Annotated in this window: 51 protein-coding genes (2 of these 51 cut by a window edge); 49 read left to right on the forward strand and 2 right to left on the reverse strand. The window is 38.5% G+C overall.

All coding sequences use genetic code 11. From position 1 onward, the window contains the following. Positions 1-294, forward strand: the 3' end of a protein-coding gene (gene argS / locus BUB45_RS11380; protein WP_073009170.1) for an arginine--tRNA ligase. The gene continues 1371 nt to the left of window position 1, outside the view; only the last 294 of its 1665 coding nucleotides appear in the window; its start codon lies off the left edge, out of view; it ends in the stop codon at positions 292-294. A 195-nt stretch (positions 295-489) separates the two neighbouring features. Here argS and pflA read toward each other — a convergent pair whose 3' ends face one another. Together pflA and pflB are read right to left on the reverse strand one after the other, a co-directional pair. Further along, entirely contained in the window at positions 490-1224 is a 735-nt protein-coding gene (pflA, locus tag BUB45_RS11385) for a pyruvate formate-lyase-activating protein (protein WP_073009175.1), read from the reverse strand. 74 nt (positions 1225-1298) lie between these two features. Then, positions 1299-3545: a formate C-acetyltransferase gene (pflB, locus tag BUB45_RS11390; RefSeq protein WP_073009177.1), complete on the reverse strand. Its 2247-nt coding sequence runs from the start codon at positions 3543-3545 to the stop codon at positions 1299-1301. A gap of 591 nt (positions 3546-4136) precedes the next feature. On the opposite strand from pflB, the gene BUB45_RS11395 reads away from it, so the two are divergent. From BUB45_RS11395 to BUB45_RS11630, 48 genes are all read left to right on the forward strand, one after another. Further along, the gene (locus BUB45_RS11395) at positions 4137-6239 is read left to right on the forward strand and encodes a (Fe-S)-binding protein (RefSeq protein WP_073009180.1); all 2103 of its coding nucleotides are present in this window, start codon (positions 4137-4139) and stop codon (positions 6237-6239) included. Between the two features lie 580 nt (positions 6240-6819). Further along, a complete protein-coding gene (locus BUB45_RS11400; protein WP_073009183.1) occupies positions 6820-8007 on the forward strand; it encodes an acetyl-CoA C-acetyltransferase in 1188 nt (395 codons plus the stop codon). A gap of 19 nt (positions 8008-8026) precedes the next feature. Next, entirely contained in the window at positions 8027-8878 is an 852-nt protein-coding gene (locus BUB45_RS11405) for a 3-hydroxybutyryl-CoA dehydrogenase (RefSeq protein ID WP_073009186.1), read from the forward strand. A gap of 30 nt (positions 8879-8908) precedes the next feature. Then, positions 8909-10036, forward strand: a complete 1128-nt coding sequence (locus BUB45_RS11410) for an acyl-CoA dehydrogenase (protein ID WP_073009188.1) — start codon at positions 8909-8911, stop codon at positions 10034-10036. A 14-nt stretch (positions 10037-10050) separates the two neighbouring features. Beyond that, positions 10051-11190 (forward strand): acyl-CoA dehydrogenase, encoded by a 1140-nt coding sequence (locus tag BUB45_RS11415; protein WP_073009191.1) that lies wholly within the window; start codon positions 10051-10053, stop codon positions 11188-11190. Positions 11191-11338: 148 nt separating this feature from the next. Then, on the forward strand, positions 11339-11965 hold the full coding sequence (locus BUB45_RS11420) for a TetR/AcrR family transcriptional regulator (RefSeq protein ID WP_073009194.1): 627 nt from the start codon (positions 11339-11341) through the stop codon (positions 11963-11965). 914 nt (positions 11966-12879) lie between these two features. Beyond that, the gene (gene rpoE, locus BUB45_RS11425) at positions 12880-13368 is read left to right on the forward strand and encodes a DNA-directed RNA polymerase subunit delta (RefSeq protein ID WP_073009197.1); all 489 of its coding nucleotides are present in this window, start codon (positions 12880-12882) and stop codon (positions 13366-13368) included. A gap of 342 nt (positions 13369-13710) precedes the next feature. Further along, positions 13711-15318 (forward strand): CTP synthase, encoded by a 1608-nt coding sequence (locus BUB45_RS11430; RefSeq protein WP_073009200.1) that lies wholly within the window; start codon positions 13711-13713, stop codon positions 15316-15318. Positions 15319-15833: 515 nt separating this feature from the next. Continuing rightward, positions 15834-16193 carry a response regulator gene (locus BUB45_RS11435; RefSeq protein WP_073009203.1) on the forward strand — a complete coding sequence of 120 codons (360 nt, stop codon included), beginning with the start codon at positions 15834-15836 and terminating at the stop codon, positions 16191-16193. 99 nt (positions 16194-16292) lie between these two features. Further along, the gene (locus tag BUB45_RS11440) at positions 16293-17150 is read left to right on the forward strand and encodes a class II fructose-bisphosphate aldolase (protein ID WP_073009206.1); all 858 of its coding nucleotides are present in this window, start codon (positions 16293-16295) and stop codon (positions 17148-17150) included. 105 nt (positions 17151-17255) lie between these two features. Beyond that, entirely contained in the window at positions 17256-17897 is a 642-nt protein-coding gene (gene fsa / locus BUB45_RS11445) for a fructose-6-phosphate aldolase (RefSeq protein ID WP_073009208.1), read from the forward strand. A 126-nt stretch (positions 17898-18023) separates the two neighbouring features. Further along, positions 18024-19310, forward strand: coding sequence for a UDP-N-acetylglucosamine 1-carboxyvinyltransferase (locus BUB45_RS11450; protein WP_073009211.1), 1287 nt, complete (start codon positions 18024-18026; stop codon positions 19308-19310). Positions 19311-19560: 250 nt separating this feature from the next. Continuing rightward, entirely contained in the window at positions 19561-20526 is a 966-nt protein-coding gene (glpX, locus tag BUB45_RS11455; protein ID WP_073009214.1) for a class II fructose-bisphosphatase, read from the forward strand. A 1354-nt stretch (positions 20527-21880) separates the two neighbouring features. After that, entirely contained in the window at positions 21881-23164 is a 1284-nt protein-coding gene (rho, locus tag BUB45_RS11460; protein WP_073009217.1) for a transcription termination factor Rho, read from the forward strand. Between the two features lie 319 nt (positions 23165-23483). Continuing rightward, the gene (locus BUB45_RS11465) at positions 23484-23729 is read left to right on the forward strand and encodes a type B 50S ribosomal protein L31 (RefSeq protein ID WP_073009220.1); all 246 of its coding nucleotides are present in this window, start codon (positions 23484-23486) and stop codon (positions 23727-23729) included. 358 nt (positions 23730-24087) lie between these two features. Further along, entirely contained in the window at positions 24088-24711 is a 624-nt protein-coding gene (locus tag BUB45_RS11470; RefSeq protein WP_073009223.1) for a thymidine kinase, read from the forward strand. A gap of 159 nt (positions 24712-24870) precedes the next feature. Further along, entirely contained in the window at positions 24871-25941 is a 1071-nt protein-coding gene (gene prfA / locus BUB45_RS11475) for a peptide chain release factor 1 (RefSeq protein ID WP_073009225.1), read from the forward strand. Between the two features lies 1 nt (position 25942). Further along, entirely contained in the window at positions 25943-26809 is an 867-nt protein-coding gene (prmC, locus tag BUB45_RS11480) for a peptide chain release factor N(5)-glutamine methyltransferase (protein WP_073009228.1), read from the forward strand. 63 nt (positions 26810-26872) lie between these two features. Next, on the forward strand, positions 26873-27514 hold the full coding sequence (gene spoIIR / locus BUB45_RS11485; protein WP_073009231.1) for a stage II sporulation protein R: 642 nt from the start codon (positions 26873-26875) through the stop codon (positions 27512-27514). A gap of 69 nt (positions 27515-27583) precedes the next feature. After that, the gene (locus BUB45_RS11490; protein ID WP_073009234.1) at positions 27584-27985 is read left to right on the forward strand and encodes a GNAT family N-acetyltransferase; all 402 of its coding nucleotides are present in this window, start codon (positions 27584-27586) and stop codon (positions 27983-27985) included. Between the two features lie 508 nt (positions 27986-28493). Further along, positions 28494-29528 carry an L-threonylcarbamoyladenylate synthase gene (locus BUB45_RS11495; protein WP_073009238.1) on the forward strand — a complete coding sequence of 345 codons (1035 nt, stop codon included), beginning with the start codon at positions 28494-28496 and terminating at the stop codon, positions 29526-29528. 473 nt (positions 29529-30001) lie between these two features. Further along, on the forward strand, positions 30002-30553 hold the full coding sequence (locus tag BUB45_RS11500) for a manganese efflux pump (RefSeq protein ID WP_073009242.1): 552 nt from the start codon (positions 30002-30004) through the stop codon (positions 30551-30553). 275 nt (positions 30554-30828) lie between these two features. Continuing rightward, positions 30829-31434 (forward strand): low molecular weight protein arginine phosphatase, encoded by a 606-nt coding sequence (locus tag BUB45_RS11505; RefSeq protein WP_073009245.1) that lies wholly within the window; start codon positions 30829-30831, stop codon positions 31432-31434. 15 nt (positions 31435-31449) lie between these two features. After that, entirely contained in the window at positions 31450-32745 is a 1296-nt protein-coding gene (locus BUB45_RS11510; protein WP_073009248.1) for a methyl-accepting chemotaxis protein, read from the forward strand. A 163-nt stretch (positions 32746-32908) separates the two neighbouring features. Beyond that, positions 32909-33355, forward strand: a complete 447-nt coding sequence (rpiB, locus tag BUB45_RS11515; protein WP_073009251.1) for a ribose 5-phosphate isomerase B — start codon at positions 32909-32911, stop codon at positions 33353-33355. Positions 33356-33420: 65 nt separating this feature from the next. Further along, positions 33421-34008, forward strand: a complete 588-nt coding sequence (locus BUB45_RS11520; protein WP_073009254.1) for a TIGR01440 family protein — start codon at positions 33421-33423, stop codon at positions 34006-34008. A gap of 175 nt (positions 34009-34183) precedes the next feature. Beyond that, positions 34184-35428 carry a serine hydroxymethyltransferase gene (locus BUB45_RS11525; protein ID WP_073009257.1) on the forward strand — a complete coding sequence of 415 codons (1245 nt, stop codon included), beginning with the start codon at positions 34184-34186 and terminating at the stop codon, positions 35426-35428. Positions 35429-36081: 653 nt separating this feature from the next. Beyond that, entirely contained in the window at positions 36082-36711 is a 630-nt protein-coding gene (upp, locus tag BUB45_RS11530; protein WP_073009260.1) for a uracil phosphoribosyltransferase, read from the forward strand. Positions 36712-36798: 87 nt separating this feature from the next. After that, complete coding sequence (wecB, locus tag BUB45_RS11535; RefSeq protein ID WP_073009263.1) at positions 36799-37917, forward strand: non-hydrolyzing UDP-N-acetylglucosamine 2-epimerase; 1119 nt, start codon at positions 36799-36801, stop codon at positions 37915-37917. Between the two features lie 230 nt (positions 37918-38147). Next, positions 38148-40349: a S8 family serine peptidase gene (locus BUB45_RS11540; protein WP_280157452.1), complete on the forward strand. Its 2202-nt coding sequence runs from the start codon at positions 38148-38150 to the stop codon at positions 40347-40349. Between the two features lie 506 nt (positions 40350-40855). Further along, positions 40856-41242 (forward strand): ATP synthase subunit I, encoded by a 387-nt coding sequence (locus BUB45_RS11545; RefSeq protein ID WP_073009266.1) that lies wholly within the window; start codon positions 40856-40858, stop codon positions 41240-41242. A gap of 5 nt (positions 41243-41247) precedes the next feature. Then, positions 41248-41973, forward strand: coding sequence for a F0F1 ATP synthase subunit A (gene atpB, locus BUB45_RS11550; protein ID WP_073009269.1), 726 nt, complete (start codon positions 41248-41250; stop codon positions 41971-41973). Between the two features lie 46 nt (positions 41974-42019). Beyond that, a complete protein-coding gene (atpE, locus tag BUB45_RS11555; RefSeq protein ID WP_073009272.1) occupies positions 42020-42232 on the forward strand; it encodes a F0F1 ATP synthase subunit C in 213 nt (70 codons plus the stop codon). 113 nt (positions 42233-42345) lie between these two features. Next, positions 42346-42873: a F0F1 ATP synthase subunit B gene (gene atpF, locus BUB45_RS11560; protein ID WP_073009275.1), complete on the forward strand. Its 528-nt coding sequence runs from the start codon at positions 42346-42348 to the stop codon at positions 42871-42873. Continuing rightward, entirely contained in the window at positions 42870-43415 is a 546-nt protein-coding gene (locus BUB45_RS11565) for a F0F1 ATP synthase subunit delta (protein ID WP_073009278.1), read from the forward strand. Before atpF ends, BUB45_RS11565 begins: the two co-directional genes overlap by 4 nt. Before the next feature lie 18 nt (positions 43416-43433). Further along, positions 43434-44945: a F0F1 ATP synthase subunit alpha gene (gene atpA, locus BUB45_RS11570; protein WP_073009281.1), complete on the forward strand. Its 1512-nt coding sequence runs from the start codon at positions 43434-43436 to the stop codon at positions 44943-44945. A 48-nt stretch (positions 44946-44993) separates the two neighbouring features. Then, the gene (atpG, locus tag BUB45_RS11575) at positions 44994-45863 is read left to right on the forward strand and encodes an ATP synthase F1 subunit gamma (protein ID WP_073009284.1); all 870 of its coding nucleotides are present in this window, start codon (positions 44994-44996) and stop codon (positions 45861-45863) included. 43 nt (positions 45864-45906) lie between these two features. Beyond that, positions 45907-47316 carry a F0F1 ATP synthase subunit beta gene (gene atpD / locus BUB45_RS11580; RefSeq protein WP_073009287.1) on the forward strand — a complete coding sequence of 470 codons (1410 nt, stop codon included), beginning with the start codon at positions 45907-45909 and terminating at the stop codon, positions 47314-47316. A gap of 97 nt (positions 47317-47413) precedes the next feature. Further along, positions 47414-47809 (forward strand): F0F1 ATP synthase subunit epsilon, encoded by a 396-nt coding sequence (locus tag BUB45_RS11585; RefSeq protein WP_073009289.1) that lies wholly within the window; start codon positions 47414-47416, stop codon positions 47807-47809. Between the two features lie 489 nt (positions 47810-48298). After that, complete coding sequence (locus tag BUB45_RS11590) at positions 48299-48529, forward strand: DUF1146 family protein (protein WP_073009292.1); 231 nt, start codon at positions 48299-48301, stop codon at positions 48527-48529. A 101-nt stretch (positions 48530-48630) separates the two neighbouring features. Further along, positions 48631-49350 carry a YwmB family TATA-box binding protein gene (locus BUB45_RS11595; RefSeq protein WP_170861751.1) on the forward strand — a complete coding sequence of 240 codons (720 nt, stop codon included), beginning with the start codon at positions 48631-48633 and terminating at the stop codon, positions 49348-49350. A gap of 34 nt (positions 49351-49384) precedes the next feature. Next, positions 49385-50713 (forward strand): UDP-N-acetylglucosamine 1-carboxyvinyltransferase, encoded by a 1329-nt coding sequence (gene murA / locus BUB45_RS11600; protein ID WP_073009298.1) that lies wholly within the window; start codon positions 49385-49387, stop codon positions 50711-50713. Between the two features lie 472 nt (positions 50714-51185). After that, positions 51186-52010: a M55 family metallopeptidase gene (locus BUB45_RS11605; protein WP_073009301.1), complete on the forward strand. Its 825-nt coding sequence runs from the start codon at positions 51186-51188 to the stop codon at positions 52008-52010. A 12-nt stretch (positions 52011-52022) separates the two neighbouring features. Beyond that, positions 52023-52958 (forward strand): ABC transporter permease, encoded by a 936-nt coding sequence (locus BUB45_RS11610; protein WP_073009304.1) that lies wholly within the window; start codon positions 52023-52025, stop codon positions 52956-52958. Beyond that, entirely contained in the window at positions 52955-53920 is a 966-nt protein-coding gene (locus tag BUB45_RS11615; protein ID WP_073009307.1) for an ABC transporter permease, read from the forward strand. Before BUB45_RS11610 ends, BUB45_RS11615 begins: the two co-directional genes overlap by 4 nt. Before the next feature lie 8 nt (positions 53921-53928). Beyond that, positions 53929-54933 carry an ABC transporter ATP-binding protein gene (locus BUB45_RS11620; RefSeq protein ID WP_073009310.1) on the forward strand — a complete coding sequence of 335 codons (1005 nt, stop codon included), beginning with the start codon at positions 53929-53931 and terminating at the stop codon, positions 54931-54933. A gap of 15 nt (positions 54934-54948) precedes the next feature. Then, on the forward strand, positions 54949-56574 hold the full coding sequence (locus tag BUB45_RS11625; RefSeq protein ID WP_073009314.1) for a peptide ABC transporter substrate-binding protein: 1626 nt from the start codon (positions 54949-54951) through the stop codon (positions 56572-56574). Positions 56575-56838: 264 nt separating this feature from the next. Then, positions 56839-57671, forward strand: the 5' portion of a protein-coding gene (locus tag BUB45_RS11630) for a C40 family peptidase (RefSeq protein ID WP_073009317.1). 166 nt of this gene lie beyond the right edge of the window; 833 of the gene's 999 nt are visible here — the first part of the coding sequence; the start codon lies at positions 56839-56841; its stop codon lies off the right edge, out of view.

Here is a 57671-nt window from a genome sequence, read left to right on the forward strand (position 1 = left end):
TGCGATGCCGATGTTTCACTTTTAACCGCTGAAAAAGAAACCGATTTGTTAAAAAAGCTAGCTGCATTTCCGCAAGTTATCGCTGATGCAGCTCGAATGCAAACACCGCATAAAGTAACTCAGTATGTATTTGATCTAGCGTCTTTGCTACACAGTTTTTATAATGCAGAAAAAGTATTAGATACAGATCATCTCGAAAGAACGAAAGCGCGTATCGCTTTGATGCAAGCTGTCAAAATTACATTGGCGAATGGTTTACGCGTGTTAGGAGTAACGGCGCCAGAGAAGATGTAGTTTTCCACGTTATTGGAAAAAATTGCAAAATACCACCGCTTTTTCAAAAGAAAAGAAAGCTCTGTCCGTATAGAAAAACGAAGACTTTATCGCCAGCCCTCTATGGCGAAAAGTCTTCGTTTTAAATATGTTTTTATATGCAATTTTCGTTTTGCTAGCCTAGTCTCGTCTTTGTGAGGATTTCGACTAACGATTCTACGATTCAGCGGGAATAGAAAGTATTTCTTTAGCGCGCTTCACTTCTTCTTCTGTAGGTGGTTCGACACCGGCAAGTGGGTATTCTAAATTTAAATGCTCCCATTTATAAATTCCCATCTTATGATACGGAAGTACTTCAACTTTTTGTACATTACCCATATTTTTAATGAAATCATTTAGCCTTGCTAATTCGTCTGGGTCATTTGTTCTTTCTGGAATAAGAACACGGCGAATCCAAACAGGTGTATTTTTCTCGGCTAATAGTTCCGCAAATTTCAAGATATGTGCATTGGGCATTCCTGTAAGCTGTTTGTGTAAATCATTATCTAAATGCTTAATATCTAAGAGTACAAGATCTGTAACACGTAATAACTCATCCACTTTCCTTAAAAAGGTAGGGCTTTCCCGAAAACATCCAGCTGATGTATCAATTGCCGTGTGGACGCCTAATTTTTTGCATTCCTTAAACAGCTCCAGCAGAAAATCGATTTGTAATAATGGTTCTCCGCCGCTAACCGTAATGCCTCCACTGCTCTTAATGTATGGGAGGTAGTCTTTTAGGTCTGTGATGATTTCGGCTACACTTTTCTCAACCCCGCCTTTTACGTCCCACGTGTCGGGGTTATGGCAAAATTGACATCGAAGCAGACAGCCTTGTAAAAAGATGACATAACGCAAACCCGGTCCGTCTACTGTACCGCATGTTTCTATCGAGTGAATTCTTCCGATCATTGGTAAAGCCCCCTTCTTTAAGGCGGAAGGGCAGGATAAATGCCCTTCCTAACAAAATTAAGTTACAAGTATGCTTACAATCCTTTATGGAATGTACGGTTAATAACATCGAGCTGTTGCTCTTTAGTAAGTTTAATGAAGTTTACTGCATATCCACTAACACGAATCGTTAATTGTGGATATAATTCTGGATGCTCCATGGCATCTTCTAACGTTTCACGGTCAAATACGTTAATGTTTAAGTGATGTCCTTCTTTACTTGCATAGCCATCAAGAATGGATACTAAGTTGCTTGTACGTTCATCTTCTGTTTTACCTAGTGCTTTTGGAACAAAACTTGTTGTATTAGAAATACCGTCTAATGAGTTTTCGTAAGGTATTTTAGCAACACTGTTTAAGGATGCAAGTGCTCCAGATTGATCACGACCATGAAGTGGGTTAGCACCTGGTGCAAATGGCTCACCAGCACGACGACCGTCCGGTGTGTTCCCTGTTTTCTTACCGTAAACAACGTTTGAAGTAATCGTTAAGATAGATAATGTTGGTACAGCATTACGGTATGTTTCGTGTTGACGGAACTTATTCATAAAACGATTCACAACGTCTACAGCTATGGAATCTACTTCATCATTGTTGTTACCATATTTAGGGAAGTCTCCTTCAATACGATAATCTACTGCTAAGCCGTCTTCATCACGAATAACATGAACTTTTGCGTGTTTAATAGCACTTAGGCTATCTGCAACAACGCTTAGTCCAGCAATACCGCCTGCCATTGTACGAAGAACGTCTTTGTCGTGTAGTGCCATTTCAATACGTTCATACGCATATTTATCATGCATGAAGTGAATGACGTTTAATGTATTCATGTAAAGCTTAGCTAACCAGTCTAAGATGACATCGTAACGTTCCATAACTTCTTCAAAGTCTAACACATCAGAAGTAATCGGGCGAAGTGGTGGTGCTACTTGCATTTTTAATTTTTCATCTACGCCACCATTAATCGCATAAAGTAAAGCCTTAGCTAGGTTAGCGCGTGCGCCAAAGAATTGCATTTGTTTACCGATTTCCATCGCACTTACACAACAAGCGATACCGTAGTCATCACCGTAATGTTTACGCATTAAATCGTCATTTTCATATTGGATGGAGCTTGATTCAATGGACATTTTAGCACAATATTTTTTAAACGCTTCTGGTAATTTTGTAGACCAAAGAATCGTTAAGTTAGGCTCCGGAGCAGGTCCCAAGTTCGTTAATGTGTGTAAGAAACGGAATGAGCTCTTTGTAACAAGTGGCTCACCTTGTAAGCTTACACCACCAATGGATTCTGTTACCCAAGTAGGGTCCCCGCTAAATAATTCATTATATTCTGGAGTACGAGCGAATTTCACTAAACGCAATTTCATAACAAAATGGTCAATAAGTTCTTGTGCTTGTTCTTCTGTTAGGTGACCTTCTTGTAGGTCGCGATTAATATAAATGTCTAGGAATGTAGATACACGCCCTAAACTCATTGCGGCACCATTTTGTTCTTTAATCGCAGCTAAATAAGCCAAGTATACCCATTGAATAGCTTCTTGCGCATTTGTAGCTGGTTTAGAAATATCAAATCCATAGCTTTCTGCTAACTGTTTTAATTCGTGCAATGCTCTTATTTGTTCATTATGCTCTTCACGTTGTTTAATGATATCTTCAGTCATAACACCGTCGTTTTCTAGCAATGTAAGTTCTTCTTGTTTTTTCTTAATTAAGAAGTCTACACCATATAGAGCAACGCGACGGTAGTCACCGATGATTCGACCACGCCCATAAGCGTCAGGCAAACCTGTAATGATACCAGCTTTACGTGCTTTTCTCATATCTGGAGTATAAGCGTCAAATACGCCTTGGTTATGTGTTTTGCGATATTCCGTAAAAATGTGCTCTGTTTCTTTATCTAACTCATAGCCATATGCTTCACATGAATTTTTCGCCATGCGAATACCACCAAATGGCATTAGACCACGTTTAAATGGTTTATCCGTTTGAACGCCGACAATGGTTTCTTTATCTTTATCAAGATATCCAGGACCATGTGACGTAATGGTAGAAGGGATTTTTGTATCCATATCTAATACGCCACCAGCTTCGCGTTCTTTTGCAGTAAGTTCTGTTACTTGTTTCCAAAGATCTAACGTGTTTTGTGTAGGTTTAGCTAGAAATTGTTCATCACCTTCGTAGCCAGTAAAATTGCGTATAATAAAGTCTCTAACATTAACGTCTTGTTCCCATTTCCCACTACGGAAAGTTCTCCAAGGGGATAAAGTAGTAGTAGTCATAGAACTACCTCCTTCATATATTTAAAGCTTCTATTAATAGTATAACAAAAATATCATATTGTGAAAGTATTCACATGTGATATTTTTATGACATTTACCTCTCTTTATAAGTATTCACAAAGAATACGTTTACATGTAAAAATATGGTTTTGAAAACCGTATAATGTGAACTAGGAGAACGTCACTTTTATCCTATTAGTAAGAAAGCAAAAAGTTTAAACGATTATAGTATAAGAAAAACTACAGCGTTTGTTACAATCCAAGTTTTTATAATATATGAATTTGTTTTATCCATAATACTTGGACTGTATTCATTCTGTTATAAGTTAGATAAGAATCCTTTCATTGTTACCCCAAAAAAATGTCGGGGCTTATAATAATTGTTCACAGAAAGATGTAAAAAATTTATTTCTTCTTTGATCAAAAGAGAAAATATAGTAGAAAAACAGTTGACTGAATGATCATTCATATTTATAGTAGTAAATATAAGATTTAAAAACAAACCATTTTTCTGAAAAATGAAATCGTTGTCAAGGGAGAGTTGTGCACCTATTCAAATTGTTCTACTGCATGATAAGGGGAGTGAGTGAAGTGAATACATTTTTGTTAGTAAATGCCATTGCATTTACCGTCATTACGATTTATGGGGTGTACTTATTTGCAAAAGTCGTAGCTACACGGGTGGCTTATATTCGTTTAGGGAAAAAGTCAGAGTTTGATGGGGAGTTTAAAGAGCGATTCAGAAGAATAGGGAAGATTGTTTTTGGTCAGTCGAAACTTTTAAAGGATAAAAAATCTGGCATTATTCATGTCATGATGTTTTATGGATTTATTCTCGTACAATTTGGTGCGATGGACATGTTTATTAAGGGATTATCACCTGGAAACCACTTACCTTTTGGACCGCTTTATCCAGGGTTTGTATTTTTTCAGGAGTTAGTAACATTAATGATTCTTGTAGCAGTGATATGGGCTTTTTATCGCCGTTATATTGAAAAACTTGTCCGTCTTAAACGCGGATTTAAGGCAGGTTTAGTTTTATTGTTTATTGGTACATTAATGATCTCTGTGTTATTTGGAAATGGAATGGCATTATTATGGCACGGTCATGATGTAACGTGGACGGAGCCCGTTGCAAGTGTCATTGCGATGGCGTTTTCTTGGTTGTCATCTACTGCTGCTATGGTACTATTTTATGTCGCTTGGTGGATTCATACGATCACAATCCTTGTGTTCCTCGTTTACGTCCCACAATCCAAGCATGCCCATTTAATTGCTGCACCAATTAATGTGTTTTTAAGTAAGCGTGTACCAGGTAAGTTAAAGAAAATTGATTTTGATATGGATGAAGATCAAGAGGAAGAAGAGATCGCATTCGGTGTTGGGAAAGTGGAAGATTTTGAACAGCATCAAATGATTGATTTTTATGCATGTGTAGAATGCGGTAGATGTACAGATGTTTGTCCTGCTGCAGGTACAGGGAAAATGCTATCGCCCATGGACATTATGATTAAAGTACGAGATCATTTAACAGAAAAAGGCGCAGCAATTACTGGAAAGTCGCCATGGGTCCCAGCCTATGCATTTGCCAACACGGCGGGCAATCAAGCCACTGCAAAACAAGAGGCTGCTGCCACTGTGCAAAGCGCGAGTTTAATTGGCGATGTCATTACAGAAGAAGAATTGGCTGGTTGTACAACGTGCCGCAACTGCGAAGATGCCTGCCCTGTTAACAACGAGCATGTAGGAACGATAATCGATATGCGCAGGTACTTGGTCATGACAGAAGGAAAGATGGACCAAGATGTTCAACGAGCAGTTATGAATATTGAACGACAAGGTAATCCATGGGGATTATCGAAAAAAGATCGGATTAAGTGGCGTGAGCAAGATGAGTCTGTGCACATACCAACGATAAAAGAATTAAGTAAAGAAGGCAAAGATTTCGAATACTTATTTTGGGTTAGTTCTATGGGAGCATATGATAATCGAAGCCAAAAAATTGCTATTGCGTTTGCCAAGTTATTAAACCAAGCAGGTGTGAGCTTTGCAATTTTAGGAAATAAAGAAGCGAATTCTGGAGACACAGCTCGTCGGATAGGGAATGAGTTCTTATTTCAGGAAATAGCGGAGAAAAATATTAAAGAATTTACGAAAAATGATGTGAAAAAAATTGTTACGATCGATCCACATGCATACAATATTTTTAAAAATGAGTATCCAGATTTTGGATTTGAAGCGGAAGTCTACCACCATACCCAATTATTATATGATTTATTGATAGAAGGGAAGTTGAAGCCTCAAAAAGCGATTAACCAAAGGCTGACATACCATGATTCTTGTTATCTAGGAAGGTATAATGGCGTATACGATCCGCCGCGGGAGATTCTCCAAGCTATTCCAGGGTTAGAATTGGTAGAAATGCAACGTACGAGAGAAAATGGGATGTGCTGTGGAGCAGGTGGTGGGTTAATGTGGGCTGAGGAAACGACAGGAAATCGTATTAATGTTGCGCGTACAGAGCAAGCGTTAGCGGTTAAGCCGAACATGATTTCTAGTGCATGCCCGTATTGTTTAACGATGATCAGTGATGGTACAAAAGCGAAAGAAGTGGAAGAGGATATTAGCACGATGGATGTAGCAGAGATTTTAGCTATTTCTGTATGTAATGAAGAACAAATAAAATCCGCTTAATAGAATGGTGTGACAGCGTGAAATTGTCTTTAACTGCTTACCATAGGAAAGTACAAAGTTCTGGGGTTTATCGTATAAAGAAAAACAAAGGCTTTCGCGATAAGACTTGGCGACAAGCCAAGTTTTTCTAACAAATTTGCAATAAAAACACTTCGAATATTTCTCGATACCTGTTATTCTATTAATCTATAGAGTATGCTTCACTATAGGAGAATTTAAGATAAGTGGTTTGTGTATAACAGCATAACCGAATAAGTCACGTCTGGCTCTGGCGCCCAGCAACGAGGTAATTTAACAAATTGCTCTGAGCTAAGTCATCATTAGTTCTTCCCTCACCATGGTTTCTAAAGCTTTAATGATTTGTTCCATTTTCTACGTTGCTAAACGGGCGCACCTTGAGCCTTTGCTGCACTTTAGAAAGTAAAAAATAATAGTATAAGAAAAGCTACAGCGTTCGTCATAACAATTGGCGACAAGTTAAGTTTTTCTAAAAAAAGTTAGGTAACTAAGCTTTTTGAACATATTCTGAATGAAACGATGAGCGAGCGTTCAATCAAAATAAAGGAGTGATTAATAAGTTATGAGAGAAGCAGTGATTGTATCTGGAGCTAGGACTCCGTTTGGAAAGTTTGGTGGTGCACTACAACCTTTTACCGCTTCACAGTTAGGGGGGAAGGCTATTGAAGAAGCATTAAAACGTGCCCATATAGCTGGTAGTGATGTAGATGAAGTAATAATAGGAAATGTTTTACAAGGCGGTCAAGGGCAAATTCCTTCTAGACAAGCAGCCAGAGAAGCAGGAATTCCTTGGGAAGTGAAGACAGAAACGGTGAACAAGGTATGTGCCTCGGGATTACGAAGTGTTACATTAGCAAACCAGCTTATTCGTTTAGGTGATGAAGATATCATTGTTGCTGGTGGGATGGAGAGTATGAGTAATGCTCCATACTTTTTGCCAGATGCTCGCTGGGGCAATCGAATGGGTGACAAGAAAGTTGTCGATATGATGGTACATGATGGATTGACTTGTTCTTTCCATGGTGTTCATATGGGAACGTATGGAAATACGACAGCAGCAGAGTATGATTTAACGCGAGAGGAACAAGATGAATGGGCGTATCGCAGCCATCAACGTGCCGTAGAAGCGATAGAGGATGGCAAGTTTGCTGAAGAGATTGTAGCTATGGAAGTGCCACAACGTAGGGGCGAGCCAATTATTGTCGATCAAGATGAAGCTCCAAGAAAAGATACGAGCATAGAAAAACTAGCGAAGCTTCGATCGGCATTTGACCGAGATGGTACGATCACCGCAGGGAATGCTCCGGGGATAAATGATGGTGCATGTGCATTTGTTGTTATGTCAGATGAGAAAGCTTCCGAACTTGGAAAAGAAGTATTAGCAGTTATAAAAGGGCATACGGAAATTGCTGTTCCTGCAGAAGATTTTCCGAAAACACCAGGTCTAGTTATTAATCAATTATTGGAAAAAACGGGGTATTCCAAAGAAGAAATTGATTTATTTGAAATTAATGAAGCGTTTGCTGCAGTAGCATTAGCGAGTGGCAAAATTGCCGGGATTGATCCGGAAAAGGTGAATGTAAATGGTGGGGCAGTTGCATTGGGTCATCCAATCGGCGCAAGTGGAGCGCGGATTATTCTAACGCTTATTTATGAGCTTAAACGACGTGGGGGTGGACTTGGCATTGCTGCAATTTGTAGCGGAGGAGGTCAAGGTGACGCTGTTTTAATCGAAGTACCTAAACAGTAATTAACAAGGGGGAGAGGAATTGGATATTAAACAAGTGATGGTCATAGGCGCTGGGCAAATGGGGGCAGGAATTGCCCAGGTCTGTGCTCAAGCTGGGTTTCATGTAGTCATATATGATAAACATGTCGCATCATTGGATAATGGTATGAAAAGAATTCACACGTTTGTACAACGAGCTTTTGAAAAAGAACGAATAACGGAAAAACAACGTGATGAAACGCTGCAAAGATTGCAACGTGCGGAGAAGGTAGAAGCTGTGGAAAAGGCGGATATCGTTATTGAGGCTGTCATCGAAAATATGGATGCCAAAGCCGCTATTTTTAAAGAGTTGGACCAATTAGCGCCAGCACGTACTATTTTAGCTTCTAATACGTCATCTTTGCCAATTACTAAACTAGCAGCTGCGACGAATCGCCCTGACCGGGTGATTGGCATGCATTTTATGAATCCGGTTCCAATTATGGAGTTGGTAGAAATTATTCGGGGATTACAAACAAGTGATGAAACCTATTTTAAAGTTGAGCAAATGGCAAGAGCATTACATAAAACGCCAGTTACTGTCGCGGATTTCCCAGGTTTTGTTTCCAACCGTATATTAATGCCAATGATTAACGAGGCTATTTATACATTACAAGAAGGAGTTGCTACGGCAGAAGATATAGATACATCAATGAAACTAGGTATGAATCATCCGATGGGTCCGTTAACACTCGCTGATTTTATTGGTTTGGATACATGTTTGTACATTATGGAGGTACTGCATGAAGGCTTTTCCGATAGTAAATACCGACCATGCCCGTTACTGAAGCAATATGTGCAAGCGGGATGGTTAGGTAAAAAAACAGGTCGAGGTTTTTATGTGTATACGTAAAAACTTGTAAAGATCGAGGGGGAAAACAATATGCTGCGTTGGACCGACGAGCAACAAATGCTAAATAAAATGGTGAGAGATTTTGCGCAAACCGAAATCTTGAAAGCGGTACCTCTTATGGAAGAGGAGGATCGCTTTCCAATAGAAGTCGTCAAGCAAATGGGAGAGCTTGGACTAATGGGAATTCCTATTCCAGAGAAATATGGCGGAGCAGGAATGGATTACACTGCGTATATTCAAACCATTCATGAGATATCAAAGGTGAGTGCAACGGTAGGTGTTATTTTATCCGTCCATACATCTGTCGGAACGAATCCGATTCTTTATTTTGGTACGGAACAGCAAAAGGATTTCTATCTTCCTAAACTGGCAAGTGGTGAATATTTAGGAGCTTTTGCTTTAACAGAACCGAATGCAGGATCGGATGCAGCAAGTCTAAAAACAAAAGCTGTGAAAGACGGAGAGGCATACATTTTAAATGGGTCGAAAGTGTTTATTACAAATGGTGGTGTGGCTAATACATATATCACCTTTGCGCGTACAGAAGAAAGAGAAATTAGTGCGTTTATCGTAGAGCGGGATACTCCTGGACTTATCATTGGTAAACCAGAGAAGAAAATGGGGCTACACGGATCCAATACAGTGACACTGACGTTTGACAATTGTCGCATTAGCAAAGAACAACTTTTGGGAGAAGAAGGAAAAGGGTTTAAAATTGCCATGCATAATTTAAATGTCGGTAGAATTGGTATAGCGGCTCAAGCGCTTGGAATAAGTGAAGCAGCGCTAGAGCAGGCAACAAAGTATGCCAAAGAACGAAAGCAATTTGGCAAGTCAATTGCAGAAAACCAAGGCATTTCCTTTAAATTAGCGGACATGGCAACTCGGACAGAGGCAGCTAAACTACTCGTCTACCAAGCTGCTCATTTCGTAGAGCGTGGTGTGACATCAGGGAAAGAAGTTTCCATGGCTAAATTATATGCTTCTAAAGTAGCTGTCGATAACGCTATTGAAGCGGTGCAAATATTTGGTGGTTACGGCTATACGGAAGATTATCCTGTTGAACGACTGTTCCGTGACGCAAAAGTTACGGAAATATACGAAGGCTCGAGTGAAATTCAACGCATGGTAGTAGCTAAAAATTTACTCAAACAATAAGGGAGGGTTTGTCCATGAATTTTGATCTTACGGATGAACAAAAGATGCTTAAAAAAATGGTACGCGAATTTGCGGAAAATGAAGTAGAACCTTCAGCGGCAGAACGAGATGAAGAAGAGCGATTTGATCGGGGAATTTTTGATCAGATGGCAGAACTTGGGCTAACGGGAATTCCTTGGCCAGAAGAATATGGCGGGATTGGCTCTGATTACATGAGTTACGTCATAGCTGTTGAAGAATTGTCACGAGTATGTGCTTCCACAGGTGTCACTTTATCTGCACATGTATCTTTAGCGAGTTGGCCGATTTATAATTACGGTTCAGAAGAACAAAAGCATAACTTTTTGCATCGCTTAGCAACGGGAAAGGCGTTAGGTGCCTATGCTTTATCCGAACCTGGTGCTGGAAGTGATGTTGTGTCTATGTCAACAACTGCAAAAGAAGATGGAGACAGTTACATTTTAAACGGTAATAAAGTGTGGATTACCAACGGCGAGGTAGCAGATATGTATATTGTTTTTGCTAAAACAGACGCTAATGCTAAGCATAAAGGTATGACAGCATTTATCGTTGAAAAAGGAACAGAAGGATTTTCATTTGGTAAAAAAGAAAAAAAGCTCGGAATTCGATCTTCACCGACAACGGAATTAATTTTTGAAAATTGCCGTATACCAAAAGCAAATCGACTTGGTAACGAAGGAGAAGGGTTTAAAATAGCGATGAGCACGTTAGATGGTGGGCGAAATGGTATTGCGGCACAGGCATTAGGAATTGCGCAAGGTGCTTTGGATGCTGCGACCACTTATGCCAAGGAAAGGGTGCAATTTGGTAAGCCAATTGCAGCAAATCAAGGTATTTCGTTTAAATTAGCAGACATGGCTACAGAGGTAGAAGCTGCTCGCTTACTGACGTATCAAGCAGCTTGGTTGGAATCACAGGGTATGGAATACGGCAAGGCTTCTGCTATGTCGAAGTTGTTCGCAGGTGATGCCGCGATGAGGATTACGGTGGAGGCTGTACAAATATTTGGTGGTTACGGATATACGAAAGATTATCCTGTCGAACGATACATGCGAGATGCAAAAATCACCCAAATATATGAAGGAACAAATGAAATTCAACGTCTCGTCATTGGTAGGATGCTTACAAAATGATATTTTAACTCTTTAACATGAAGCGGACTGTAAGGTGATATCTGTTTACAATGTGTGTGATGTCGCGTTCGTATAGTTTTTGTGTTTTACGCTATTAGCTACTACCGCATGTGGGAATCTAAGTGCTTAATGGGAAGGAGTGAAGGAAATGAACTCGATCCTTTCTTCCATCAAAGATCCGTCGTTAATTGAAAAGCGACGAAATCAAATTATTAGATCCGCGATCAGTTTGTTTGAAAAAAAGGGGTTTCATAGGACAACAACTAGAGAAATTGCCAAAGAAGCCGGGTTTAGCATTGGAACTTTGTATGAATACATTCGTACAAAAGAAGACATTCTATTTCTTGTTTGCGACTCCATTTATTTACAGGTGCGTGAACGTTTAGAAGCACAAATTGACCCAGATAATTCTTCCTTGGCACATTTTATAAATGTGATTCGTTCCTATTTTTATTTAATGGATGACATGCAAGAAGAAGTTATCATTATGTACCAAGAAGTGAAGTCGTTAAAAAAAGAGAGTAAAGATTATGTACTACAGAAAGAAAAAGATATGGTGTCTATGTTAGAGCGAGTTATTGCTAAATGCTTTCCTCATTCCTTAAACTCAAATGAACGGCAACTCCTTGCCAATAATATTTTTATTCAAGGGCAGATGTGGGGATTTCGGAGATGGATGTTACAAAAGCAATTTACACTGGAGACATACATGGATAGCCAAATTCAATTTCTAATACAATCTATTCAGGCTAAATCCTCGAGCGATAAATGTTAAAGAAAGCTGGAATGACAACTCGCCCCGAAACCAAGAAGCTTTGTATGAGTATAACATTTCTCATGCGAAGTTTTTCTTTTCGCGCTTAGCTTATAGAAGGTATAGTTTTTTAAGATTCATCGTTTCATTCAAGCGACGATGTTCTATCGTCATAAAGGATTGTGATAGCTAAGTTTCTTTTAACATAAATAATCCTATGATTTAGTCTGTTTGGAAGAGTGTCTTCAACGTGTGACGTATAAAGTGTTCGTGCAGGTGTTCAAGGTTATCAAAGAAAAAGCAACAAGAATAAGGATGGACAATCCAGCTAGAAGACCAAAAAATGGTTCAAATTAATGCTTGCTTTCAACATACCTTGTGCTGATGAAAAAGGAAAAATACACTATCCGTTTATTGAGTAATTGGATTGGGAAATAGCCGGCGGATATAGTATAAAAAAGCGATAGTTGATTCTGTTAAGTTAGCGGAGGAAAAACGAGGAGACTTCTCGAAATTGAACAATCAGCTTCTTCTTGCGATGTTTCGCTGACGCAGCTCTCTTTGTCCGGTAGGAAATCGCAATGGGAATACCCGAAAAAAAGCGAACGGCTTTTTTTCGAGGAGGCTCAGCTCCAACCCATGGAAATCGTAGTGTTTTTCCGCAACGGTCACTATCTACATTTTACTTGCATTTTTTCTTCTTTATCTCTAGCATAAACTATATAATTTTGTTTATAATGTATGGTATGGTTAAAGTGGTTTCAATTATGTTGTTTCTATCCATTACAGAGAAATACAGGGATAGAACAAAAGTAGGTTTCATAATATATTATTCGTGTGTGTTCAAACAGATAACCATTTCTATTATGCGACCTCATTATCATGAAATAAACGGTATAGAAGCCATCAATATAAATTAAAGGGAGTGCATGACCGTGAGCTTAAATCAATATAGCCACGAAGAAATTCAAAAAATGCCAATGATTGAGTTGGCTAGCTTGTTACTGGCAGAAGAAAGAAAATCATTTCACTTTAAAGACTTATTTAATCGTTTAGCAGATTTGAAAGGCTATACAGAAAAGCAAAAGAAAAATGCGATTGCACAATTTTATACAGATTTAAATGTTGAAGGTAGATTTCTTACTGTTGGCGAAAATATGTGGGGATTAAAGCGTTGGTACCCTGTAGAAAAAATGGATGAAGAAGTAAATGTTGCTCCGAAAAGAAAGAAGAAAGCAAAGAAGAAAAAAGACGAAGATGAGTTGGATATTGTTGATGAGGATATTGAGATTTTAGATGATGATTTAGATATAGATTTAGATTATGATGCAGAAGAATTAGACGAAGGTTTTGACGATGAAGTATATGACGAAGATTTGGATGAAGCGTATGACGATGAAGATGAAACTGAGGATAGAAAATAGATAATGAATACAATGCATTTGGAAATTTAAAACATCCTTTAAAGCCTTGACTTTTTTTAATGAGGTCAGTACAATTTATCTTGGGCTCTTTTATTTTAATTGACAAAGCGTTTCCTCGGTTGATTGGGGAGACGCTTTTATTGTTTTTGCTAGAGTTTTATGCTGTTTGTTACGCATGCGAAACAAGTTAAGTGAGAGAAAATAGCTCCTAAGCGATAGATTCATGTAAGAATCTTTACGTTATATACCCATGTGGTACTTAGGCATCCAGTAAGCAATTAGCTTACTGAATAAAGTTTTCATTATCGCATTTCACAATATAGAGAAAGAGGGAAAGAAAAGATGACCAAGTATATTTTTGTAACTGGAGGAGTTGTATCCTCTTTAGGAAAAGGAATTACAGCTGCTTCATTAGGAAGGTTATTAAAAAATCGTGGTTTACAAGTAACGATCCAAAAATTTGACCCTTATATTAATGTTGATCCTGGAACGATGAGTCCTTATCAACATGGAGAAGTTTATGTGACAGAAGATGGTGCGGAGACAGACTTAGATTTAGGTCACTACGAACGCTTTATCGATATTAATCTAAATAAATATAGCAATATTACAACGGGTAAAGTGTATTCAAGTGTCATTCGCAAAGAACGACGTGGAGACTATTTAGGTGGAACAGTTCAAGTTATTCCACATATTACGAACGAAATAAAAGAACAAGTATTCCGTGCGGGTGAAGCGACAGGAGCAGACATTGTTATAACGGAGATTGGCGGCACCGTTGGTGATATTGAATCATTACCTTTTTTAGAAGCTATTCGCCAAATTAAAAAAGATGTAGGCAGGGACAGCGTTATGTATTTGCATTGTACCCTTGTTCCTTATATTCAAGCTGCTGGTGAAATGAAAACAAAACCCACACAACACAGTGTTAAAGAATTACGTTCATTAGGAATTCAGCCAGACGTTATCGTGTTACGAACCGAACAAGCGATTAGTAAAGAAATGAAAGAAAAGATAGCTTTGTTTTGTGATATAAATGAAAAAGCTGTTATAGAAATGTTAGATGCAGATACATTGTATCAAGTACCGATTGCTTTACAAGAGCAGCGATTAGATGAGCTCACTTGTAATCATTTTGGGCTAGACTGCAAGGAAGCAGATATGGAAGAGTGGCTGGAGCTTCTAAACAAAGTGCGTCATCTATCCAAAACAGTAGATATAGCTTTAGTGGGGAAATATGTGGAGCTTCCTGATGCCTATTTATCTGTAGTAGAAGCATTGAAGCATGCTGGATTTATGTATGATGCTGATATTCGTGTACATTGGGTGAATTCGGAGTTGCTCGATGAGAAAACGATTCATGAACAATTAGAGCATGTAGATGGGATTTTAGTACCTGGAGGATTTGGTGATCGGGGTATTGAAGGGAAAATCACAGCTGTTCAATACGCACGTGAAAATAAAATTCCGTTCCTAGGCATTTGTTTAGGTATGCAATTAGCTACTGTAGAGTTTGCTCGCAATGTTGTAGGTCTTTATGGTGCGCACTCTTCAGAAATTGATCCTGACACAGCATACCCGATTATTGATTTGCTTCCAGAGCAAAAAGACATCTCGGACCTTGGGGGCACATTGAGACTTGGTATTTACCCTTGCAAACTAAAAGACGGTACAAAAGTGAAAGCCGCTTATAATGGTGCTGATTATATTGAAGAACGCCACCGTCATCGTTATGAATTTAATAATGTTTACCGTGAGCAAATGGAAGAATACGGTTTTGTATTTTCTGGCACAAGCCCTGATGGTCGTTTAGTAGAAACGATTGAAATTGCAGATCATCCTTGGTTTGTAGCGAGTCAATTTCATCCAGAATTTACATCGCGACCGACTCGAGCGCAAGCTTTATTTAAAGGCTTTGTTGGAGCGGCAGTTGATTTTCAGAAAGCATAAGGAATTTATGAATAAGGGATATGTTAGAAACGGGAGTCGGGATGAAGGTAGGCGGCTCCCTTTTTTATGGTCTAGGAAATTGGAAATTATAAAATTTAGCAGCTGTGGATAAACTTGCTAAGTTATTTAGCCACGTCCGACGCAAGCGCCTAGCAACTAGGCGACTTCATTCCATTGCTCTAAGATAAGTCATCGTCGGTTCGTTCTAAATAGGAAGGCCGACTAAAGACGGGTTTGCCGGAGGGCGCCGGCATACTCCTGTTGCAGGAGCATGATTCCTAAAACTTCAGTTGCTTCGTTCCACTCGCTACGTTGCTAACCGGGCGCCCCGAGCCTTTGTTCTTATTTTATTTATACGATAGAAAAGTATAAAATTGAAAAACTGCAGATTTCGCCATAGGACATGGCGACAAGCCAAGTTTCTCTAAGATAAACAGCCAATGCAGCAGGATATCTGTTATGTAATAGAGAATAGTATTGTTGGGGGCAAATGATTTGGAAAGGGGAAGTTAATAGTGAAAAAAACAATCCTTGTTGTTGATGATCAGCCAGGTATCTGTATGCTATTAACGGATATACTAACGGAAGAAGGATATCATGTGGAAACTGCTAGCACCGGAAAAGAAGGGCTAGAAAAGATGAATACTTCCGTTTATCATTTAGTGTTGATGGATTATCAATTACCGATATTCAATGCATTTGAAGTAGTGAAGCAGTTGGAAAAGCCAAACAATCAAATCCCTGTAATTGTCATGACTGGCATGACAGAAGGTATTGTTCGAGAAAAAGAAGATTGTAATAATATTGTAACCATTCTTAGTAAACCATTTAATATTAAGGAAGTTTGCGAATTGGTTCACTCCATTTTGAAATAATTTCACAAGCGTATTGTTGCGACTTTGTGCAGTTGTTGGTATTCTATTAATGTAATTTATTTTGACATAGGTGTAATGTTCATCTAGAGGAGGATATACATGCCATTAGTATCAATGAAAGAAATGTTAGAAAAAGGAAAAGAAAATGGTTATGCAGTTGGTCAATTTAACTTAAATAACCTAGAGTACGGTCAAGCCATTTTGCAAGCTGCAGAAGAGGAAAAATCTCCTGTTATTATCGGGGTTTCTGAAGGTGCTGCAAGATATATGGGTGGTTTTAATGTTGTTGTTGCAATGGTGAAATCACTAATGGAAGCATATGGCACAACTGTACCTGTTGCGATACATTTAGATCACGGTTCAAGCTTTGCGAAGTGTGCGGAAGCAATTCATGCTGGTTTCACTTCTGTTATGATTGATGCGTCTCATGATCCATTAGAAGAAAATATAGCTGTTACGAAAAAAGTCGTGGAATTAGCTCACATTCATGGTGTGTCTGTAGAAGCTGAACTAGGTACTGTCGGTGGACAAGAAGACGATGTAGTTGCCGATGGAGTTATTTATGCAGATCCAAAAGAGTGTAAAAAATTGGTTGATGCAACAGGTATTGACTGTTTAGCTCCTGCACTTGGTTCTGTTCATGGTCCTTATAAAGGGGAACCAAACCTTGGCTTCAAAGAAATGGAAGAAATTTTAAATACAGTAGAACTTCCTTTAGTACTTCACGGAGGTACAGGTATTCCTACAAAAGATATTCAACGCGCTGTTTCACTTGGAACTGCTAAAATTAATGTAAATACAGAAAATCAAATCGCTCAAGCGAATAAGGTACGTGAAGTTTTGAACGAAAACCCTGATCTATATGATCCACGTAAATACTTAGGACCTGGTAAAGATGCGATTAAAGAAACAGTTATTGGTAAAATGCGTGAATTTGGTTCATCACAAAAAGCATAAACGTATTTTCTTATCTTATACAAGCTCATGCTTTATAATATGAAGATAGATTGCTTTAAAAACAAGCTAAGTTTTTTATACAATATGTGAAGGGGGCAGGAATTTATGAAATTCTTTATTGATACAGCTAATATTGATGAAATTCGTGAAGCAAATGCACTTGGTGTTCTAGATGGGGTAACCACAAACCCTAGTCTTGTAGCAAAAGAAGGTGTATCTTTTCATGATCGTCTGCAAGAGATAACGAATGAAGTGTCTGGCTCGGTTAGTGCCGAAGTAATTGCAGAAGATGCAGAGGGCATGATCCGAGAGGGAAAAGAGCTTGCGGCTATAGCCCCTAATATTACAGTGAAGGTTCCCATGACACTAGAAGGCTTAAAGGCAGTGAAAGCATTCAGTGATTTAAACATTAAGACGAACGTTACACTTATTTTTAATGCAAATCAAGCTTTGCTTGCTGCTCGTGCTGGTGCAACTTATGTGTCTCCTTTTCTTGGTCGCCTCGATGATATTGGGCATAACGGAATGGATCTAATTGAAACGATCGCTGATATTTTTAGGAAGCATAGCATTCACACTGAAATTATTGCTGCATCAATTCGCCATCCTTTACATGTTATAGATGCTGCACAGAACGGTGCACATATAGCTACTATTCCATTTAAAGTACTTCAGCAACTCGTGTCACATCCATTAACAGATCAAGGAATTGAAAAGTTTTTGGCGGATTGGAATAAACAAAAATAGTTGCATATAATTGGAAATATTGTACAACCTAAGAGACAAGGCAGTGTTTACTGCAATAAAGATTGCAAGTAAATGTGGGCGCATGGATATGCGCTCGCATGTTCCTTGCTTAAGTGAGGTTTTTACATGCAAAAAATGTTCGTTGAAGGTGGTCATTTTTTAAATGGCAAAGTTCGTATAAGTGGAGCGAAAAACAGTGCTGTCGCATTATTACCTGCTGCTATATTGGCTGACTCTGACGTGACGATAGAAGGACTTCCGCAAATATCTGATGTGTACACATTAGGGGATTTACTAGAGGAAATTGGAGGTTCGGTTTCCTGGGATGGACAAACCGTGCACATTGATCCTGCTAAGATGATAGCGATGCCGCTGCCAAATGGAAAAGTGAAAAAACTAAGAGCATCGTATTATTTTATGGGTGCAATGCTTGGGAAATTTAAAAAAGCGGTTATTGGGTTACCTGGTGGCTGTTTTTTAGGGCCTCGACCTATTGACCAGCATATTAAAGGTTTTGAAGCACTTGGAGCAGAAGTTACGAATGAACAGGGAGCAATATATTTGCGTGCGAAGGAATTGACCGGTGCACGTATATACCTAGATGTTGTTAGCGTTGGGGCAACGATCAATATTATGCTTGCTGCTGTAAAAGCAAAAGGAAAGACCATTATAGAAAATGCAGCTAAAGAGCCTGAGATTATTGATGTAGCCACTTTGCTTACAAATATGGGTGCAAAGATTAAAGGCGTTGGTACGGATGTGATTCGCATAGAAGGCGTTCCTCATTTAAACGGCTGCCGTCATACGATTATTCCGGACCGCATTGAAGCAGGAACATTTGCTATAGCAGCTGCTGCTATGGGAAAAGAAGTAACAATTGATAATGTCATTCCTCCACATTTGGAGTCACTATTAGCAAAGATGCGGGAAATGGGCGTTCCTATCGAGGAAAATAATGAGCAACTATTTATTGCGCCAAAGCAACCTTTTAAAAGTGTAGATATAAAAACACTCGTATATCCTGGCTTTCCTACAGATCTACAGCAACCGTTTACAACGCTGCTAACAAAAGCAGAAAGTACTGGAGTTGTTACAGATACGATTTATACGGCAAGATTGAAGCATATTGACGAGTTACGCAGAATGAATGCTTCCATTAAAGTGGAAGGTGGATCTGCCATTGTGTCAGGCCCTGTGCAATTACAAGGTGCTAAAGTGAATGCTACGGACCTGCGTGCTGGAGCAGCATTAATTATTGCCGGCTTAATGGCTGAGGGAATTACTGAAATAACGGGATTGGATCATATCGATCGCGGGTACGAAAAGATTACAGAAAAACTGACGAACTTAGGTGCAAAAATTTGGCGCGATACGATGACGCAGGAAGAAGTTGAAGAACTACAAAATTCGTAACGTCATACGATAGAAAAGCATATAATTTTAGGTTTATGAAGCAAAACGACGGCGTATATATGGATAATTAAGCTTTTCTAATTGGATAGTTAAGTTATATAATGCAGTTGGATAGTTTCATCTATAAATCATATGTCGTATACTAGTTGTGTAAAGATGATTTAAGAAGAAATCAGCTTGTTAAAGAGAGAATGCTTTTGTCAAACTTCTTCTTGGGATGAGGACAGTTTACAAAAGGGAGAGGTTAACTTTGGAAAGAAGCTTATCAATGGAATTAGTAAGAGTTACGGAAGCCGCAGCTTTAAAATCAGCACGTTGGATGGGAAGAGGTAAGAAAGAAGAAGCAGATGATGCAGCGACAACCGCTATGCGTGCTGTTTTTGATACAATTCCAATGCAAGGTACGGTCGTCATTGGCGAAGGAGAGATGGACGAAGCACCTATGCTATATATTGGAGAAAAGCTCGGTACAGGCAATGGACCAGGGGTTGATGTGGCTGTTGATCCTCTAGAAGGAACGAGTATCGTGGCAAACGGCTCTTGGAATGCACTTTCTGTAATTGCAATAGCAGATAAAGGAACATTATTACATGCACCAGATATGTATATGGATAAAATCGCAGTAGGCCCTGAAGCAGTTGGTACAATTGATATTAATGCTTCTACATTTGATAATCTACAAGCCGTTGCTAAAGCAAAAAATAAAGCGGTAGAAGATGTAGTAGTAACTGTTTTGGATCGCCCACGTCACCATAAATTAATTGAGGAAATCCGCGAGGCTGGCGCTCGCATTAAACTAATTTCAAATGGTGATGTTGCAGGAGCTATTAATACAGCTTTTGATGAAACTGGAGTGGATATTTTATTAGGAATTGGCGGAGCTCCAGAAGGTGTTATTGCAGCAGCTGCTCTTAAATGCTTGGGGGGAGAAATACAAGGTAAGTTGGTTCCTGCAAATAAAGAAGAATCCGATCGTTGCTCGAAAATGGGTATTAGGGATATTAATAAAGTATTGTATATGAATGATTTTTGTAGCGGGGATGACGCCATTTTTGCTGCTACTGGAGTTACAGATGGAGAATTATTAAAAGGCGTTCAATTTAAAGGAACGAATGCTACTACTGAAACAGTAGTTATGCGAGCAAAAAGTGGAACCGTTCGCTTTATTGATGGTACACATAGCTTGCAGAAAAAACCAGATTTCGTTATAAAATAACAGGTATACTTCACTTCATAATGGGGAATGAATAGAACATATATTTTATTACAAAGCTTGCATGGAGCGAGCTGATTTCTACTTCGAGATCGAAACTAAGGAAAACTCTAAACGGGGTAGCTCGCTCCTTATCTTTTCACTGTTATGTAACAAGGAAGCTACGCACACCAGCTTCCTTTTCTTTACACTATGGGCGAATTTACCATAAAGAGTGGGCGATAATCGTATAAGAAAAGCGCAAGTTTCCGTAGAAGATTAGATTTAGCCTAAGTATTATAAAAGATTTTATAAGATGATTGTGGATAACAGCTGAGGAGAAAGATAATTTCTTCATAGATTTCGTTGTAGTTCATGTTTTAATGTCAACCATTACGAGGAATACCCCGCTTTGAATTGTCTTGCATTTTATCAATTCTGTTTTATTTCAAGATTCCTTCACATATGCTAAAATGAACCTAATATAATTTGTGTAATTAAATAGCGTTATACGGTTGAATTTTGCATGTTAAAAGAGTAAGATGGTATATGTTTATAATTTATGTGTTATGTTGAACTTCGAATCTAGCTTCCCTACAAAATATCTTCATTTCTTCGAAGACAGGCTTTCCAATAAAGAAGTGAAAAATTCTATTTGATTTCTTGTGCTATTAGGAAAGTATCAAAATTTCTAGCAGTTTAAAGTATAAGAAAAACGGTAACTATTGACATCAAGGCTTGGTGTCAGTCATGTTTATCTCATGCTACATTTCTCAAGTATCAGGAACACACTAGGTAGTTGGTACAGGCTGCATTCTACATGAAGCATAAAGTATGAATAAGGTTACTTAAGGGAAAAGGTCATCTCAGTTAAAATACATGTCTGGCGTACTTGCCCATAAACTGAATTTTTCAATTAATGCAGTTGCCTTTTACACTTTCTAAGGAAAAGACGATGTAAAAACGATTGCTTTACAACTAAGTAGGAATAACTATTACAGCAATCAAACTAAAAACTTTTGATACGAAATATACTAGAAATGAAGAAAAATTGGACTGGGATTTTACTATATATGTAATTCCAGATGAACAGCTTTTAAAGAAGAAAATACGATCTTACATCGTCTTTTTGTGCGTGATCCTCGTATCATTTAGTAGATTGACTAGTAAAACCAAATATATCTTTTTTATTATAGGAAAGTTTAAGATTTTTTGGTTTATAGTAAAAATAGCAGCTTTTTCTGCTTGGAAGACGTGTCAACAAGTCAAATTTTTTAGGCTTTATACGACAAAGAAATTGGCCACATTTTTGTCATCAAGAAGCAAATAGCCAAGTTTTTCAATAAAGAAAGTAAAATTTTATAGGTAAGGTGATTTTATGGCAGGACTAACTATCTCCCGTTTGGAGACGTTAACATTAAAGGAGATTTACCAATTAGCAAGAGAGTATAAAATCTCTTATTATGCAAAGTTAACGAAAAAAGAACTAATTTTTGCAATTTTAAAAGCGCAAGCGGAAAAAGATGGCTACCTCTTTATGGATGGGATATTAGAAATTATTCCTTCCGAAGGCTTTGGCTTTCTAAGACCGATTAACTATTCACCAAGTGCTGAAGATATTTATATTTCGGCTTCGCAAATTAGGCGCTTTGATTTACGTAATGGTGATAAAGTATCTGGGAAGGTTCGACCTCCTAAAGAAAACGAAAGATATTATGGTCTATTACATGTAGATGCTGTCAATGGAGATGACCCAGAAACAGCGAAAGAACGTGTGCATTTCCCAGCGCTAACGGCATTATACCCAGATCGCTTCATGAAGCTAGAAACGAAATCAAATGAAATATCAACACGCATTATTGATTTAATGACACCTGTAGGTTACGGACAGCGTGGACTAATTGTTGCTCCACCTAAAGCTGGGAAGACAACTTTATTAAAAGAGATTGCCAACAGCATTTCGGAAAATCATCCAGATGCGAAATTAATTATTCTTTTAGTAGATGAGCGCCCTGAAGAAGTAACAGACATTGAGCGCTCTGTACATCCTGATGTGGATGTTGTCAGTTCGACATTTGATGAAGTGCCGGAGAGTCATATTAAAGTATCGGAGCTTGTATTAGAACGGGCAATGCGTTTAGTGGAGCATAAGCGAGATGTTATCGTCTTAATGGACAGTATTACTCGTTTGGCGCGCGCTTATAACCTCGTTATTCCGCCTAGTGGACGTACGTTATCAGGTGGTATTGATCCTGCTGCGTTTCATCGTCCAAAACGATTTTTTGGAGCTGCCCGTAATATTGAAGAGGGTGGAAGCTTCACAGTATTAGCGACAGCATTGATCGATACAGGCTCACGCATGGATGATGTGATTTATGAGGAATTTAAAGGAACCGGTAATATGGAATTACACTTAGATCGTCATTTGGCTCAGCGTCGTATATTTCCTGCGATTGACATTTTACGGTCTGGAACTAGAAAAGAAGAATTACTTGTTAACAAATCGCACTTGGATAAAATGTGGGCCATTCGCAAAACAATGCAAGATTCTAATGATTTTCTGGAACGCTTCTTACGTAGATTAAGAGCTTCAAAAAATAATGAGGAATTTTTCCAAATGATGGATGAAGAGATGAAACGACGTCGCATGAAACGTTCTTAAAGAATAATCTAAGCTTGCCACACTTTTTACACTTTAGCCAAGTATAAAATTAGATTTATCCTATATAAGAATACAGTCATTGCTTGCATTGGGATTTGCTAATACGTCTTTCCATGTCAACAAAACTACAGCTTTTCCTATAGACACGTGACGCTAAGCCAAGATTTTTCTAACCCCGATTAGGTAGAGCCTACTATTGCATTATAGAAATCATCCTGTTATAATCTTTTTATGTGAGTTTAGATCAGGTATTTTACCTATGAGGGCTCTTACAATAACTCTGTCTCCAAAGGATTCAGGGCAAAAAGGAGTGGAAAACATGAAAAAGGATATTCATCCAGAGTACCAAAAAGTAGTTTTTCTTGATACGAGTTCCGACTTTAAATTTTTAAGTGGATCTACAAAATCATCCAATGAAACAATTGAGTGGGAAGATGGGAATACGTACCCATTAATTCGTGTGGAGATCAGCTCAGAATCACATCCATTTTACACTGGTAAGCAAAAAGCTGATAAAGTCGGTGGCCGAGTGGATCGCTTCAAGAAAAAATATAATATGAAGTAATTGTTGGAACGCAAGAAGTTCCGAACACGAATCATCTATTTACAATAGTGTATAAAACAGGCAAAATGTCCAACTTTGCCTGTTTTTTTACTTTATACTATAGAGACAGATAACATTTCTAAGGATTATAGTATAAGAAAAAACTACGGCTCTCGCCATAAGATTGGGAAACAAGCCAAGTCTTTCTAATACTTATAGAAACATATAACATTCTAAGCAAAACTACAGTTTTCACCATGGAAATTTGTAAATGAACTGCAAGTCGTTGTATGTTCATAAAAAGTGAAGCATGTATAGAAAAACGAACGGATAAGCAAAATGGAAATAAACGAAAATGGAAAAGTGGGGGACAAGACGTATGTATGTAATGAAACAAAGTGGCTGGGTAGAATTGATTTGTGGGAGCATGTTTTCAGGTAAATCAGAGGAATTGATTCGCCGGGTCCGACGTGCTACATACGCTAATTTAACTGTAAGAGTATTTAAGCCATCTCTAGATGACCGTTATGAAAAAGAAGCAGTCGTATCTCACAATGGAACGTCGATAATCGCTCGACCAATTAAAGATGTAGCAGATTTGCTTGAACATGTAAATGAACATGTGGATATTGTTGGTATAGATGAAGCGCAATTTTTTGATGCGTCCATTGTTACTATTGTAGAACAATTAGCGCATGCTGGTATACGGGTTGTAGTCGCTGGTTTAGACACAGATTTTCGTGGGGAGCCATTTGGTTCTATGCCGCAATTAATGGCGTTAAGCGAGTCCGTCACGAAGTTGAATGCTATTTGTCCCATTTGTGGTTCTCCTGCAAGTAGAACACAACGTTTAATCAACGGGCAACCAGCTTCTTATGATGATCCAATTATATTAGTTGGCGCTTCTGAATCTTATGAGCCAAGATGCCGCCATCACCATGAAGTACCAAATAAACCGAATAAAGCAACAACCAACATATGTTTAACAAAAATGTCCAAATAAGCCGATTTTCTTATCTCGTATAAAATAATAAGACTAGCACAACCTGAACACGAACTTAGAGGTGTTTTAAAGAAGTTCTTGTCTTTAATCCACACCGATTTTGACCTAATAACAGGAGTATACTATAATTATACTGTTAATTAGAAAGAGGTGGCCGTGATGTTAGATCGTTTACAATCTTTAGAAGATCGTTACAATAAATTAAATGAATGGCTAAGTGATCCGGAAGTAATTAGCGATGCGACAAAGCTTCGAGAATATTCCAAAGAACAATCAAGCTTAGAAGATGTTGTTCAAGTTTATCGAGAATATAAAGATGTCGTACAGCAGTTAAAAGACGCAAAAGAAATGCAAGAAGACGAGCTAGATGAAGAAATGGAAGAAATGGTAAAACTTGAAATTAACGAACTTACAGAAAATAAACAACAATTGGAAGAGAAGTTAAAAGTTTTACTATTACCAAAAGATCCAAATGACGATAAAAACGTATTTATGGAAATACGCGGAGCTGCCGGTGGAGACGAAGCGGCATTATTTGCAGGAGACTTATACCGGATGTATTCCCGTTACGCCGAGACTTATGGGTGGAAACTAGAAGTCATGGAAGCTCATACAACTGGTGTAGGTGGATACAAAGAAATTATCTTTATGATTAACGGTAAAGGTGCTTACTCTCGTTTGAAATATGAAAACGGCGCCCATCGTGTTCAGCGTGTTCCTGAGACGGAATCAGGCGGAAGAATTCATACATCAACGGCGACAGTGGCTGTACTGCCTGAGGCTGAAGAAGTAGAAGTGGATATTCATGAAAAGGATATACGTGTGGATACCTTTGCCTCTAGTGGACCAGGTGGTCAAAGTGTTAACACAACGATGTCAGCTGTTCGTTTAACGCATGTGCCAACAGGCATCGTAGTTTCCATTCAAGATGAGAAATCGCAAATTAAAAATAAAGAAAAAGCAATGAAGGTGCTGCGAGCTAGAATATATGATATGTATCAACAAGAAGCTCAAGCTGAATACGATGAAAATCGTAAATCAGCAGTAGGAACTGGAGATCGATCAGAACGTATTCGTACCTATAATTTTCCGCAAAATCGTGTAACCGATCATCGGATTGGTTTAACTATTCAGAAACTAGATCAAATTCTAGAAGGTAAATTAGATGAAATTATTGAAGCATTAATTATAGAAGAGCAAACGAAAAAACTGGAACAAATTGGTGAATAATATGGAAATGAAGAAACAATACGAAGTCCTCCAATGGGCTTCCCTTTTTTTAGAGGAACACGGTCGAGAAAAAAATGTTGCCGTTATTTTGCTACAACATTTTCTACAGGTAACCGCTACTAAATTTTACATGAATATGCAACAGCTTGTTCCAGACGAAGTGCTTACACCGTATATGGCAGCTATTAAACAACATGCTTCAACGGGGATACCAGTACAGCGTTTGGTAGGGTACGCTTCGTTTTACGGACGGGAATTTAAGGTAAACGAAGATGTACTTATTCCGAGACCTGAAACCGAGGAGCTCGTGCAGCAGGTTATTCAACATGTTAACGATCACTTTGTGAATAAGTGTCCGACTATTGTTGATGTAGGTACAGGAAGTGGCATAATTGCCATAACACTCGCTTTAGAGATGCCTAAGACGATGGTTTACGCTACAGATATCTCGGACCAAGCTTTAAAAATAGCGAAGGAAAATGCGAGCCGACATCAAGCTACTGTTGTATTTACTGCTGGCGATTTTTTAGTACCAATACTAGAGCAAAATATTTCTATGGATGTATTGGTTTGTAATCCTCCGTATATTGCGAGGGGTGATATTTCTTTTATGGCAGATACAGTAAAAAACTTTGATCCTCATTTAGCTTTGTTTGCAGAACAAAATGGATTAGCTGCTTATAAAAAAATCGCTGACCAAATGATAAAATTGCCAGAGAAACCTAGTTTGGTTGCTTTTGAAATAGGCTATCAACAAGGGGAAGCTGTAGCTGCATTAATGAAGCATGTGTACCCTGGCAGCTATCCGCAGGTGTTACAAGACATCAATGGAAAAGATCGGATGGTCATTGTAAATAATAATATTTAAGAATACTAGTTTAAAATCATCGACCTTTGTACATAATGAAGAATACAAAGGGGGAAGACGGTGATGAGAAAGCTAGTATTTTTTGTTGTTATATTATTTATTGGATTATTAATTATTCCTGGGCAAGTGATAAGCCAAAAATCAGGCGAAACAGCGCTTAACAATCAAGATGAATATCAAGTCATTCCGGATGAAGCGATCCGTTTACGTATATTAGCTAATAGTGATAGTGAAGCAGATCAAGAATTAAAAAGAAGTATACGCGATCAAGTGAATAAAGAGATTACGAAATGGGTAGAGGATATTACAGATATTGAGCAGGCTAGAAGTTTAATAGAAAAACGTATACCAGAATTAAATCAGATTGTAGGGTCTGTGCTCAAAGAAGCGGATGTAAAACAAAGTTATGAAGTGTCTTACGATAAAAATGTTTCCTTTCCAACGAAAATATATGGTGAATTTTTATATCCTGCAGGTGAATATGAAGCAGTTTTAATTACAATTGGAGAAGGGAAAGGTGACAATTGGTGGTGTGTTTTATTTCCTCCTCTCTGTTTTCTAGATTTTTCTAACGGAACGAGCGCCGTATCAGCTGAAACGGCAGAAGACACAGAAGAAGAGAAAGAATTGGAGCGAGAAGAAGACGAAGATGATGCGGATACGGAAGTGAGCTTTTTCTTGTTTGAATGGTTAGGCTGGTCATAATTTCGTTGTCTGTGCATATACTATATTTATATAAGCAAAACTATTAAAACGTAATAGGGGTGAGTAGAAATGAATTTAATTCAGGCTAACAAAGTATCGCAGGAAAAGTTAGACTACTTTTTACAAAGTAATCCACATATGAATAAGTGTAGTTTATTACAAAAAGGGTATGTTGTTGAGATAAAAGGAAAGATAGAAGGCTGTTTTATGCTTGAGGAAATGGAAGAAGGAACGTATTGGTTAAAACAGCTATATATTACACAAACTGAAGCAGCTGTCCTTCCAGTATTATTGGAATCCATTTTAACAATGGCTAAACAACAGCATGCAAAAAGAGTTTATGTGCATAGTCATCAACCAGTTGTGGATATTTTACTTGAAGCCTTGCAGTTTCATCCACAGAAAGAAAGAGCTTTTGTTAATAAAATTGATCAAAAAGACGGTAATTGGTGGTTGTATCATGTTTCGTGATGTTTATTTAAAATAAATTGCCAAAAAATTAAGTTACTAACAATGTTATCCACTGTTTTTGTGGATAACATTTAAGTTTGTTGTGGAAAATGTGTATAAATGTAAAAAAATCCTTATAATAAAGGTTTATAAATGTAAGGCTTGTGGATATGTTGTTTATTAGTTATCCACAGGATTTTAATGTAGAAAAAGTGATGATAATTTCCATCTTATTCTTGAAAAAACTTGACATGTCATCAAGTCATATGGCAGAAGCCTGTTTTTGTTATAAACCAAAAGCATCTCATACTTTCCTGTATTGGAATGAAAAACCTTCTCTCTTCCTAGCCTCTTTGTACTGAATCGCGGCAAATGCTCTTCGATTTGAATTACTCCCATTGTTGTCGAAGCGATTATGAAATGTGTCCTTAGTAATCAAGTATCAAAATAATAGTAACTCTGTTTGCTTTCATTGCGCAACCCGTCTTGATCTACTAAAATAATGTTAGTAGAAAAGAGGTAACTGAAAATGAAAACGAAGTATTGGAATATATCTAAAATGACTAAAAGAGAACAACAAGTGTCGATAATCGAAGCGAGTCAGTTACTGCAACAAGGCGAAATTGTAGCTTTTCCAACAGAGACTGTGTATGGTTTAGGAGCTAATGCTACAAATGAGCAAGCAGTACAGAAAATATTTCACGCAAAAGGGCGTCCGCAGGATAATCCGCTAATTGTTCATGTGGCCGATGCTTTGCAAATGGAAAGTTTAGTGCGTTATTGGCCTGCTTATGTAGATAAACTATTAGCTGCTTATACGCCAGGGCCAATTACGTTCGTCTTACCGAGTAATGATGTGTGTTCTGCTGCTGTAACTGCAGGTTTAGATACTGTCGGTGTCCGGATCCCGAGTCATCCAGTTGCTCATCAATTGCTATCCGCATGTCAGTTGCCAATTGCTGCACCAAGTGCCAATATATCGGGAAGACCTAGCCCAACTAGTGCTCAACATGTATGGCATGATTTAAGTGATAAGATTGCTGGAATTTTGGACGGTGGGGCTACGGGTGTTGGATTAGAATCAACTGTCATTGATTGCACGCAGGATATTCCGGTTATTTTACGACCGGGTGGTATCACGAAAGAGCAAATTGAAAAAGTAGCTGGGGCTGTGATGGTTGATCCTGGATTAGCAGTAAAAAATGAAAATGAACAACCAAAATCTCCGGGCATGAAGTATCGGCATTATTCCCCTGAAGTTCCGCTATGGATTGTTCCTGGGGCTAGCGAACACTTGCAGAGTATGATTTATCGTTTACAAATGGAAGGAAAAAGAGTTGGTGTTATGGGGAAAGACGGTACCGTTGAAAAGCTGCAGGTAGAAGAAATTATAAAGCTAGGAAATACAATGGAGCAAGTAGCTGCCAATTTATATGACGCATTACGTACCTTTAAATTAGGGGAAGTTGATATTATTCTTTGTGAGTCTTTTCCCGAACAAGGTATTGGACAAGCAGTAATGAATCGCTTAACGAAAGCAGCTAGTCGTATTATTGCATTGTAGTTGTTACAATAATAAGTTCCAGCGGATTTTGAAATAAACGAGGGAAAGGGTAACTTGCCCTTTTCATCATAAGGTGTAGATGTTCCTATGTCGGATAGACGGATGGATTCGATTATAATATCAACTAACAAATGAGAGAATGGTATAAACAGCATCAACAGAATATGTATGTAAGGTTTTTGAACCATTATTGAGTCTGTCATCTAAGATAGGGATGGTTTTTTTCTACTGGTTCCTGCAATGAGAAAACATGCGAAATTCCATAAAAAGTAGAGGTTTTTACAACACTTTGAGAAGCTACTTCTCAAAGTGTTGTATTTGTATTTTTTATATTTGTTTAACTACAGCTAAATATATGGGGGAAACAAAATGAATCACATCTAATATGGCTACTAAGCAACGCTAGTTGAAATTAAACATATTTCCCCTTGGATCATCATATAGTTTAAAAGCATGTCCAAGGGGGAGTTTACGTGTCAGGATACATTGGTGAGGTGACAGCCTTATTATTTTTAGCTTTTGCGCTTGGACTTGACGCCTTTTCTGTCAGTTTAGGATTAGGGTTACAACGTCTTCGTTTAAAGCGAATAGCACTCATTGGGGTTGTATTAGGGCTATTTCATATACTTATGCCATTTTTAGGTATTCTATTTGGTACTATGATATCAGAACAAATTGGTAGTTTAACTAATTTAGCTGGCGGATTGTTACTTGTAGGGATTGGTGCCCAAATGTTTTTTTCTGCTTTTAATCAGAATGTGAAAAAAATGATTCAACCAGTTGGTGTTGGATTGCTTTTGTTAGCTCTCGGCTTAAGTATCGATAGCTTTTCTGTTGGGCTAAGTTTAGGTATCTCTGGAGTCAAAACGGTTATAGCACTTCTGTTATTTGGAATGGTAAGTGCTTGTCTATCTTGGATTGGCATGCTGCTTGGAAGGAGAGTAGAAGGTTACTTAGGTGCTTATAGTGAGCTATTAGGAGGGAGTATTTTAATTGCTTTTGGCTTACATGTATTATTCGGCTAAATAGGAAAAATCTAAAAATAGTTCGCGTGTTTTTCTGCTATATGGAAGGTTCAATATTTTAAAGTTTACACGAACAAAAGTAGCAACGTTATTTGCAGTAAATATTTAGCGTTAAGCATGTTTTTTATATTTTCGCAAAGGCTTGGTTAGTATACCAAGTTTTTTCTAGTTACTAAAGGAATTTGTTCATTCGTCTTTATACAGGGGGAAGAACTGGTGAAAGGAAAGATGGATATGATATATTGATATCAGAGTTTAGTATCGGAGGTAACATTATGAGATTGTTATTTGTGTGCACTGGTAATACATGTCGTAGCCCAATGGCTGAAGCCTTAGTGAAGCATAAAATTCCGGAAGTAGAAGTACAATCAGCTGGTATATTTGCAGCCAATGATCAACAAGCAAATCCTAAAACGATTGAAGTCTTAAAGCAAAAGCAAATAAAAATGAACCATCTTTCCCAACCGGTTACGAAAGATTTACTTCATTGGGCTGACGTTGTCTTAACAATGACAACCCAGCACAAGCAGTCGTTAATTATGAGTTTCCCCCAATTTCAAGATAAATACTTTACATTAAAAGAATATGTCTTAGAAGCCGATAAAGAAGTATGGGAAAAGTTAAAAAAAGCATATGCAGATTATGAGGAAAAAAGATCAATATTTATCCAGAAACATCAGCATAAACTGGATAATTCTCTTCTCAATCAACGCATTCAAGAACATTTAGCCGAAGACATGGTGAATATTCGAAGGCTAGAAGCGAATCTAATCAATTATGATATTTCTGATCCTTTTGGTGGAGATTTGCGGACCTATCAGGATACGCTTGATGAGTTGGATAAGTATATTGATCTGCTTCGTAAAAAACTTACAAAGTAGACGGGGGAATGATCTATGGAGAAGAAGAAATATCGGTTCAGTTTGCGCTTGAAACTCGTGCTATTTACGACGAGCTTAGCTTTGGTAACGTATTCAGTAAGTGCTATATTTATATACTTTATTTATGACTATGTAAAGGATTACTGGGACGTTTCTGAACACTTTTTTACAATAACGACGTTTATCCTTGGTATTATATGGTCTGGTATACTCGCTTTTTTTGCTGCAAGAGTGATTGTTAAACCGTTAGAAAAGTTAGAAGCAGCCGCTTCAGAAGCTGCTAAAGGGAACTTAAATCAAGTTATTGAAATCTCTAAATCAGATGATGAAGTAAAAGCTTTAGGACTCGCTTTTGATAGCATGTTAAAAAATTTACGCAATATTGTACATAATATCGATCAACATTTTGAAAATACGAATCAATCTGTTGTACAAATTCGGCAGGCTTCCGAACAAGCAAGCCATCATTCTATGTCAATACGCTCCTCCGCTGATGAAATTTCTAAAGGAGCAGAAAGCGCATCAGAATCCATTCAAAATACCGCTGAAGCAGTAGAAATGTCAACAGAGCTTGCCGAGGAAGTGCAACGAAAAGCAAATGATTCAAAACATAAATCGAACGCTATGATGGAAATTTTAGAGCGCAGTAAAGTCGCAGTTAATCAACTTGTGGAAGGAATTCAAAAACTTGCCAATGAACAGGAAGCTTCCCTTAAAGATGTGGATCATTTAAAACAGAATGCGCTACAAGTGGAAACCATTATTACACTTGTAGGTGAAATAGCTGAGCAGACGAATTTATTAGCTCTCAACGCTTCGATTGAGGCTGCTCGCGCCGGAGAACATGGGAAAGGGTTTGCTGTAGTGGCTGATGAAATTCGGAAGCTTGCAGATCAAAGTGCACAAGCTGTGCAGCAAATTTCTGGATTAATTACTGCTATACAAGAGGATGTTGCAACCGTAGTTGGGAAAATTAATGATAATGTATCCTATGCAAAACAGGAAGCAAGTAATGGCAAATTAACAGATTCCTCTATTGCAGAGATGTCTAGTTCTGTAAGTGAGGTGGCAACAGAGATTGGCAGAATTACAGATTTAGTCGATCGCCAATTGGAATCCATTCAAAATACAGTAAAGCAATCCCAAGAGGTAGCGGCTGTAGCTGAGGAGACATCTGCTGGTGCTGAGGAAGTGAATGCCTCTATACATGAACAAGCTTCCACCATAGAACAGATTGATGAATTAGCGCATGCGTTGGAAGAACAGGCTAAAAATTTGAATAAACAAATTAATCAGTTTACAGTAAAATGATTTTTGTTTTTGGTAATTTTTAGCAAGTTTTGGCGATGAAGCCCATCTTTATCTAGGTTAATATCAACATTAGAACTGTCCTTGTCGCACAAAGAGGTGACTAATGGCTAGGATGTAATGGAATGAACATGATAAAATAAGAGACAAAAAGGAGTTTATACAAATGAAAGTAATTATAACAGCTGATCATGCAGGTATGACAATTAGAAACGAAATCAAAGATTTGTTAACTGAAATGGGAATGGAGTTTGAAGATACAGGTTGTAGTTGCGAAGGTTCTGTTGACTATCCTGACTACGCACTACCTGCAGCGGAACGTGTAGCAAAAGGGGAATTTGATCGTGGCATTTTCATCTGTGGAACTGGAATTGGCATGTCTATCGCTGCAAATAAAGTAAAAGGCATTCGTTGTGCGCTTACACATGATGTATATAGTGCGAAGTTAACAAGACAACATAATGACACGAATGTACTTGCTATGGGGGAAAGGGTAGTTGGTCCGGGATTAGCACGTGAAGTGGCAAAAGTATGGTTAGAAACAGAGTTTGATGGCGGTCGACATGAAAATCGAATTGGTAAAATTGCAACATATGAAGATGGAGTGCAATAAGTGTGTGATAAAAAACCACACTTATTAGAGATTCTTTTATAACGAAAGAAAGGTGTTTCAAGTTGATGCAAGAGCCGTTTTATCAAGAATTAACAGTGCAAATGAAAGGAATTCAGAAAGAGTGGCAAGCGTCAGGGCGTCTTCAGCGCGGAAATTTATTTGTGGTTGGATGTTCAACTAGTGAAGTAGCAGGAAAGTCTATTGGAACGGCAGGAACGAAAGAGGTTGCGGTTATTATTTATCAAGCATTAAAGGAGCTGGCAGATGAAACTGGAATTCGCCTCTGTTTTCAATGCTGTGAGCACTTAAATCGAGCATTGGTAATGGAAAGAAGCACGATGATTGATTTTCAATTTGAGGAAGTATCCGTTATACCAGTTAGAAAAGCTGGTGGGGCAATGGCTGCTTATGCATTTGAACAACTGGAAGATTCTGTAGTAGTGGAGAGTGTAACAGCACATGCAGGGATAGATATTGGTGAGACGATGATTGGAATGCATTTGAAACCAGTTGCTATACCTTTTCGGTTTCAACAACGATTTTTAGGAGAAGCACGTGTTAATGCAGCTTATACGCGTGCGAAAAGAATTGGCGGCGCTCGTGCTGTCTATTCTGATGATAATTATGACTCCATGAACAGAGACTGTCAATGAAATAAGCGAAAACCGTATTAAGATTTTTAGCACATTTCTAAATCAGACGCTTGCTGTTCCAATACTTATATAGAAAGAGTTCCTTTCTTTTACAATGAATACGAAGTAAAAATTGGGTTTGTTCTTCTAACCGTTTAAGGCTACAATAGAATTATACATAAAAGGGGGTTATTAAATGGACTATGTTAAACAAGCTGACATCGAAATCTTTCAAGCAATAGAAGCGGAAAAGAAACGTCAACAAGATAATATTGAACTAATTGCTTCTGAAAATTTTGTGTCAGAAGCAGTAATGGAAGCGATGGGATCTGTACTTACGAATAAGTACGCAGAAGGTTATCCCGGAAGACGGTATTATGGAGGATGCGAACATGTAGATGTCGCTGAAAACCTTGCTCGAGATCGTGCAAAGCAGTTGTTTGGTGCGGATCATGCAAACGTGCAGCCTCATTCTGGTGCTCAGGCAAATATGGCTGTTTACTTTACAGTTTTAGAACCTGGCGATACAGTGCTAGGTATGAATTTGAATCATGGCGGACATTTAACACATGGTAGTCCAGTTAATTTTAGTGGTACGTTATATCGCTTTGTTGATTATGGTGTTGATCAAGAGTCAGAAAAACTAGATTATGAAGCTGTTTTAAAAATAGCAGAACAGGAAAAGCCAAAGCTTATCGTAGCTGGGGCTAGTGCCTATTCAAGAATTATTGATTTTGCAAAATTTCGTGAGATTGCTGACAAAGTAGGCGCATATTTAATGGTGGATATGGCGCATATTGCTGGCTTAGTAGCTTCTGGTTTACATCCTAACCCAGTTCCATATGCTGATTTTGTTACGACGACAACACATAAAACATTACGAGGACCTAGAGGCGGTATGATTTTGTGTAAGGAAGCATTTGCTAAGAAAATCGATAAAGCCGTTTTTCCTGGAATGCAAGGTGGCCCGTTAATGCATATTATTGCAGCTAAAGCCGTGTCTTTTAAAGAGGCATTAACTGATTCTTTTAAAACGTATAGTAAACATGTTATTGAAAACGCCAAGATGCTAGCAGAAGCGTTACAATCTGAAGGAATACGTATCGTATCTGGAGGTACGGATAACCATCTTTTATTATTAGATGTTACTCCACTAGATTTAACAGGGAAAGTAGCTGAACACGTATTGGATTCAATTGGAATAACTGCTAATAAAAATACGATACCTTTTGATACAGAAAGTCCGTTTGTTACTAGTGGTTTACGTATTGGAACAGCAGCAGTTACTACGCGTGGTTTTGGCAAGTCAGAAATGAAAGAAATAGCGTCTATTATGGCAATGACGTTAAAAAATCATGAAGATCAAAAGGTGCTAGAGACAGCTGCACAACGTGTGAAAACATTAACTGAAAAATTTCCACTTTATGCTGTTTATGCATAACAAAGAGGTGCCGATTTGGCATCTCTTTTTTTATAGTCTAGGAAATTAGAAATGCAGTTGTGGATAAACTAACTAAGTTATTTAGCCACGTCCGGCTCCAGCGACCAGCAACTAGGCGACTTCACTCCATTACCTTACGCTAAGTCATCATCGGTTCATTCTAAATAGGAAGGCCGACTAAAGGCGGGCTTGCCGGCGCCCTGAGCCTTTTTTCATACTATAGGAAAGTAGAAGTTTTAAGGTTTACAGTATAAGAAAAATCACAGCATCCTGGCGGTAAACTAAATTTTTCTTATATAAAGTATGAAATAGTACAGTTTTTCTCATAAATAATACTGTGAATAATAAATGTTTGTTAAAGAAAGTCTACAAGGAGGCAACCTTACTTTAACATATAAAAAATGATTTAAATTTCGTGAATAGCTACGTTTTCCGAAACCATGGAATGTTGACTCGCCTGTATAAAGAGTATCTATGTTTAAATGTGTCTAGATCATGACACTTATATGATGCAGGAAGTATGTGAAGGGTGTTTCTATCTTATCGATCAAGGGATCCAACAAATGGAGCCAATGTAAAGCATAACTTGCATGTGAAAGTAATTTTGAGTACAATTTGAAAGATGCAACTAAACAAAAGGAGTGAACGGCGACATGGGAAAAGTATTTGTACTTGATCACCCATTAATTCAACATAAACTAACGTACATAAGAGATAAAAACACGGGTACTAAAGAGTTTCGTGAGTTAGTCGATGAAGTTTCCATGCTTATGGCATTTGAAATTACACGAGACCTTCCATTACAAGAAAAAACGATCGAAACCCCAGTAATGGAAACAAAATCAAACGTTCTAGCAGGCAAAAAAATTGGTTTAGTACCTATTCTGCGTGCAGGATTAGGGATGGTAGACGGAATGCTTGATTTAATACCTGCTGCTAAGGTAGGTCATGTTGGGCTTTATCGTGATCCTAATACATTACAGCCAGTTGAATACTATATAAAATTACCTTCTGATATTCATGAGCGTGAATTGATCGTTATTGACCCTATGTTAGCAACAGGTGGTTCGGCAAATGATGCAATCCATTCATTGAAAAATAGGGGAGCGAAGCATGTAAAGTTGATGTGTTTAATAGCTGCTCCAGAAGGCGTAGAAGTAATTAAGCAAGAGCACCCTGATGTTGACATTTACTTAGGTGCGATGGATGAAAAGTTGGATGAAAAAGGTTACATTATTCCTGGATTAGGAGACGCTGGCGATCGACTTTTTGGAACAAAGTAGTCCACAAAATTTAGGTGCAGGATAGCAAGATAAGCTTTTTTTCGGTACAATAGATGGAAATGACAATACATTCTGGAGTGAACATATATGACACGTAATCGGATAAAAGTAATGACGATTTTTGGAACGAGGCCAGAAGCTATTAAAATGGCTCCGCTCGTTCTCGAGTTGAACAAGCGGAGTGAGGAATTTGAATCCATTGTCACTGTGACTGCACAACATCGTGAAATGCTAGATCAAGTGTTGGGGATTTTTGACATTACCCCAGATTATGATTTGAACATTATGAAGAAGCAACAAACACTAGCGCAAATTACGACAAGAGCGTTAGAGGGGCTAGACGAAGTAATGAAAAAGACACAGCCTGATATTGTGCTTGTTCATGGAGACACAACTACTACGTTTGCTGCTTCTCTTGCTGCATATTACAACCAAATTGCAGTAGGTCACGTAGAAGCTGGTCTAAGGACGTGGAATAAGTACTCTCCTTATCCAGAAGAAATGAATCGCCAATTAACCGGGGTTATGGCAGACTTACACTTTGCTCCAACGGAAAAATCAAAAGCGAATTTATTACAGGAAAATAAGCCTAGCGAACGAATTGCTGTTACAGGAAATACAGCTATTGATGCACTGAAAACTACGGTAGACCCTTCGTACACGAGTCCAATTTTAGAACGTATAGCAGGAAAACGACTTATTCTCATGACTGCACATCGGAGAGAGAACCTAGGGAAAAATATGCAGCAAATGTTTAGAGCAATTAAACGTTTAGTGGAAACGCATGATGATGTTCACGTTGTTTATCCGGTACACTTGAATCCTGTTGTGAAACAAGCAGCAGATGAGATTTTAGGTAATGATGCGCGTATTGACTTAATTGACCCTTTGGGTGTCGTTGACTTTCATAATTTCGCGTCACGTGCACACTTAATATTGACAGATTCTGGAGGTGTACAGGAAGAGGCACCATCGCTTGGAGTTCCTGTCCTTGTGTTAAGAGATACAACAGAGCGACCAGAAGGCATTGAAGCTGGAACGTTGAAATTGGCTGGAACAGAAGAAGAACCTATTTATCAAATGGCAAATGAATTGTTAACGAATAAACAAGCTTATGAGAAGATGGCAAAAGCGTCAAACCCTTACGGTGATGGACAAGCCTCCCGCAGAATTGCTGATACTATAGTGGATTATTTTGATAAATAATATATAAAAAAAGAGATGCTACGTATGCCTAGCATCTCTTTTTTGGCATTATCGAAAAGTATAAAGCTTTTTCGGTTTTATAGTATAAGGCAAGCGACATCGTTTTATCACCATATGCATAGTGTTTTTCGTAGCGGTTGCACTTGAACAGCGTAAATGGGTATTAGCTCTTATATACACGTATATTTCCCTTTCTTTCATCAAATCCTACTTATTAAGGAGAGGATGCTATGCGTGTACGAATAATGATTATTAGTATGATAGTCGTGATAATGACACTTATTTCTATAGGTGTTACTAGCTCAGGAGAACAGTTGAAAGAGAAGCAAAAAATGAATGAGAAATCCATTATTATTGAAGTGAAAGGTAATCCAAAAGATCATCAATTGTTTTTGGAGAATCATTATCCCTCTATTCAAGTAGTGGCAGTGTATACAGAATTGTTTAACGGTCTTGCTTTAAAAGGAGATAAAAGACAACTGGAGCGAATGGGGTCGCTAGAGTTTGTGAAAAACGTTCACCCCGTCCATAAATATGAAACAACAACGAGCCAATTTAATCAACCGAACGATAAAAACGCCATTTATCCTTTTGATTTGAATAATACAACATATACAGGTAAAGGTGTTAAAGTGGGCGTGATAGATACTGGAATAGATTATAACCATCCAGATTTACAGACGAATTATAAATCAGGGTATGATGTGGTTGATTTAGATAATGATCCGATGGAAACAAAGCCGCAACAAGGAGAACCGACATTACACGGTACGCATGTTGCTGGCATTATTGCTGCCAACGGAAATTTAAAAGGCGTAGCCCCTGATGCGGAGTTATACGGTTATCGCGCGTTAGGTCCAGGAGGAAGTGGTACTTCGGTACAGGTAATTGCTGCTATGGAGCAGGCGATAAAAGATGATGTGGATATCATTAATTTGTCTTTAGGTAACCAAGTGAATGGACCAGATTATCCGACAAGTGTAGCTGTAAATAAAGCTGCTGAATTAGGTGTTGCTGTTGTTATAGCGAATGGGAATGCGGGTCCTGGAGGGTGGACTGTTGGCTCACCTGCGACAGCAAATCACGCATTATCCGTTGGTGCTGCCAGTCATCCACAACAAGTCCCATATTTATATGCTCGATGGGAGAATAAGCGTATTTCTATCCAAGAAATGGCGGGTGCACCGTCGTGGCTGCTCGATACATTTTATCCCATTATGCGTGCAAACAAAGGCGCAAATGTAAAAGGGAAAATAGCTCTCTTTCAACGAGATGAAACTCCTTTTGTTGAAAAAGTGGAACAAGCCCAAGCTGCCGGTGCTAAAGCTGTAATCATTGCAAACAATGAAGAAGGAACTCTACAAGGAGATGTATCTACTGCGAAAGATGCTGTTCAGATTCCGGTTGCTTCGATATCGAAGCAGGATGGTGCGTGGCTGGAGGAATACTTACAGTCAGATCATCTTCATTTAGATACGAAATACGAAAACAAAGCTTCTTCTATTGCCCCATTTAGTTCAAGAGGGCCAGTCACTGTTAATTGGAATATTAAGCCAGATGTTGTCGCGCCTGGGACGAATATTGTAAGTACAGTTCCTGGTGGTTATCAAGCTTTACAAGGAACAAGCATGGCTGCTCCTCATGTAAGTGGTGTCATTGCATTAATAAAAGAAGCTAGACCTGAGTGGACGAATCAACAAATATATGGAGCGATTAAAACGACAGCGTTACGAATGGAAGTAAATCAAAAACCGTTACATCCTACCATTCAAGGAATGGGCCTCATTCAGCCTAAAGAAGCTATAGAAACGAGGACGATTATAGATGATCCACAAATAACGTTTGGTAAAGTTCAGGGGAACAGTGAAGTGAAAAACGAACAAATTACCATAGAAAATAGGACAAATGAAGAACAAACGTATTATTTCGACATGCCATATAAGCAACGCGGGATAAGTTGGAACTTACCACAAGCTGTAACAATACCACCGAATGAAACAAAACAACTTTCTATTGGAGCAAGAATAACATCTCAACAGTTAGAAGAAGGCGTTCATCAAGGTTGGCTCACGTTAAAGCAAAGCAATACAGTACATCATATACCGTATTTATTTGTTAATCAGAATGCGGATAACCCAAAGGCGATGGGGTTTGAATTTGCATTAGAGCCTTTATCGAATGATACATTTTCGTATCACTATTATATGACAGAGCCAGCCACAAAAGTACAAGTGAATTTGTATGATCCAGACACGCTTGTATTCGATAGACAGCTTATAGAGGATACGGATGTAGCGGTAGGGATGAATGAAGGTGAATTAAATGCGCGAAAAGTAGGGAAGGCAGGTTTCTACTATGCAGTCGTTACTGCAGAACTTAACACAGGGGAAAATGCAAGTTATGAAACAATGATATATGTTCCTCCGAAGTAGAGATAAGCGTTGGTTTGCATTATAGGAAAAGGCTTTATCGTATAAGTAAAAGGAAGGGTTTTCGTCATAATGGCTTGACCGTAAGCCTAGTTGTTCTAAGTGTTCCTTTGTTCACTAAATTGTCACGTTTTAGACACGGAATATACACTATACTAGGAAGAGGGATTTTTAATTCTTTGGAGGTTAAAAATCTTATCTTTCCCTTTGCAAATTATGCTTGAAACCAATTGACATTAAGGGGGTCCTCATGTAAACTTGCTTAGTGTGGAAAGGTAGTGGCTTCATAAATATTAACGCTTTCATTTCGGGTTTGCTACTTACCTGTTCATTTGTTCACATAAACTTCATAGTAAAGTGAAAAAAGCTGTAGTATACTGTGTAGATGGATCTTTTTTTTACATACGAATTTCTTAAGCTTTAGTAGTTTAAAGCGTAAAGCTATAGCTGAATAGGCAGAACATTTTGCGTATGTACATGCTGTATTATGGGCAAGGGAAGAGGGAATTATGTCGGAATATAAAATAATGGTTGCACGACAGCGGAAATGGATGCTCTATCTGCTTGCAATTTTTGTTATAGGAGCTGGCTTTACACCGTATGTACGGATCTTTCTTGGTTTGTTACTAGGCACATCTATCAGCTTTTATAACTTGTACTTACTCCAGAAGAAAGTAGATCTGTTTGGCGAGGCTGTGACGAGTAATCAAAAAGTAAAAACGTTAGGTACACTATCGCGTATGACTGCCGCAATTCTTGCCATCTTAATTGCCATTCGGTTTGATGCCTACTTTCATATGATCGCTGTAATTATTGGATTAATGACATCTTATCCTGTCATTATGATAGATTTTGCTCTAAGTAACTTTAAACAATCGCACAAGAAGGAGGGGTGAACAACGTGAATCATACTGCGCCAATAGCACATGACCTATTTGGTATTTCCTGGTTGGACGTCAATTTGGCGAATCTTTTCATGGTAGCTGTTTCTTCAGCTGTCGTGTTTATACTTAGTGTCATTGCAAGTCGAAAGTTGCAAATGAGGCCAACTGGTTTGCAGAATTTCATGGAATGGATCGTTGAATTCGTAAAAGGGATTATTAGCGATACCATGGATTGGAAAACCGGTAAAATATTCCTCCCGCTTGGTTTAACATTAATAACCTATATCTTAGTTAGTAATTTGCTAGGAGTAGCCACAGTAGGGGTAATTGGTCATGATTTATGGTGGAAATCGCCGACGGCTGATGCAACATTAACATTAACATTATCAGGTATGGTTATTTTATTAACCCATTTTTATGGAATCAAGATTCAAGGTATGAAGCATTATTTGAAAGGCTATGTTAGTCCTTCACCAATTATGCTCCCTTTCAAAATCATTGAAGAGTTTACCAATACGTTAACGTTAGGTTTACGTCTATTCGGTAATATTTATGCAGGGGAAGTGTTGTTAGGCTTACTTGTGATGCTCGCAACAGCGAATATACCATTCGGTTTTATTTTCGCAGCAGTACCAATGCTTGCATGGCAAGGATTCAGTGTCTTTATTGGTGGAATTCAAGCCTTTGTCTTTACAATGTTAACAATGGTGTATTTGTCTCATAAGGTGAGCAGTGACCATTAAATAAAAACATAAAAAAATAGGTTTATAATAAAAGGAGGAAATAAGAATGGAAGCTTTAGCAGCAGCAATAGCAATTGGATTGGCAGCGTTAGGCGCTGGTCTTGGTAACGGGATGATCGTTAGTAAAACAGTAGAAGGGATTGCTCGTCAACCAGAATTAAAAGGTTCATTACAAGGTACAATGTTTGTTGGTGTAGCACTAGTTGAGGCGATTCCTATTATCGCAGCGGTAATCGCATTTATGGCTATTTTTATGTAAACTATCATAATTTAACATGGCGAGGATTAGCTAAACAGTCTTCGCCATTCCTTTATGGGGTTTAATCGCAAAATAGTTTGAAGTTGTTACCGATCACGAAAGGAGTGAGATTAGTGTATTCATACATCGATGTTTTATCCGTAGGTGCCAGCGTTGGAGGCTTAAGAGTAGGTGATATGCTTGTTCAATTATTCTTCTTCCTTCTTCTACTATACTTAGTAAAGAAATTCGCTTGGGGTCCAATTATTAATATGATGCAAAAGCGTGAAGAATATGTAGCTAATGAAATAGATGCAGCTGAAAAAAGCCGTGCTGATGCTGAAAAAGCTTCTCAAGAAGCACAGGAACGCTTAAAGCAAATGAAACAGGAAGCACAAAAGATCGTGGATGATGCAAAAGAGGCTGGTCAAAAGCAAGAGCAAGAAATTATTCGAGCAGCTCGCGAAGAGGCTAACCGCCTTAAAGAGTCTGCCCAAGCAGACATCCAAAATGAAAAAGAAAAAGCATTACAAGCTTTACAAGATAAAGTTGCATCATTATCCGTTTTAATTGCAACGAAAGTCATTGAAAAAGAAATCGATGAGAAAGATCAAGAGAAGCTAATTAATGAGTACATTAAAGAGGTAGGAGAAGAGCTATGAGTAATGAAACAATAGCGAAGCGTTACGCGGATGCTCTTTTCCAACTTGGTCAAGAAAAGTCTCTACTTGAAGCGTTGACTCAAGAGTTGAAAGTAGTTAAAAAAGCTTTTCAAGACAATAAAGATCTTTATACATTCCTTATGCATCCACGTATTAGCAATGCGAAGAAACAACAATTTTTGCGAGATGTATTTCAACAGGCGCATAAAGAAGTGGTGAATATATTAAATCTGCTTGTGCAGCGTCATCGAATTGAATTACTTCCGGCAATTATTGATCATTTTATCCGGCTAGTAAATGATGCAAAAGGGATTGCAGCTGCAACCGTCTATTCTGTAAGAGCATTATCGGAGGAAGAATGTCGGCAATTGGAGTCAAGCTTTGCCAAGCGTTTTAATAAACAGGCAATCGAGCTAACAAATATTGTTGAACCTTCCTTAATCGGTGGTATGAAAATACGTGTTGGCAATACGATTTATGATGGCTCCGTTAGCGGTAAGCTGAAAAGAATTGAGCGAAATATTGTAACTGCAAACAAATGAAGATAGGGGTGAAATGGTATGAGCATCAAAGCTGAAGAGATTAGCAGTCTGATTAAACAGCAAATTGAAACTTTTGATACAGATATTGAAGTTAGCGATGTCGGCACAGTAATCGAAATCGGTGACGGTATTGCTCGTGCTCATGGTCTAGATAACGCGATGGCCGGGGAATTACTGGAATTCTCTAATGGCGTGATGGGCTTAGCGCAGAACTTAGAAGAAAGTAATGTGGGGATTGTTATTTTAGGTCCTTACAGTGAAATAAAAGAAGGCGATGAAGTACGTCGTACAGGACGTATTATGCAAGTACCTGTTGGAGATGAATTAATTGGTCGTGTGGTTAACCCACTAGGACAACCATTGGACGGTAAAGGTGCAATCGAAGCAACAAAAACACGTCCGATTGAATCTCCTGCACCAGGGGTAATGGATCGTAAATCTGTTGACGAACCATTACAAACAGGTATAAAAGCGATTGATGCGCTCGTACCAATTGGTAGAGGGCAACGTGAATTAATTATCGGTGACCGACAAACAGGTAAAACAACGGTTGCGGTAGACACCATTTTGAACCAAGCAGATCAAGACATGATTTGTATTTATGTGGCGATTGGTCAGAAAGACTCTACTGTACGAGGCACCGTGGAAACATTCCGCCGTTATGGTGCTTTAGATTATACGATCGTTGTATCAGCTGGTGCTTCTGATCCTGCTCCATTATTATACTTAGCTCCTTATGCAGGTGTTGCTATGGGAGAAGAATTTATGTATAACGGCAAGCACGTGCTTGTAGTTTATGATGATTTGTCCAAACAGGCTGTAGCTTATCGTGAGCTTTCATTACTTTTACGTCGCCCGCCTGGACGTGAAGCATTTCCTGGTGACGTATTCTACATTCACTCCCGTTTATTAGAGCGTGCGGCGAAGTTAAGTGATGCAAAAGGTGGCGGTTCTTTAACAGCATTACCATTTGTTGAAACACAAGCTGGTGATATTGCTGCCTATATACCAACAAACGTTATTTCTATTACAGACGGACAAATTTTCTTACAATCGGATCTATTTTTCTCTGGCGTTCGCCCAGCAATTAATGCTGGTTTATCCGTATCACGTGTTGGGGGCTCCGCACAAATCAAGGCGATGAAAAAAGTTGCAGGTACTTTGCGCTTGGACTTAGCTTCTTATCGTGAATTACAAGCATTTGCGCAATTTGGTTCCGATCTGGATAAAGCGACACAGGCAAAACTAAACCGTGGGGAACGAACCGTAGAGATATTAAAACAAGGGTTGCATAAACCAATGGCTGTAGAAAAACAAGTTATGAGTATTTATGCACTCACCAAAGGGTTCCTTGATGATATTAAAGTAGAAGACATTCTTCGTTTCGAAGAGGAAATGAATAATTGGTTAGAGAATAATCGCAAAGAGCTTCTAACTTCCATTCGTGAGACTGGAAAATTACCTGATGAATCAGAAATGAACGAAGCTATCGAAGCTTTCAAGAAAACATTTTTGCCATCTGAAGGTTAATGTATATAATAGCGCGTAACCTTTTATGAGAAAGGGCGGTGAACGAGCTTGGCATCACTTAGAGAGATTAAAGGTAGAATAACTTCTACCCAAAAAACGAAAAAAATCACCTCTGCCATGCAGATGGTTTCAGCTTCTAAAATGGCAAAAGCAGAGCAAAATACAAAAGCTTTTGAACCTTACAGTAAAAAAATTCAAGAAGTGATGGCACATATTGCAAACTCTGCTACAGAGACCACACATCCTATGTTGGAAAAACGAGCAGTAAAACGAACGGGATATATGGTCATCACAGCAGATAAAGGACTTGTCGGAGCGTACAACAGTCATATTTTAAAAGCGTTGTATCAACGAATACAACAGAATCATCAATCCAAAGATGAGTATACTGTGATAACCATTGGTCGAATGGGCTATGAGTTCTGTAAAAAAATGGATCTTCCAATTACCCAAAGCATCATTGGTATTGGCGATCAGCCTGACTTTGCAGATATTAAAGAAATTGCTTCGGAAACAGTGCAATTATATGTGGATGAAGAAATTGATGAGCTACACATCATTTATAATCATTATGTAAGTGCAATCTCGCAAAAGGTAACGACAACGCAACTGTTGCCGATTACAGATTTAGGGGTGCAGACTACTGATTCTGCCTTTCATGATGAGTATGAGTATGAGCCAAATGAGCAACAAATTCTCGAAGTACTTTTACCACAATATGCAGAGAGTCTCATTTATGGAGCATTATTGGATGGAAAAGCAAGTGAACATGCGGCAAGTATGACTGCAATGAAAAGTGCAACAGATAATGCTAATGAGCTTATTGATGATTTAACATTGACCTACAACCGCGTGCGTCAAGCTGCAATTACACAAGAAATAACAGAAATTAGCGGAGGGGTCGCAGCGCTTGAATAGGCTTCTTCGAGGAATTTAGGAAAGTATGTTAGGAGGGAAATCGATGAGCAAAGGACGTATTACACAAGTAATGGGACCTGTCGTTGACGTTAAATTCGCTGATGGACAGCTTCCCGACATTAACAATGCGATTATTGTTAAAATACCTGATGAATCATCTAATGAAACGAAAGAGCTCACCTTGGAGGTTGCGCTTCATTTAGGTGATAACAGTGTCCGTACCATTGCGATGTCATCAACAGATGGCTTAAGACGTGGTTTGGAGGTTGTTGACCAAGGAAGCCCGATTTCGGTTCCTGTTGGCGATGTAACATTAGGTAGAGTATTTAACGTACTCGGAGACAATATTGACTTGGATGAACCGTTGGACTCAGGTGTGCGTCGTGATCCAATTCATCGTCAATCACCACAATTTGAAGATTTAACAACGGAAACAGAAATCTTGGAAACAGGAATAAAAGTAGTCGACCTACTTGCACCTTATGTAAAAGGTGGAAAAATCGGTTTGTTTGGTGGAGCCGGTGTTGGTAAGACAGTACTTATTCAAGAGCTTATTAATAACATAGCACAAGAGCATGGTGGTATTTCTGTGTTTGCCGGTGTTGGTGAACGTACTCGTGAAGGTAATGATCTGTACTATGAAATGAAGGATTCTGGTGTTATTTCTAAAACAGCGATGGTGTTTGGTCAAATGAACGAACCACCTGGTGCGCGTATGCGTGTAGCCCTAACTGGACTAACAATGGCAGAATATTTCCGTGATGAGCAAGGGCAGGATGTATTGTTATTTATCGACAACATCTTCCGTTTTACACAGGCAGGAACAGAAGTATCTGCACTATTAGGACGGATGCCTTCTGCGGTTGGTTACCAACCAACGTTAGCAACAGAAATGGGACAATTACAGGAACGTATTACATCTACGAAAAAAGGTTCTGTTACATCCATCCAGGCTATTTATGTACCTGCTGATGACTATACGGACCCTGCACCAGCAACAACGTTTGCGCACTTAGACGCAACAACAAACCTTGATCGTGGTTTATCAGAACAAGGTATCTATCCTGCGGTGGATCCGTTAGCTTCCACTTCGCGTGCGTTAGACCCAGAAGTTGTTGGACAAGAGCATTATGACGTAGCTGTGGAAGTACAGCAAACATTACAACGTTATCGAGAACTACAAGATATTATTGCGATCTTAGGTATGGATGAGTTAAGTGATGAGGATAAACTCGTTGTGTCTCGTGCACGTCGTATTCAATTCTTCCTTTCACAAAACTTCCACGTTGCAGAACAATTTACAGGTCAACCAGGTTCCTATGTTCCTGTAGAAGAAACAGTAAAAGGGTTTAAAGAAATATTAGCTGGAAAATACGATGATCTACCAGAAGATGCCTTCCGTTTAGTAGGGCGTATTGAAGAAGTAGTTGAAAAAGCAAAAAGCATGGAATAAAGAGGCTTGATAGGAATGAATCCTATTCATACTTGCAGGTTGATGAATACGTATTTATGCATTGACCGCCTTCATGTTAAGCTAAGGAGGGGTTGTTTTGAAAACACTAACGGTGAGTGTTGTTACTCCTGACGGTCCAGTACTAGAAGATAGCTACGAAATGGTGAGTTGTAAAGCAGAAAGTGGAGAATTGGGTATTTTACCTGGTCACATTCCTTTAGTTGCACCATTGTCCATTAATGCAGTTCGTTTGAAACGTGAAAATCATGTAGATAAATTAGCGGTTAATGGCGGTTTTATGGAAGTGCGTCCAGACAAAGTGACGATTTTAGCGCAGTCTGCAGAAAAACCATCTGACATTGATATCGATCGCGCCGAGCGTGCAAAAGAGCGTGCGGAACGCCGTCTCCAATCAAAACAAGATGATATTGATACGTTAAGAGCAGAACTAGCTCTCAAAAGAGCTATCAATCGCTTAAGGGTAATAAGATAATTTGAAAAATCTCTTATAACAATATGTTATAGGAGATTTTTTGCATTATAGGAAAGTAAAAAATTTTGGAATATATAACATAGCAAAACGATGGTTATTTTTTCCAACAAAATATGTATCAATACAATTTTTTCCAAACCATTAAAAATTAGTAGAAAATTACAATTCCATTGGCTTTTTTTAAAAGATAAGAAAGTCTATCCATGAAAGGAAATGTCAGTATTGTCTATAGCAATGTCGATATTTCCCGGGAAATGTAGTTATTTCAAACTACTTTCAGACGGGATATAAATCTCTAGCTATCATTTACATTGACTTTTTTCCATATCCATGGCAAAGTAACTAGTAGCGCTTCAAATAGGAGAGTTTTATGGGAAAGTGTTTTCATTTAAGAGCCTAAAGTCTTTTGGATTTTAGTATTTCAAAAAGGGGCCTTTCTCCTTTAAAACTTGGTGATAATCTAATCAGTAATGTATAAAGGTGGTTCTTATGTTTTCACTAGGACAACAGGCATTAGTTAGTTTAATTTCACATATTCTCTTTATATATGTAACATGGAGATTGATGATGGCAATTAATTTTGAGCCAATGATTAAAAAAGGAAGAGCCAAAGAGGCGCAAATATTAATTCTGTTTTTAACCATCGTGATTGGATCAGGTGTCAGCCGTTTCTTTCTAGAAGTACTCCAATGGTCAAGAGATTTAAACCATTTATTTTAAGGCTTACGTATAATAAAAGATTACGTGTAGGACCATGTATGCTTTTGCTTCTCCCAGTTCATACTATTTATAGTAAATAGGTGGATATGGGGGATTTTATTGTGAAAAAGTCTATTATTCTAGCAATTTTATGTTTGTTCGTCGCAAATACAGTAGCAGCGCAAACGCATGATAGAAGTGACAACGAATTATTGGATTTAGTTTATTTTATGATTGCTGAAGATGCTTCTATTCTGGAATGGGAAACAACTTGGAAAGAATCCATTTCCCAAGCAAGAACAGAAGATTTAGTAGAAACGCTAAGTCGTAAATATCATCAGCATGTAAAAAAAGATGAGCAGAAAATAAAATATTCCTTTGAAGACAGCCATATATATAAAGGGTTCAACGTGTTGTTTCATGTGATCGTTCCGCGTCAAAAACATGCTGATGCAGAATTGATCGTAGTTATAAAAGGACATGGATGGTATTCGAATATGGAAAAAAACTATTTTAATACCGTTTTACACCTTCAAAAAGAATATTTCACAAGTTCTGTAAAGAAATTTGCTTGTCTGACGACTAAAGGAAATGGTATAATAAGTAGTGATTATTTTTTAAACAAATTAACAAATTATTTTCAAATACAACAAAAACAGACGCAATTCGATACAGTAGAACAATCGACACATAAAAAAATTATTTACGGGTATACACCAGTGTGGGAACGAAAAATTTCCGTAAATGATACACCTATGAACATACAAATCGCAGTTGAAGAAAATGGATCGGACAATCCTACATACGTAATAGGAACACCTATCCTAATAAATGAATATTAATATAGTGAAAATGGATCTGAAGGAGATTTGAAATATGGAAAAAATCATCGTAAGAGGTGGACACCAATTGCAAGGCACTGTAAAAGTGGAAGGTGCTAAAAATGCTGTTCTCCCTGTCATTGCTGCTAGTCTTATTGCAAGTGAAGGAAAAAGTGTCATTAAGGATGTTCCTGAACTAGCTGATGTATATACAATTAATCAAGTGTTGGAAAATATGAATGCAAGTGTACATTTTGACAATAACACAGTTACGGTTGATGCTTCAAATCGTTTAACAACAGAAGCTCCGTTTGAATATGTAAGAAAAATGCGTGCTTCTGTTCTTGTAATCGGACCATTATTAGCACGTTACGGTCATGCAAAAGTAGCTATGCCTGGTGGGTGTGCAATTGGCTCTAGACCCATTGATTTGCATTTGAAGGGCTTTGAGGCGATGGGTGCAAAAACGCATGTTGGAAATGGGTTTGTCGAGCTTTATGTCGACAAGCGTCTTAAAGGTGCAAAAATTTATTTAGATATGCCAAGTGTTGGTGCAACCGAAAATATTATGATGGCTGCTGCGCTAGCAGAAGGAAAGACAGTTTTAGAAAACTGCGCCAAAGAGCCAGAAATTGTAGATTTAGCGAATTATTTAAATAAGATGGGGGCCAAAATTGTTGGTGCAGGAACAGAAACCATTCGTATTGAAGGCGTAGATAAATTGTATGGTACAGAGCATTCGATTATACCTGATCGTATTGAAGCAGGTACGTTTATGGTGGCTGCGGCCATAACAGAAGGAAATGTGTTCATTGAAAATGCTGTTCCTGAGCATTTACGTTCCGTTATTTCCAAATTAGAAGAAATGAATGTTATCGTACAAGAAGAAAAAAATGGCCTAAGGGTAATTGGTCCTAAGCAATTGAAGGCAACGGATATAAAAACGTTACCTCATCCTGGATTCCCTACAGATATGCAATCTCAAATGATGGCCTTAATGCTAGTTGCTCAAGGCACTAGTGTTATTACGGAGACGGTGTTTGAAAATCGATTTATGCATGTGGAAGAATTTCGTCGTATGAATGCAAAAATGAAAATAGAAGGACATAGTGTTATCATCGAGGGGCCTTGTAATCCACAAGGAGCTGAAGTAGCGGCTACGGATTTACGAGCAGCTGCAGCACTTATTTTAGCTGGTTTAATCGCTGATGGTGTGACTAGAGTTACGGAATTAAAGCATCTTGATCGTGGTTACGTGGATTTTGCTGGGAAATTAGCAGGATTAGGAGCAGATGTGGAAAGAGTGGATGAGCATGGTAATTCAGTTTTGCCTTATGTGCATGTAGAACCGATCAATCGTTCTATAGCTGCAAAACTGTCATAATTTGGATATTATTATTGTTATTAAAACGATTTTGTTTCATAAATATACAATATGAGTAAAAACAGATGAAAAGGTTTGGGTCATCTGTTTTTTTGTAGTCTAGAAAATTATTCGAAATTATAAAATTTAGTAGCTGTGGGTAAACTTACTAAGTTATTTAACCCCTTCCGGCCCCAGTGCCCAGCAACTAGGCGACTTCACTCCATTGCCTTACGCTAAGTCATCATCGGTTCGTTCTAAATAGAAAGGCCGTCTTAAGACGGGATTGCCGGAGGGCGCCGGCATACTCCTGTTACAGGAGCATGATTCCTAAAACTTTCGTTGATTCGTTCCAGTCGCTACGTTGCTAACCGAGCGCCCTGATCCTTTGTTCTATATACTAAATTGATATTTAAATAAAAATTCAAACTTTTCTTTTTAGTTATTTTGTGTTAAAATTTAAGAAAATTTTAACATTAGGGAGAATGTTCAGATGAAACTGTATGTTTCTGTGGATATGGAAGGAATTACGGGATTGCCAGATGAAACTTTCGTCGCCTCATCGATGCATAATTATGAACGCTCCAGAAAGATGATGACGGAAGAAGCCAACGTGGTCATCCGCGCGGCTCTTGCCCAAGGTTGTTTGGAAATTATTGTCAATGATAGCCATTCTAAGATGAATAACTTATTGATTGAGGATTTACATGAAGATGCGCAGCTTATTACTGGTGACGTAAAGCCATTTTCCATGATGCATGGGCTAGATGCCTCGTATGATGCCGCTATATTTGTCGGTTATCATGCACGAGCAGGAATGTTTGGAGTTATGTCTCATACGATGATTCATGCTGTAAGGACGATGTATATCAATGACCACGAAATTGGTGAAATGGGTTTAAATGCTTATCTGGCAGGCTTTTATGGCGTACCCATTATAGCTGTTGCGGGCGATGATCAAGCAGCAAAGGAAGCAAGCGAACTTATTCCAAATGTTACAGCTATAGCTGTGAAAGAGACAATTTCTCGGTCATCTGTTAAAAGCTTAACACCTAAAAAGTCGGCGCAGTTATTAACGCAAAAGATAACAGAAGCTGTACGAAATCGCCATCTTGTTTTACCGCTTGTACCTCCCGATGAACCTGTTTTACGAATAGAATTTGCTAATTTCGGACAGGCGGAATGGGCGAATTTAATGCCTGGTACAAAGATAGAACCAGGAACAACAGTCGTTCGCTTTCACGCAAAAGACATACTGGAAGCATATCAGGCAATGCTTGTTATGACAGAGCTTGCGATGATGACAAAATTCTCATAAGGGGGAGGTAGTATGCTGCGTTATATAGGAAAGCGCTTACTTATGATGGTGATTACTTTATGGGTAATTGTTACATTAACGTTTATACTAATGGTGACGATACCAGGTTCTCCATTTAATAGTGAACGGGGGACAAATGAAGCCGTTCAAGCAAACTTAGAAGCACATTATAATTTGGATAAGCCATACATAGTTCAATATGTCCTTTATTTAAAATCAATTGTTACGTTTGATTTTGGTCCATCGATTAAACAGCCATCACAAACGGTCAATGAAATGCTTGGCCGCGGCTTCCCCATATCTTTCGAGCTAGGAATAATTACCATTATTGTTGCCGTATTATCTGGCGTTACATTAGGTGTGTTTGCAGCGTTAAAGCATAATCAAATCATTGATTACGTAGCAATGGGTTTTGCTGTGTTAGGAATATCCATTCCAAATTTTGTATTAGCTACCTTGCTTATTCAGCAATTAGCAGTGAATATAGAATGGTTTCCAGTTGCAAGATGGTTAAGTCCCGCACATATGATTTTACCCGTTACAGCACTTGCGACAGGGCCCATGGCGATAATCGCAAGGCTTACAAGGTCAACGATGCTTGAGGTGTTAACACAAGACTATATTAAAATGGCTAGAGCTAAGGGGTTAGCACCTTGGAAGATTATTTGCAAGCACGCTTTAAGAAACGCGTTAATGCCTGTGGTTACTATTATGGGAACCTTACTGGCAGGAATATTAACAGGCACGTTTGTTATTGAGAAAATATTTGCTGTTCCTGGAATGGGGAAGTATTTTGTAGAAAGCATTAATCAGCGTGATTATCCTGTTATTATGGGAACAACTGTATTTTACAGCGCTTTTTTAATAGTAATGCTATTTCTCGTTGATATTGCATATGGCATATTAGACCCGCGTATTAAGCTGCATAAGAAAGGCGGGAGAGAATGAAAATAAATGTGACAGACCAAACAGGAAAGAAGCCAACTTCTCATACGGAAATACCAGATGAATGGTTTTCTTGGAAAGAGCGAGATACAAAAGCACTAGAAACGGTATCAAGACCATCTTTATCGTATTGGAAAGATGCTTGGCGAAGATTATTGAAAAATAAGTTAGCAATGACGGGGTTGGTGTTCTTGATTTTACTAACTATTTTCGCCATATTCGCGCCTATATTATCGCCTTATGAAGTAAACAAACAAAATTTACCGGATCAGTATCAGCCACCTTCTTCACAACATTGGTTTGGAACGGATAATGGTGGGAGGGATGTGTTTACTCGTACATGGTATGGAGCACGTATTTCATTATTTGTCGGGCTAATGGCAGCGCTCATTGATTTTACTATTGGAATTATTTATGGTGGATTGTCTGGATATAAAGGCGGACGTACGGATAGTATGATGATGCGAATTATTGAAGTGTTATATGGTCTTCCTTATTTGTTAGTCGTTATTTTATTGCTCGTCGTTTTAGGACCTAGCTTAGGTACGATTATTCTCGCTTTAACCGTTACAGGCTGGGTAGGAATGGCGAGAATTGTACGTGGGCAAGTATTGCAAATCAAAAATTATGAATTTGTGCTTGCTTCTAGGTCATTTGGTGCGAAGACAGCACGGATTATTCGTAAAAACTTATTACCAAATACAATGGGGCCAATTATTGTGCAAATGACGTTAACAGTTCCAAGTGCGATTTTTGCAGAAGCATTTTTAAGTTTTCTTGGACTTGGGATTCAAGCCCCATTTGCAAGTTGGGGAGTGATGGCAAATGATTCGTTAGGGGCAATCTTGTCTGGACATTGGTGGACATTATTTTTTCCAGCATTCTTCATTTCTTTTACGATGTTTGCATTTAATGTATTAGGGGATGGGCTTCAGGATGCACTTGATCCGAAGCTGAGAAAGTAGGTGAGTAGATGGAGAAACTACTTGAGGTACACGATTTACATGTAGCTTTTTCGACGTATGGTGGGACAATCAAAGCCGTTCGAGGTGTGAATTTTTATTTGCATAAAGGGGAAACACTAGCAATTGTTGGAGAGTCAGGTTGCGGGAAGAGCGTCACTTCACAAGCGATTATGCGACTGATTCCGGAACCGCCAGGAAAAATTGTTAGAGGTAAGGTGATGTTTAAGGGGAAAGAGATAACGCGTTATACCGAAAAACAGATGCGATCGATTCGTGGCGTGGAAATATCGATGATTTTTCAAGATCCAATGACAGCATTAAATCCAACGCTAACTATTGGCACGCAGCTTATGGAAGGATTGCAGGAGCATCAATCCATTCGCGGAGAAACAGCTACCTCCAAAGCTTTAGAAATGATGCATTTAGTTGGCATACCAAATCCTAAGGAACGGTTAAAGCAGTACCCGCACCAATTTAGTGGAGGGATGCGGCAAAGAATTGTGATTGCTATGGCTTTAATTTGTGAGCCAGAGTTATTAATTGCTGATGAGCCTACAACGGCTTTGGATGTAACCATTCAGGCGCAAATTTTAGAATTATTTACGACGATTCAAGCAAAAACAGGTATATCTATTATTCTAATTACGCATGACTTAGGGGTTGTGGCTAAAATAGCCGATCGAATTGCAGTTATGTATGCAGGAAAAATAATTGAAACGGGAACAAAGCGTGACCTATTTTACAATCAGCAGCACCCTTATACGAAAGGTTTGCTAAAATCAGTTCCAAGGCTTGATTTAAAAGAAGAGCAATTATCACCAATTGATGGGACACCGCCGGATTTATTTGCACCACCACAAGGATGTCCGTTTACAGCGAGATGCCCTTACGCCATGGAGGTGTGTGATAACGTATATCCCGTAACGACGGAACGAAGCAGTTCACATCGAGTGGATTGCTGGCTGCAGGACAAACGGGCGCAACAACTTCTAGCTCGCACAGCCAACCAATAACGAGGGGGAGAGGCAATGAAAAAAGGGTTGCTTTATTTAATGGGAGTTTTAGTGTTTCTTGTTTTAGCTGCTTGTACGGCAAATGAGAGTACTGGTACAGAAAATAAGAATGGAGAAGGAGAGAAGGCAGGAGATGAAAAAATTCTTCAACTTAATAACGGAGAAGAGCCAACATCTTTTGACCCAGCAATAGGTTTTGATAATGTTTCTTGGAATGCGTTAAATAACTTGATGGAAGGGCTCACGCGACTTGATGAAGATCATACACCACAACCTGCAGTTGCGGAAGAATGGGATGTTTCAGAAGATGGAACCACATACACATTTTATTTACGAGAGGATGCGAATTGGTCTAATGGCGATCCAGTTGTGGCAGAAGATTTCATCTTTGCGTGGGAGCGTTTATTAAATCCAAAAACAGGCTCATCTGCTGGATTTCTCGGTTACTTTATCAAAGGGGGAGAAGCATTTAATAGTGGGGAGGGTTCTACAGACGATTTAGGAATCACCGCAGTCAATGAAAAAACGCTAGAAGTTGAATTGGAAAACCCGACTGGATTTTTCTTACATGTACTAACCAATCCTGCCTTTTTTCCAGTGAACCATCAAGTAGCTGCTGATAATTCAGAATGGCATGCGGAAGCAGAATCATTTGTAGGTAATGGGCCATTTCAGCTGGAATCTTGGGAACATGATAATGAAATGATGTTTACGAAAAATGATGCATATTGGGATGCAGACAGTGTTAACTTAGACGGCGTGCATTGGGCGATGGTCAATGATACGAATACAGAATATCAAATGTTTGAACGAGGAGAGTTAGATTCAGCCGAAATACCTGCAGAATTATCCGATCAGTTAATTGATGGAGATAATGTGCAGGTTGTTGACCAAGGAGGATTAGAGTTTTTCCGCTTTAATGTTACGGAGGAGCCTTTTCAAAATAAAAACATTAGAAAAGCTTTTGCGCTAGCAGTAGATCAAGAAAACATTACAGAATATGTGGTGAAAAATAAAGTGAAGCCTGCTTATGGTTATATATCTCCTGGGTTTACCAACCCTAGCGGCGAAGACTTCCGAGATGTAAATGGCGATCTCGTCTCATTTGATCCTGAGGAAGCAAAGCAGCTTTTAGAAAAAGGGATGGAAGAAGAGGGCTATGATGAACTGCCTACGGTTACTTTATCCTATAATACAAGCGATTTAAATAAAGAAGTAGCTGAAGCAATTCAAGGCATGTTTAGTGAGAATATTGGTGTCGATGTAGAGCTTGAAAATACAGAATGGAATGTTTTCTTAGAAGATCAAAAGGCTTTAAATCATCAATTATCAAGAAGCTCCTTTTTATACGATTATGCCGATCCTGTCAATTTCCTTGAAAGCTTTATTACTGGATCATATATGAATCGCACAGGCTGGTCCAATGAACAGTATGATCAATTAATTGCCAATGCAAAATCAGAAGCGGATGAAGGGAAACGTTGGGAATATATGTATGAGGCAGAAAAGCTATTAGCAGAAGAAGTGCCGTTATTTCCAGTCCGCTATTATAATCAAGTAGAAGTATTACAAGAAGGTGTAACGAAAATACTTCGCCATCCAGTAGGGTATTTGGATTTAAAGTATGCCGATAAACAATAGCCGTCTAAGGGGTCTTTCATTTAGAAAAATAACATGGATCTTCTCGACGAGCAGGCACTTATGGTAGCCAAAGTTTTTCTAATACTATAGGAAGTATAAAAGTTTAAATGTTTATAGTATAAGAAAAACAACAGCTTCCGCTATAAGACTTGGCGACAAGCCAAGTCTTATAGCGGAAGTTCAAGCTGCTACTAAATAATGTGTGGGTTGCGAAAGAAAATACTACTCATGGAAGATTCATTTTATAAAATAGGAGGGTCAACAGTGAGTCAGCAAACGTATGAGCAAACAACAAATGAACGGTATGTAACCTGTGTCTCTGTTGCTACGGTTTGGACAGAACCATTGTCTGCTAGAAGAATAGATGCATTAGCGCTTCATAACCCGGCACATGTAGACCAGTGGGTGAAGCAATTAGATGATACTGAAAAACTGGCATTATGTGTGGAAAATCGTATTCAAACACAATTGTTATATGGCGAACAAGTGCTAGTAACGGAATGGGCTGGTGATTGGGCGCATGTTATTATACCTACTCAGCCATCACATAAAGATAGAAGAGGTTATCCAGGTTGGGTGCCTGCTTGTCAACTCAAACAAATTTCTAATCAAGACTGGCTTCAGCCTATAGGTGCTATCGTTCGATCTCCCTTTGCTTCGTTAACTATTCATAATGAATCCTCTATACACTTAAGTTATTTAACCATTTTACCAGTAAAAAGACATCATGGTTCTACGACGTCTGTAGTAACACCGCATGGTATTGGATATGTTCATACGCAAGATATCGAGTTATTTTCAAAAGCGGACGGTATAGTCCGTAGTAATGGGGAGTCCATTGTAGCTATTGCTAAATCTTACATAGGGCTTGATTATTTATGGGGAGGAATGAGCGCATACGGTTATGATTGTTCAGGTTTAGCCTACGCGGCGCATAAAGCGAATGGATATCAGATTGCTAGAGATGCAGGCGATCAAGTAAAAGGTGGAGTCAAAGTTCCGCTAGATAGGATACTACCTGGTGATTTACTTTTCTTTGCATATCAAAATGGGAAAGGAAGGATACATCATGTAGGTATTTATTCTGGTAACGGAGA

The organism is Virgibacillus chiguensis, assembly GCF_900129865.1.
Lineage (GTDB): Bacteria > Bacillota > Bacilli > Bacillales > Amphibacillaceae > Virgibacillus > Virgibacillus chiguensis.

What these genes read in the sequence shown, in the direction of transcription:
- BUB45_RS11520 (WP_073009254.1), top strand. Translation starts at nt 33,421, where the DNA reads ATGCAAGAGCCGTTTTATCAAGAATTAACAGTGCAAATGAAAGGAATT.
- BUB45_RS11465 (WP_073009220.1), top strand. Translation starts at nt 23,484, where the DNA reads ATGAAAAAGGATATTCATCCAGAGTACCAAAAAGTAGTTTTTCTTGAT.
- BUB45_RS11610 (WP_073009304.1), top strand. Translation starts at nt 52,023, where the DNA reads ATGCTGCGTTATATAGGAAAGCGCTTACTTATGATGGTGATTACTTTA.
- murA (WP_073009298.1), top strand. Translation starts at nt 49,385, where the DNA reads ATGGAAAAAATCATCGTAAGAGGTGGACACCAATTGCAAGGCACTGTA.
- BUB45_RS11525 (WP_073009257.1), top strand. Translation starts at nt 34,184, where the DNA reads ATGGACTATGTTAAACAAGCTGACATCGAAATCTTTCAAGCAATAGAA.
- rpiB (WP_073009251.1), top strand. Translation starts at nt 32,909, where the DNA reads ATGAAAGTAATTATAACAGCTGATCATGCAGGTATGACAATTAGAAAC.
- atpD (WP_073009287.1), top strand. Translation starts at nt 45,907, where the DNA reads ATGAGCAAAGGACGTATTACACAAGTAATGGGACCTGTCGTTGACGTT.
- BUB45_RS11615 (WP_073009307.1), top strand. Translation starts at nt 52,955, where the DNA reads ATGAAAATAAATGTGACAGACCAAACAGGAAAGAAGCCAACTTCTCAT.
- BUB45_RS11495 (WP_073009238.1), top strand. Translation starts at nt 28,494, where the DNA reads ATGAAAACGAAGTATTGGAATATATCTAAAATGACTAAAAGAGAACAA.
- spoIIR (WP_073009231.1), top strand. Translation starts at nt 26,873, where the DNA reads ATGAGAAAGCTAGTATTTTTTGTTGTTATATTATTTATTGGATTATTA.
- BUB45_RS11605 (WP_073009301.1), top strand. Translation starts at nt 51,186, where the DNA reads ATGAAACTGTATGTTTCTGTGGATATGGAAGGAATTACGGGATTGCCA.
- BUB45_RS11625 (WP_073009314.1), top strand. Translation starts at nt 54,949, where the DNA reads ATGAAAAAAGGGTTGCTTTATTTAATGGGAGTTTTAGTGTTTCTTGTT.
- atpA (WP_073009281.1), top strand. Translation starts at nt 43,434, where the DNA reads ATGAGCATCAAAGCTGAAGAGATTAGCAGTCTGATTAAACAGCAAATT.
- BUB45_RS11400 (WP_073009183.1), top strand. Translation starts at nt 6,820, where the DNA reads ATGAGAGAAGCAGTGATTGTATCTGGAGCTAGGACTCCGTTTGGAAAG.
- prfA (WP_073009225.1), top strand. Translation starts at nt 24,871, where the DNA reads ATGTTAGATCGTTTACAATCTTTAGAAGATCGTTACAATAAATTAAAT.
- BUB45_RS11505 (WP_073009245.1), top strand. Translation starts at nt 30,829, where the DNA reads ATGAGATTGTTATTTGTGTGCACTGGTAATACATGTCGTAGCCCAATG.
- BUB45_RS11490 (WP_073009234.1), top strand. Translation starts at nt 27,584, where the DNA reads ATGAATTTAATTCAGGCTAACAAAGTATCGCAGGAAAAGTTAGACTAC.
- BUB45_RS11440 (WP_073009206.1), top strand. Translation starts at nt 16,293, where the DNA reads ATGCCATTAGTATCAATGAAAGAAATGTTAGAAAAAGGAAAAGAAAAT.
- prmC (WP_073009228.1), top strand. Translation starts at nt 25,943, where the DNA reads ATGGAAATGAAGAAACAATACGAAGTCCTCCAATGGGCTTCCCTTTTT.
- atpE (WP_073009272.1), top strand. Translation starts at nt 42,020, where the DNA reads ATGGAAGCTTTAGCAGCAGCAATAGCAATTGGATTGGCAGCGTTAGGC.
- BUB45_RS11430 (WP_073009200.1), top strand. Translation starts at nt 13,711, where the DNA reads ATGACCAAGTATATTTTTGTAACTGGAGGAGTTGTATCCTCTTTAGGA.
- BUB45_RS11590 (WP_073009292.1), top strand. Translation starts at nt 48,299, where the DNA reads ATGTTTTCACTAGGACAACAGGCATTAGTTAGTTTAATTTCACATATT.
- pflA (WP_073009175.1), bottom strand. Translation starts at nt 1,224, where the DNA reads ATGATCGGAAGAATTCACTCGATAGAAACATGCGGTACAGTAGACGGA.
- wecB (WP_073009263.1), top strand. Translation starts at nt 36,799, where the DNA reads ATGACACGTAATCGGATAAAAGTAATGACGATTTTTGGAACGAGGCCA.
- BUB45_RS11415 (WP_073009191.1), top strand. Translation starts at nt 10,051, where the DNA reads ATGAATTTTGATCTTACGGATGAACAAAAGATGCTTAAAAAAATGGTA.
- BUB45_RS11565 (WP_073009278.1), top strand. Translation starts at nt 42,870, where the DNA reads ATGAGTAATGAAACAATAGCGAAGCGTTACGCGGATGCTCTTTTCCAA.
- fsa (WP_073009208.1), top strand. Translation starts at nt 17,256, where the DNA reads ATGAAATTCTTTATTGATACAGCTAATATTGATGAAATTCGTGAAGCA.
- BUB45_RS11620 (WP_073009310.1), top strand. Translation starts at nt 53,929, where the DNA reads ATGGAGAAACTACTTGAGGTACACGATTTACATGTAGCTTTTTCGACG.
- pflB (WP_073009177.1), bottom strand. Translation starts at nt 3,545, where the DNA reads ATGACTACTACTACTTTATCCCCTTGGAGAACTTTCCGTAGTGGGAAA.
- BUB45_RS11540 (WP_280157452.1), top strand. Translation starts at nt 38,148, where the DNA reads ATGCGTGTACGAATAATGATTATTAGTATGATAGTCGTGATAATGACA.
- BUB45_RS11410 (WP_073009188.1), top strand. Translation starts at nt 8,909, where the DNA reads ATGCTGCGTTGGACCGACGAGCAACAAATGCTAAATAAAATGGTGAGA.
- upp (WP_073009260.1), top strand. Translation starts at nt 36,082, where the DNA reads ATGGGAAAAGTATTTGTACTTGATCACCCATTAATTCAACATAAACTA.
- BUB45_RS11450 (WP_073009211.1), top strand. Translation starts at nt 18,024, where the DNA reads ATGCAAAAAATGTTCGTTGAAGGTGGTCATTTTTTAAATGGCAAAGTT.
- rho (WP_073009217.1), top strand. Translation starts at nt 21,881, where the DNA reads ATGGCAGGACTAACTATCTCCCGTTTGGAGACGTTAACATTAAAGGAG.
- BUB45_RS11510 (WP_073009248.1), top strand. Translation starts at nt 31,450, where the DNA reads ATGGAGAAGAAGAAATATCGGTTCAGTTTGCGCTTGAAACTCGTGCTA.
- BUB45_RS11545 (WP_073009266.1), top strand. Translation starts at nt 40,856, where the DNA reads ATGTCGGAATATAAAATAATGGTTGCACGACAGCGGAAATGGATGCTC.
- BUB45_RS11420 (WP_073009194.1), top strand. Translation starts at nt 11,339, where the DNA reads ATGAACTCGATCCTTTCTTCCATCAAAGATCCGTCGTTAATTGAAAAG.
- BUB45_RS11470 (WP_073009223.1), top strand. Translation starts at nt 24,088, where the DNA reads ATGTATGTAATGAAACAAAGTGGCTGGGTAGAATTGATTTGTGGGAGC.